The 45,107-nt window shown below is 70.7% G+C and carries 41 protein-coding genes and 2 pseudogenes; 17 read left to right on the forward strand and 26 right to left on the reverse strand.

The genetic code is table 11. From position 1 onward, the window contains the following. Positions 1 to 1,227, reverse strand: a 1,227-nt coding sequence (locus OUY22_RS12890) for an AAA family ATPase (protein ID WP_270155129.1), incomplete at its 3' end; no start/stop codon positions are given. Positions 1,228 to 1,360: 133 nt separating this feature from the next. On the opposite strand from OUY22_RS12890, the gene OUY22_RS12895 reads away from it, so the two are divergent. Then, complete coding sequence (locus OUY22_RS12895; RefSeq protein WP_270155130.1) at positions 1,361 to 2,362, forward strand: magnesium and cobalt transport protein CorA; 1,002 nt, start codon at positions 1,361 to 1,363, stop codon at positions 2,360 to 2,362. Between the two features lie 289 nt (positions 2,363 to 2,651). On the opposite strand, the gene OUY22_RS12900 is transcribed toward OUY22_RS12895, so the two are convergent. Further along, a complete protein-coding gene (locus OUY22_RS12900) occupies positions 2,652 to 3,761 on the reverse strand; it encodes a M24 family metallopeptidase (RefSeq protein WP_270155131.1) in 1,110 nt (369 codons plus the stop codon). Positions 3,762 to 3,894: 133 nt separating this feature from the next. Between OUY22_RS12900 and OUY22_RS12905 the strand changes: the two genes are divergently transcribed. From OUY22_RS12905 to OUY22_RS12915, 3 genes are all read left to right on the forward strand, one after another. Next, positions 3,895 to 5,067: a PP2C family protein-serine/threonine phosphatase gene (locus OUY22_RS12905; protein WP_270155132.1), complete on the forward strand. Its 1,173-nt coding sequence runs from the start codon at positions 3,895 to 3,897 to the stop codon at positions 5,065 to 5,067. Further along, positions 5,067 to 5,960 (forward strand): 5'-3' exonuclease, encoded by an 894-nt coding sequence (locus OUY22_RS12910; protein ID WP_270155165.1) that lies wholly within the window; start codon positions 5,067 to 5,069, stop codon positions 5,958 to 5,960. Before OUY22_RS12905 ends, OUY22_RS12910 begins: the two co-directional genes overlap by 1 nt. 64 nt (positions 5,961 to 6,024) lie before the next feature. After that, positions 6,025 to 7,443: an RNB domain-containing ribonuclease gene (locus tag OUY22_RS12915; RefSeq protein ID WP_270155133.1), complete on the forward strand. Its 1,419-nt coding sequence runs from the start codon at positions 6,025 to 6,027 to the stop codon at positions 7,441 to 7,443. Between the two features lie 69 nt (positions 7,444 to 7,512). Here OUY22_RS12915 and OUY22_RS12920 read toward each other — a convergent pair whose 3' ends face one another. The 7 genes from OUY22_RS12920 to OUY22_RS12950 all read right to left on the reverse strand — a co-directional run bounded on the left by OUY22_RS12920 (position 7,513) and on the right by OUY22_RS12950 (position 14,611). Then, positions 7,513 to 10,248: a DEAD/DEAH box helicase gene (locus OUY22_RS12920; protein ID WP_270155134.1), complete on the reverse strand. Its 2,736-nt coding sequence runs from the start codon at positions 10,246 to 10,248 to the stop codon at positions 7,513 to 7,515. A gap of 81 nt (positions 10,249 to 10,329) precedes the next feature. After that, on the reverse strand, positions 10,330 to 11,217 hold the full coding sequence (locus OUY22_RS12925; protein ID WP_270155135.1) for a diacylglycerol/lipid kinase family protein: 888 nt from the start codon (positions 11,215 to 11,217) through the stop codon (positions 10,330 to 10,332). An 18-nt stretch (positions 11,218 to 11,235) separates the two neighbouring features. After that, positions 11,236 to 12,108, reverse strand: a complete 873-nt coding sequence (gene tatC, locus OUY22_RS12930) for a twin-arginine translocase subunit TatC (protein ID WP_270155136.1) — start codon at positions 12,106 to 12,108, stop codon at positions 11,236 to 11,238. 30 nt (positions 12,109 to 12,138) lie between these two features. Beyond that, a complete protein-coding gene (tatA, locus tag OUY22_RS12935; protein WP_270155137.1) occupies positions 12,139 to 12,456 on the reverse strand; it encodes a Sec-independent protein translocase subunit TatA in 318 nt (105 codons plus the stop codon). 69 nt (positions 12,457 to 12,525) lie between these two features. Continuing rightward, on the reverse strand, positions 12,526 to 12,681 hold the full coding sequence (locus OUY22_RS12940) for a hypothetical protein (protein ID WP_270155138.1): 156 nt from the start codon (positions 12,679 to 12,681) through the stop codon (positions 12,526 to 12,528). Beyond that, on the reverse strand, positions 12,678 to 13,643 hold the full coding sequence (locus OUY22_RS12945) for a helix-turn-helix transcriptional regulator (protein WP_270155139.1): 966 nt from the start codon (positions 13,641 to 13,643) through the stop codon (positions 12,678 to 12,680). The genes OUY22_RS12940 and OUY22_RS12945 overlap by 4 nt, the downstream gene beginning before the upstream one ends. After that, complete coding sequence (locus tag OUY22_RS12950; protein ID WP_270155140.1) at positions 13,640 to 14,611, reverse strand: helix-turn-helix transcriptional regulator; 972 nt, start codon at positions 14,609 to 14,611, stop codon at positions 13,640 to 13,642. The genes OUY22_RS12945 and OUY22_RS12950 overlap by 4 nt, the downstream gene beginning before the upstream one ends. A 37-nt stretch (positions 14,612 to 14,648) precedes the next feature. On the opposite strand from OUY22_RS12950, the gene OUY22_RS12955 reads away from it, so the two are divergent. Further along, positions 14,649 to 15,752 carry a DUF3866 family protein gene (locus OUY22_RS12955; protein WP_270155141.1) on the forward strand — a complete coding sequence of 368 codons (1,104 nt, stop codon included), beginning with the start codon at positions 14,649 to 14,651 and terminating at the stop codon, positions 15,750 to 15,752. Here OUY22_RS12955 and OUY22_RS12960 read toward each other — a convergent pair. From OUY22_RS12960 to prcB, 8 genes are all read right to left on the reverse strand, one after another. Beyond that, positions 15,695 to 16,177, reverse strand: a complete 483-nt coding sequence (locus tag OUY22_RS12960) for a DUF3291 domain-containing protein (protein ID WP_270155142.1) — start codon at positions 16,175 to 16,177, stop codon at positions 15,695 to 15,697. The two genes, OUY22_RS12955 and OUY22_RS12960, sit on opposite strands and share 58 nt — an antisense overlap. Positions 16,178 to 16,209: 32 nt before the next feature. Next, positions 16,210 to 16,857: a helix-turn-helix transcriptional regulator gene (locus OUY22_RS12965; RefSeq protein WP_270155143.1), complete on the reverse strand. Its 648-nt coding sequence runs from the start codon at positions 16,855 to 16,857 to the stop codon at positions 16,210 to 16,212. A 120-nt stretch (positions 16,858 to 16,977) separates the two neighbouring features. Then, positions 16,978 to 17,973, reverse strand: a complete 996-nt coding sequence (locus tag OUY22_RS12970; RefSeq protein WP_270155144.1) for an FKBP-type peptidyl-prolyl cis-trans isomerase — start codon at positions 17,971 to 17,973, stop codon at positions 16,978 to 16,980. A 242-nt stretch (positions 17,974 to 18,215) separates the two neighbouring features. Further along, a complete protein-coding gene (locus OUY22_RS12975; RefSeq protein ID WP_270155145.1) occupies positions 18,216 to 19,130 on the reverse strand; it encodes an FKBP-type peptidyl-prolyl cis-trans isomerase in 915 nt (304 codons plus the stop codon). A gap of 91 nt (positions 19,131 to 19,221) precedes the next feature. Next, positions 19,222 to 20,580 carry a Pup--protein ligase gene (gene pafA / locus OUY22_RS12980; protein ID WP_270155146.1) on the reverse strand — a complete coding sequence of 453 codons (1,359 nt, stop codon included), beginning with the start codon at positions 20,578 to 20,580 and terminating at the stop codon, positions 19,222 to 19,224. Between the two features lie 63 nt (positions 20,581 to 20,643). Further along, the gene (locus OUY22_RS12985) at positions 20,644 to 21,156 is read right to left on the reverse strand and encodes a hypothetical protein (RefSeq protein ID WP_270155166.1); all 513 of its coding nucleotides are present in this window, start codon (positions 21,154 to 21,156) and stop codon (positions 20,644 to 20,646) included. A 94-nt stretch (positions 21,157 to 21,250) separates the two neighbouring features. Then, the gene (prcA, locus tag OUY22_RS12990) at positions 21,251 to 22,054 is read right to left on the reverse strand and encodes a proteasome subunit alpha (protein WP_270155167.1); all 804 of its coding nucleotides are present in this window, start codon (positions 22,052 to 22,054) and stop codon (positions 21,251 to 21,253) included. Positions 22,055 to 22,075: 21 nt separating this feature from the next. Further along, positions 22,076 to 22,921 carry a proteasome subunit beta gene (gene prcB, locus OUY22_RS12995; RefSeq protein ID WP_408638155.1) on the reverse strand — a complete coding sequence of 282 codons (846 nt, stop codon included), beginning with the start codon at positions 22,919 to 22,921 and terminating at the stop codon, positions 22,076 to 22,078. 192 nt (positions 22,922 to 23,113) lie between these two features. On the opposite strand from prcB, the gene OUY22_RS13000 reads away from it, so the two are divergent. Further along, the gene (locus OUY22_RS13000; RefSeq protein ID WP_270155147.1) at positions 23,114 to 24,145 is read left to right on the forward strand and encodes a DNA polymerase IV; all 1,032 of its coding nucleotides are present in this window, start codon (positions 23,114 to 23,116) and stop codon (positions 24,143 to 24,145) included. Between the two features lie 336 nt (positions 24,146 to 24,481). Here OUY22_RS13000 and OUY22_RS13005 read toward each other — a convergent pair whose 3' ends face one another. Continuing rightward, positions 24,482 to 24,691 (reverse strand): ubiquitin-like protein Pup, encoded by a 210-nt coding sequence (locus OUY22_RS13005; RefSeq protein ID WP_148432818.1) that lies wholly within the window; start codon positions 24,689 to 24,691, stop codon positions 24,482 to 24,484. A gap of 152 nt (positions 24,692 to 24,843) precedes the next feature. Here OUY22_RS13005 and OUY22_RS13010 point away from each other — a divergent pair, with 152 nt between their 5' ends. Then, entirely contained in the window at positions 24,844 to 25,248 is a 405-nt protein-coding gene (locus OUY22_RS13010) for a hypothetical protein (RefSeq protein ID WP_270155148.1), read from the forward strand. A gap of 12 nt (positions 25,249 to 25,260) precedes the next feature. On the opposite strand, the gene dop is transcribed toward OUY22_RS13010, so the two are convergent. Further along, positions 25,261 to 26,775 (reverse strand): depupylase/deamidase Dop, encoded by a 1,515-nt coding sequence (gene dop / locus OUY22_RS13015; protein WP_270155149.1) that lies wholly within the window; start codon positions 26,773 to 26,775, stop codon positions 25,261 to 25,263. Between the two features lie 85 nt (positions 26,776 to 26,860). After that, the gene (locus tag OUY22_RS13020; RefSeq protein ID WP_270155150.1) at positions 26,861 to 27,985 is read right to left on the reverse strand and encodes an acyltransferase family protein; all 1,125 of its coding nucleotides are present in this window, start codon (positions 27,983 to 27,985) and stop codon (positions 26,861 to 26,863) included. 232 nt (positions 27,986 to 28,217) lie between these two features. Here OUY22_RS13020 and OUY22_RS13025 point away from each other — a divergent pair, with 232 nt between their 5' ends. Beyond that, on the forward strand, positions 28,218 to 29,105 hold the full coding sequence (locus tag OUY22_RS13025; RefSeq protein ID WP_270155151.1) for a serine hydrolase: 888 nt from the start codon (positions 28,218 to 28,220) through the stop codon (positions 29,103 to 29,105). Positions 29,106 to 29,185: 80 nt separating this feature from the next. Here OUY22_RS13025 and arc read toward each other — a convergent pair whose 3' ends face one another. Together arc and OUY22_RS13035 are read right to left on the reverse strand one after the other, a co-directional pair. Continuing rightward, positions 29,186 to 30,958 (reverse strand): proteasome ATPase, encoded by a 1,773-nt coding sequence (gene arc, locus OUY22_RS13030; RefSeq protein ID WP_270155152.1) that lies wholly within the window; start codon positions 30,956 to 30,958, stop codon positions 29,186 to 29,188. Between the two features lie 194 nt (positions 30,959 to 31,152). Then, a complete protein-coding gene (locus tag OUY22_RS13035) occupies positions 31,153 to 32,004 on the reverse strand; it encodes a tRNA (adenine-N1)-methyltransferase (protein WP_270155153.1) in 852 nt (283 codons plus the stop codon). Between the two features lie 55 nt (positions 32,005 to 32,059). Here OUY22_RS13035 and OUY22_RS13040 point away from each other — a divergent pair, with 55 nt between their 5' ends. The 6 genes from OUY22_RS13040 to OUY22_RS13065 all read left to right on the forward strand — a co-directional run bounded on the left by OUY22_RS13040 (position 32,060) and on the right by OUY22_RS13065 (position 38,595). Further along, positions 32,060 to 33,166, forward strand: a complete 1,107-nt coding sequence (locus OUY22_RS13040) for a GNAT family N-acetyltransferase (protein WP_270155154.1) — start codon at positions 32,060 to 32,062, stop codon at positions 33,164 to 33,166. A 93-nt stretch (positions 33,167 to 33,259) separates the two neighbouring features. After that, a complete protein-coding gene (locus OUY22_RS13045) occupies positions 33,260 to 33,895 on the forward strand; it encodes a hypothetical protein (protein ID WP_270155155.1) in 636 nt (211 codons plus the stop codon). A 130-nt stretch (positions 33,896 to 34,025) separates the two neighbouring features. After that, positions 34,026 to 35,051: a COG1470 family protein gene (locus tag OUY22_RS13050; RefSeq protein WP_270155156.1), complete on the forward strand. Its 1,026-nt coding sequence runs from the start codon at positions 34,026 to 34,028 to the stop codon at positions 35,049 to 35,051. Then, complete coding sequence (locus OUY22_RS13055; RefSeq protein ID WP_270155157.1) at positions 35,048 to 35,755, forward strand: hypothetical protein; 708 nt, start codon at positions 35,048 to 35,050, stop codon at positions 35,753 to 35,755. The genes OUY22_RS13050 and OUY22_RS13055 overlap by 4 nt, the downstream gene beginning before the upstream one ends. Then, a complete protein-coding gene (locus OUY22_RS13060; RefSeq protein ID WP_270155158.1) occupies positions 35,752 to 36,348 on the forward strand; it encodes a hypothetical protein in 597 nt (198 codons plus the stop codon). Before OUY22_RS13055 ends, OUY22_RS13060 begins: the two co-directional genes overlap by 4 nt. Before the next feature lie 408 nt (positions 36,349 to 36,756). Beyond that, positions 36,757 to 38,595, forward strand: a complete 1,839-nt coding sequence (locus tag OUY22_RS13065; RefSeq protein ID WP_270155159.1) for a fibronectin type III domain-containing protein — start codon at positions 36,757 to 36,759, stop codon at positions 38,593 to 38,595. 159 nt (positions 38,596 to 38,754) lie between these two features. On the opposite strand, the gene OUY22_RS13070 is transcribed toward OUY22_RS13065, so the two are convergent. Both OUY22_RS13070 and OUY22_RS13075 read right to left on the reverse strand, forming a co-directional pair. Continuing rightward, the gene (locus tag OUY22_RS13070) at positions 38,755 to 39,240 is read right to left on the reverse strand and encodes a hypothetical protein (RefSeq protein ID WP_270155160.1); all 486 of its coding nucleotides are present in this window, start codon (positions 39,238 to 39,240) and stop codon (positions 38,755 to 38,757) included. Positions 39,241 to 39,731: 491 nt separating this feature from the next. After that, positions 39,732 to 41,141, reverse strand: a complete 1,410-nt coding sequence (locus tag OUY22_RS13075; RefSeq protein ID WP_270155161.1) for an alpha/beta hydrolase domain-containing protein — start codon at positions 41,139 to 41,141, stop codon at positions 39,732 to 39,734. Between the two features lie 405 nt (positions 41,142 to 41,546). Between OUY22_RS13075 and OUY22_RS13080 the strand changes: the two genes are divergently transcribed. Beyond that, positions 41,547 to 42,170 carry a hypothetical protein gene (locus tag OUY22_RS13080; RefSeq protein ID WP_270155162.1) on the forward strand — a complete coding sequence of 208 codons (624 nt, stop codon included), beginning with the start codon at positions 41,547 to 41,549 and terminating at the stop codon, positions 42,168 to 42,170. A gap of 2 nt (positions 42,171 to 42,172) precedes the next feature. After that, positions 42,173 to 42,354 (forward strand): annotated as a pseudogene (locus OUY22_RS36995) (IS701 family transposase); the annotation flags it as partial. 229 nt (positions 42,355 to 42,583) lie between these two features. Here the strand turns inward: OUY22_RS36995 and OUY22_RS13085 are convergent. Then, positions 42,584 to 42,823: pseudogene (locus tag OUY22_RS13085) on the reverse strand (transposase); the annotation flags it as partial. 17 nt (positions 42,824 to 42,840) lie between these two features. On the opposite strand from OUY22_RS13085, the gene OUY22_RS13090 reads away from it, so the two are divergent. Further along, positions 42,841 to 43,050 carry a hypothetical protein gene (locus OUY22_RS13090; RefSeq protein WP_270155163.1) on the forward strand — a complete coding sequence of 70 codons (210 nt, stop codon included), beginning with the start codon at positions 42,841 to 42,843 and terminating at the stop codon, positions 43,048 to 43,050. 506 nt (positions 43,051 to 43,556) lie between these two features. On the opposite strand, the gene OUY22_RS13095 is transcribed toward OUY22_RS13090, so the two are convergent. After that, positions 43,557 to 45,002 (reverse strand): hypothetical protein, encoded by a 1,446-nt coding sequence (locus OUY22_RS13095; RefSeq protein ID WP_270155164.1) that lies wholly within the window; start codon positions 45,000 to 45,002, stop codon positions 43,557 to 43,559. Between the last annotated feature and the right edge of the window lie 105 nt (positions 45,003 to 45,107).

A 45,107-nucleotide genomic window follows, 5' to 3' on the forward strand; every position in this document is an offset into this window, starting at 1 on the left:
GTGCAGCCGCGCCCGGGTGCCGGCGCCGAGTGCGTCGTAGGCGGCGGCCCGTCCCAGCGGCTCACGGAACCTGATCACCCGGCCGGGCTCCTCGACCAGCACCCCGGCGGCCACGGCCTCCTCCAGCGCGTCCAGTTCCGGACTCACACCCGGCCCGTCACCCTCCGGCCCGTCACCCTCCGGCCCGTCACGTCCCGGTCTGTCACCCTCCGGCCCGCCCGCCCGGGGTTCGGGCATCGCCCGTGCCACCGTCGCGGCCTCGTACAGCGTGCAGTCCTCCCCCAGGACCGCGCAGGCCCCGATGAGCGCCCGCGCCGACGGCCCGCAGGACCGCAGCCGCCGGGTGAACGTGCGCGCGTACGTGACGGGGGCGGGCAGCCGCACCCCGGGATCGGCGAGCGCCGAGACCGGGAGGGCGGCGAGCATCGCGCGGGCGTGCAGCGGGTTCCCCAGCGTGTGCGCCCGAAGCCGCGCCGCGGCCGGCTCGGACAGCGCCTCCCCCGGCGTCGTCCGCTCCCCGTCCAGTGGGGAGGGCGCCGGTTCGCCGGGTGCGGCCAGGGCGCGCACCCCCTCAGGCGGCGGCTCCGCGCTCCCCTCACCCCCCCGGAGCCGCCGCCTCGGGACGGCCGCCTCGTCCGGGTGTCCCGAGCTCCCCCGCGGCTGTCCCGCGCTCCCGATCGCGCCTTCAGGCTCCCGTACGGGCAGCCTGGCCAGTTCCGCGACCGACAGGCCCTGGAGGGAGATGCGGCAGGCGCCGTCGCCGGTCAGCAGCCGCCGCAGCCCGGTCGGCAGCCACGGATCGTCGGCGTCACGGCAGGCGGCCAGCACCAGCACCCGCTCCCCGCCCAGGCGCCGCACGGCGTAGCAGAGCGCGCGCAGCGACGGCCGGTCGGCCCACTGCGCGTCGTCCACCACCACGACCACGGGCCCGGCGGCCTGCGCGCACCGGATCGCCTCGCACAGGGCCTGGCCGGCGGTCCACGGATCGTCCGCCGCCAGGTCGGGCAGCAGCCGGCGGGCCACGCCGTACCTGAGGTGCCGTTCGCCGGCGTCGCCGCTCGTGGAGATGGTCCGCGTCCCGGAGGCGCCGGCGAGCGCGTGCCGGATGAGCGCCGTCTTGCCGATGCCCTCCGGCCCCTCGATCATCACTCTGCGCGCCGGTCCGGTCGCCGCCAGGCACAGCTCGGCCCGTACCGCCGCGAGCTCCGCCTCCCTGCCGACGAACATGACCTTCTCCCTCCCTCGCCTTACCCAGAGGGGGCGAGGGAGGATTTGATACACCCTTGAACAACTGCGGATTTTCCGGCGGCCCCGGCCGCTCGGGCTGCCGGCGGTCGCCGGAGCCGCCGCATGGGCGACAATGCCGGATGTGATTGTGGACAAGGCGATCTACCACGACGGCGTGCGCGAGACCATCGGCGGCGACATCAGCGACGCCTTCGGCCGGGCCCGCGCCAGGGGTGACTCCTTCCTGTGGATCGGCCTGCACGAGCCCACCCGGGAGGAGTTCGACCTGATCACCAGCGAGGTGAAGCTCCACCCGCTGGCGGTCGAGGACGCGATCCACGCCCATCAGCGGCCCAAGCTCGAACGCTACGACGACACCCTGTTCGTGGTGCTCAAGCCTCTGCTGTACGTCGAGGAGACCTCGGACGTCGAGGTGGGCGAGATCAACCTGTTCATCGGCGCCGACTTCGTGATCAGTGTCCGGCACGGCCAGGCGGCCCCGCTCGCCGGAGTGCGCCGCCGCCTGGAGAACGACCCCGCCCTGCTCGACGCCGGTCCCGCCGGTGTCTTCTACGCCATCTGCGACGACGTCGTGGACACGTACTGGCGCATCTCCCACGAGATCGAGGCCGACCTCATCGCCCTGGAGCGCCGGGTCTTCGGCGGCGCGCTGTCCGACGTGACCGCCGACATCTACGCGCTCAAGCGGGAGGTGCTGGAGTTCCGCACCGCGCAGGACCCGCTGGTGCCGGTGCTCGACGAGATCGTCAAGGGCCGGGTGGAGCTGTGCGCCGGCATGCGGGAGCAGTTCCGCGACGTGCTCGACCACCTGCTGCGGGTGGACACCCGCATCGACGAGCACAACGAGCTGCTCACCAGCGCCCTGAACGCCCACCTGGCGCTGGTGACCAGCGAGCAGAACAAGGTCGCCATGCGGCAGAACGCCGACATGCGCAAGATCTCGTCGTGGGCGGCGCTCATCGCCGTGCCGACCATGATCGCCGGAATCTACGGGATGAACTTCGACCACATGCCGGAGCTGCACTGGCCGTTCGGCTACCCGCTCATCCTGGGCCTCATGGCCGTCGCCGCGTTCGTCGTCTTCCGGCTGCTGCGCAGGAGCGGGTGGCTCTGAACCGCCGCCCCGCCCCCCGCACAGGCCGGGGGTCAGTCCCGGGCCGCTCGCCCGGCGCGGGCAGCAGCGCCGGCACCACCTCCACCAACCTCCGCCAGGACGGCCCACACCAAGACGCTGGAGCAGGCCGCGAACGCCGGCGCGTACGCCGAGGTCTGGGAGCGCCTCCGCACGGTCATGCCCGCGCGGGGGGCGCCCCGGGCGCACGACGCGCCGGAACGGCGACGGGCCTGGCACGGACGCTGGCGATCAGCCCCGACATTCCCGGCCCGCCGTCGCGGGGAGCGAGTCAGACGACGACCAGCTCCCTGGTGGTGACGTTGAGCCGGTCGACGCCGGACTCGGTGCACACCACGATGTCCTCGATCCGCGCCCCGTGGGCTCCCGCCAGGTAGATGCCGGGCTCGACGGAGAAGGCGAAGCCCGGCTCCAGCGGCTCGCCGTTGCCGGCGACGATGTACGGGTCCTCGTGGCCCTCGACGCCGATGCCGTGGCCGGTGCGGTGGATGAAGTGGTCGCCGTAGCCGGCCTCGGCGATGACGTCGCGGGCGGCGGCGTCGACCGACTCGCACGACACGCCGGGGCGTACGGCCGCGCAGGCGGCGTCCTGGGCGCGGCGCAGCACCTCGTAGTAGGCGGCGAACTCGGCCGGCGGCTCGCCCACGCAGTAGGTGCGGGTGGAGTCGGAGCAGTAGCCGCTCGGCATCTGGCCGCCGATGTCGACGACGACGGGCTCGGCGGGCTGGATGACCCGGTCGGACACGTCGTGGTGCGGGCTGGCGCCGTTGGGGCCGGAGGCGACGATGGTGAAGTCGACGGTGGCGTGGCCGGTGGCGAGGATGGCCTCGGCGATGTCGCGCGCCACCTCGCGCTCGGTGCGGCCGGCCCGCAGGAAACCGGGCACCTGCCGGTGCACCTCGTCGATCGCCTCGCCGGCCTCGCGCAGCGCGGCCACCTCGGCGGGCGACTTGCGCATCCGCAGCTCGCGCAGCACGCTTCCGGCGAGGACCTGCTCGGTGTCCGGCAGCACGTCACGGAAGCGCAGCGACGCCATCGCCCACATGCGGTCGGCCACGCCGACCTTGCCCACCGGCCCGAGCCGGTCGGCGGCGATCAGGTACGGGTCGTCGGTCTCGTCCCACGCCACGAACTCCAGGCCCAGCCGCGAGGCGGGTGACGCCTGCGCGGCCGGCAGCTCAAGCCTGGGCACCATCATGAACGGGTCGGCCGCGGCGGGCACCACCAGGCAGGTCAGCCGCTCCAGCGGTTTGGCGTCGTAGCCGCTGACGTAGCGCAGGTCTGGGCCCGGGGTCAGCAGCAGGGCGTCGACCCCGGCTTTGGCCGTGGCCTCGCGCACGGCGGCCAGGCGGGACACGGGATACAAGTCTGAGTACGTCATCACAGGGCTCAATCTACTCGCCTAAAATCCGCGAAAAGCTCTCACCACGCCTCAGACCCCCGGTACCCGGCGCACACGGGCCATCACGTACTGTGATGCCAATTGTCCTGTTCCCACGCCTGCCGGAGGTCCGATGAGCATGCTCGACGGGTACTCCGAGCTGCTCGCCTCCCGGCTCGCGCACGCCCAGCGGCTGGGCAACATGGGCTGGGCGGAGTGGAACCTGCGCACCGGCGGCATCGTCTGGTCCGAGCAGGTGTACGCGATCTTCGGCAGGGACCCGGCGGAGGGCCCGCTGCCGCTGGCGGCCCTGGCCGGCTACGTCGAGCCCGACGACCTCGCGGCGCTGGACGAGCTGCTGTGGACGGTGACGCAGGGCGTGGAGTCGGTCCAGGCCGAGTTCCGCATCCGGCGGGCCGCCGGCGACGTGCGCAACCTGCGCGTGGTGCTGGAGCCGCTGATGGCGCCCGGCGGGCCGACCGGCGTGCACGGCGTGATCCAGGACATCACCGGCCGCCGCCGCGCCGAGCGGATCATGTCGGAGTCGCGCCGCCAGCTGCTGGAGGCGCGGGTGCAGGCCGCCGAGGAGCGGCACGTGATGCTGGCGTTGCGCGAGGCGATCCTGCCCGAGCCGGCCGGCTGCCTGGACCTGCCGCACACCAGGATCGCGGTCCGGTACGTGCCGGCGGAGAAGACGGCGAGCCTGGGCGGCGACTGGTTCGAGGCGGCGGCGCTGCCGGACGGGCGGGCGCTGCTGGCCATCGGTGACGTGTCCGGCCACGGCCTGCCCGCGATCGCGCACATGGCCCAGCTCCGGCACGCGCTCATCGGCCTGACGATGACGGGCGAGCCGCCGAACCGGCTGCTGTCCCGGCTGAACGACCTGGTGCTGCACCGTCTCGCCGACACCACGGCGACCGCGGTGGTCGGCCATCTGGACGCGGTCACCCGGGTGTTCACCTGGGCGCAGGCCGGCAACCTGGCGCCGGTGCTGGTGCGCGACGGCGTGGCCAGCAGGCTCGACCCGCCGCGCGGCATCCTGCTCGGCGCCACCGGCGACGTGCCGTACCGGCTGGCCGAGACGCGGCTGCGGAGCGGCGACCTGGTGCTGATGTTCACCGACGGGCTGGTGGAGCGGCGCACCCGTGACATCGACGAGGGCCTGGACCTGGTGATGACGGCGGCGTGCAAGCTGCCGGGCCGTGATCTGGACGAGGGCCTGGACCGCCTGCTGGAGGACATCGGCGGGCCGAACCCGGAGGACGACGCGTGTCTGCTCGCGGTGGGCATACTGGGCACGTGCTGATGCTTCTGGACACCCCCTCGCTCTATTTCCGCGCCTTCCACGGCATCCCGGAGACGATCACCGCGCCCGACGGGATGCCGGTGAACGCGGTCCGGGGGCTGATCGACATGATCGCCACGCTGGTGCGCGGCCACTCCCCCACCGAGCTGGCGGCGACCATGGACGCGGACTGGCGGCCCGCCTTCCGGGTGGCGGCGCTGCCTTCGTACAAGGCCCACCGGGTGGCCCAGGGCGACGCCGAGGAGGTGCCGGACACGCTGGTGCCGCAGATCGCGGTGATCGAGCGGGTGCTCGACGCGGTCGGCATCGCCCGGCCGGAGTCGCCCGGCTACGAGGCCGACGACGTCATCGGCACGCTCACGCACCGGGCGCGGGGCGCGGTCGACATCGTGACCGGCGACCGCGACCTGTTCCAGCTCGTCGACGACGCCCGGCCGGTGCGGGTCCTCTACACCGCGCGCGGGCTGCGCAACCTGCAACTGGTCGACGAGGCGTGGGTGAGCGCCAAGTACGGCATCCCTGGCCGCTGCTACGCCGACTTCGCGACGCTGCGCGGCGACCCGAGCGACGGCCTGCCGGGGGTGCCGGGCGTGGGCGAGAAGACGGCGGCGGCGCTGATCACCAGGTTCGGCTCGCTGGAGGCGCTGCTGGAGGCGCTCGACGGGGGCGGCGCGGAGGGGTTCCCTGCCGGAGCCCGCACCAAGCTGGCCGCCGCCCGCGACTATCTGGAGGTCGCGCCGGTGGTGGTCAAGGTCGCGCACGACGCCCCGCTGCCCGGCGCCGACCTGACGCTGCCGGCCAAGCCGCGCGACCCCGAGGCGCTGGTGGAGCTGGCCGACCGCTACGGGCTCGACGGCCCGCTCAACAGGCTGCTGGAGGTGCTGAAGCGCTGAGAGTGTCCGAATCGGCATCGAACGCGTAGAACGCCCGAGTCGTCCGGCCCGATAGATTGACCCCGTGTCGACCACCATGATCAGGGTTCCGGCCGGGGTGCCCGCCCGCCTCGAGGACGGGTTCGGCCGGATCAGGCGCGAGCTGAAGCTCCCGGACGCCTTCCCCGCCAAGGTGGCCGAGGAGGCCGCCTGGGTGGCGCGGGTGCCGCGGCCGGGCGGCGAGGACCTGACGGAGCTGCCGTTCGTCACCCTGGACCCGCCCGGTTCGATGGACCTGGACCAGGCGTTCCACCTGGAGCGGCTGCGCGGCGGCTACCGGGTCTGGTACGCGATCGCGGACGTGGGTGCGTTCGTCCGCCCCGGCGGCGTGATCGACGACGAGGCCCGGGCCAGGGGCGCGACCGTCTATCTCCCCGACGGCAACGTGCCGCTGCACCCGCCGGTGCTGTCGGAGGGCGCGGCCAGCCTGCTGCCGGGCGCGGAGCGGCCGGCCGTGGTCTGGCGGATCGACCTCGACGGTGACGGCCGCACGGTCGGCGCGGACGTGCTGCGGGCGCGGGTGCGCAGCCGCGAGCGGCTCGACTACGACTACGTGCAGGCGGCGGTCGAGACCGGCACCGCCGACGGCCCGATCGTCCTGCTGGCCGAGATCGGCAGGCTGCGGCTGGCGCTGGAGCGCGAGCGCGGCGGGGTGACGCTGCCGACCCCGGAGCAGCAGCTGGTGCCGGACGACGGCGGTTACCGGCTGGCCTACCGGCTGCCGCTGCCCGCCGAGGCGTGGAACGCCCAGTTGTCGCTGCTGGCCGGGATGGCGGCGGCGCAGCTGATGCTGGAGGCGGAGATCGGGCTCCTGCGGGTGCTGCCGGCGCCGCGCCCCGCCGACCTCGACCGGGTGCGCCGGGTGGCGCAGGCCCTGGAGGTGCCGTGGCCCGACGGCGCCGGTTACGGGGCGGTGGTGCACGACCTGGACGCCAAGCTGCCCCGGCACGCGGCGTTCCTGCACGAGGCGCGGGTGCTGCTGCGCGGCGCCGGGTACGCGGCCTTCGACGGGGCGCCGCCGAAGCTGGCCGAGCACGCGGCGGTCGCGGCCCCGTACGCGCACGTGACCGCCCCGCTGCGGCGGCTGGCCGACCGGTACGCGAGCGAGGTGTGCCTGGCGATCGCCGCGGGCGAGCCGGTGCCGTCGGACGTGCGCCGGGCGCTGCCCGAGCTGCCCGAGCTGATGGCGGCCTCCGGCCGGCGGGCGGGCGCGGCCGAGCGGGCCTGCGTCGACCTGGCCGAGGCGTACGTGCTGCGCGACCGCATCGGCCAGGAGTTCGCCGCCACGGTGGTCGACGCGGACGAACGCGGCGGGCTGGTGCAACTGACCGAGCCGGCCGTGATCGCGCGCTGCGACGGCGCGCTGCCGCTGGGCGAACAGGTGGCCGTACGGCTGGTGGCCGCCGAGCCGGCCACCCGCGAGGTCCGCTTCACCTTCCCCTGAGCACGCCCCTGAGCACGCCCCTGAGCACGCCCCTGAGCACGGCCCGGAGCACGGCCCGGAGAAAGGGGCTCACACGAGCGACGAGTAGGCCACCACGCCCCGGCGCATCCCGTCGACGGCCTTCGTCGCGGTCTGCTTGATCGCGCTGCCGGGCGGGGCCGCGTCGCCGAGCTGGCCCAGCAGGTCCATCAGCTGCTTGATCCAGCGCACGAAGTCGCCGGCGGCCAGCTCGCCGCCGTTGACGCCGTCCATCAGCACCGCGTCGAGGCTGTGGCCCTTCGTCCACCGGAACGCCGCCCACGCGAACCCCAGGTCGGGCTCGCGGATGGTGGACAGTCCGTGGTCGGCCTCGATGCCCTCCAGCTCGCCCCACAGCCGGGTCATGGCCGTCAGCGCGTCCTGCGCCCGCCCGGCGGGGATCTTGGGCCGGCGGGCGTCGTCGGACTGGCGCGACTCGAACACCAGCGCCGACACGCACGCCGCCAGCTCGGCCGGGTCGAGCTCCTCCCACAGGCCGCTGCGCAGGCACTCCGCGGTCAGCAGGTCGAGCTCGGTGTAGAGGCGGCCCAGGCGGCGGCCCTCGTCGGTGACGTGCTCGCCGTCGAGGTAGCCGAGCTGCCCCAGCACCGTGCAGATGCGGTCGAAGGTACGCGAGATGACGTGGGAGCGGCCCTCCACGCGCCGGCGCAGCCCCTGGGTCTCGCGCAGCAGCTTGTGGTAGCGCTCGGCCCAGCGGGCGTGGTCCTCCCGCTCGTCGCAGCCGTGGCAGGGATGCTGGCGGATGCGCCTGCGCAGGTCGTTGACCTCCTCGTCCTCCATCGCGTGGTCGCGCGCCCTGAGCGGCTTGCCCAGGTCGCGGTCGCCGAGCTTGGCGAGCAGGGTGGAGACCAGGTCGGCCCGCTCCTTCGGCGAGCGGCCGTTGAAGTTCTTCGGGATGCGGACCTTCTCCAGCGGCTCCACCGGGACCGGGAAGTCGGCCGGGTCGAGGCGCTTGACCTGCTTGCCGATGGTGAGCACCAGCGGCGTCGGCCCGGTCGCCGCCGACCGGTTGCGCGGGTTGCGACCGGGGTCGAGCACGATCGCCAGCCCGGCCCGCCGCCCGCCGGGCACCCGGATCACGTCGCCGGGCTGCAGCGCCTCCAGCGAGCGCACCGCCGCCGCGCGCCGGGCCGCGCCGCGCTGGCGGGCCAGGTCGGCCTCCCGGTCGGACAGCCGCCTGCGCAGCGTCGCGTACTCGCCGAAGTCGCCCAGGTGGCAGGTCATCGCCTCCTGGTAGCCCTCCAGCGCCTCCTCCTGCTTGCGCAGCTGCTTGGCCAGCCCGACGACCGCCCGGTCGGCCTGGAACTGCGCGAACGACTCCTCCAGCAGCGCCCTGGCCCGCTCCCGCCCGAACTGGCCGACGAGGTTGACCGCCATGTTGTACGAGGGCTGGAAGCTGGAGCGCAGCGGGTAGGTGCGGGTGCCGGCCAGGCCCGCCACCGACAGCGGGTCCATGGACGGCTGCCACAGCACCACGGCGTGGCCCTCGACGTCGATGCCGCGCCGCCCGGCCCGGCCGGTGAGCTGGGTGTACTCGCCGGGGGTGAGGTCGGCGTGGGTCTCGCCGTTCCACTTGTCGAGCTTCTCGATGACCACGCTGCGGGCCGGCATGTTGATGCCCAGGGCCAGCGTCTCGGTCGCGAACACCGCCTTGACCAGGCCGCGGGTGAACAGCTCCTCCACGACCTCCTTGAACGCCGGGAGCATGCCCGCGTGGTGGGCCGCCAGCCCCCGCTCCAGGCAGTCGCGCCACTCCAGATAGCCCAGCACCGCCAGGTCCTCGTCGGGCAGGTGGGCGGTGCGCTCGTCGACCAGCTGGCGGATCTCGTGGCGCTCCCGCTCGGTCGTCAGCCGGATGCCCGCGTACAGGCACTGCTGGACGGCCGCCTGGCAGCCCGCGCGGGAGAAGATGAAGGTGATCGCGGGCAGCAGGCCCTCGGCGTCGAGCTTCTCGATCACCTGAGCCCGGTCGGCCGGCCTGCCCCGCGACGGCCGGCCGTAGCCGCGCCCGCGGCGGCCGGCCAGCAGCCGCTCGGCGTCGCGGGTGACCCGCATCAGCGTCGGGTTGATGCGCGGCACGTCGTCGTCGGGCAGGAACAGGTCGTAGATCCGGTTGCCGACCATCATGTGCTGCCACAGCGGAACCGGGCGGTGCTCGTCGACGATCACGGTGGTGTCGCCGCGCACCTCGCCGAGCCACTCGCCGAACTCCTCGGCGTTGCTGACCGTCGCCGACAGCGCCACCAGCCGGACCGACTCCGGCAGGTGGATGATGACCTCTTCCCAGACCGCGCCGCGGAACCGGTCGGCCAGGTAGTGGACCTCGTCCATGACGGCGAAGCCGAGCCCGGCCAGCGTGGCCGACCCGGCGTAGAGCATGTTGCGCAGCACCTCGGTCGTCATGACGACGATGGGCGCCTCGCCGTTGATGCTGTTGTCGCCGGTCAGCAGGCCGACCTTGGCGGTGCCGTACCGTTTGACCAGGTCGTTGTACTTCTGGTTGGACAACGCCTTGATCGGGGTGGTGTAGAAGCACTTGCGGCCCTGCTCCAGGGCCAGATGGACGGCGAACTCGCCGACGACCGTCTTGCCCGACCCGGTCGGGGCCGCCACCAGCACGCCGTCGCCCGCCTCCAGCGCCCGGCAGGCGTCGATCTGGAAGTCGTCGAGCTCGAACTCGTACAGGCCCCGGAACGACCGCAGAGCGGGGGCGTCTCCCGGGTATTTCTGACGGAAGGCCGCGTAGCGTTCCGCTGGCGTTGTCATAGTCGCCAGCCTACCGAAACCGCCATTCCGGTCAGCCCTCGCGGTGATCGCTTCCGGCCGACCGCCTTTACAAAGTACGGCTCAGGTGAGGACGGTCAGCGCCCCCGGCCGCACCTCGCAGGTGACCGGCCCGGGCCCGATCCGTTCGCCGTCGGCGTAGGCCACCACGCCGGGCGCCTCCAGCCGCACGCTCCTGGCCCGGCGGACGGTGACGGCCCGGTGGCCCACGTGGGTGCCCCGGTAGACGCTGGGGAACACGCGCAGGAACTCGGCCTTGCCCACCGCCTCCACCATCACCACGTCCAGCAGCCCGTCGTCGGGCACCGCGTCCGGGCACACCCGCATCCCCGCCCCGTAGGAGCAGGTGTTGCCCACGGCCACGAGCATCGCCTCCCGCTCGTACGGCTCGCCGTCGTCGAGCGTGACCCGGAACGGGATCGGCTCGAAGGAGCGCAGCTCCTGCGCGGTGGCCAGCAGGTAGCGGGCCGTGCCGGACGGCCAGGTCAGCCGGTTGGCGCGCTCGTTCACCCGCGAGTCGAACCCGCAGCACACCACCCCGGCGAACAACTCCTCGCCGGCGTCGGTGCTGATCCGGCCGGCGTCGACGGATCGCGTCCGCATCCGCAGGATCGCCCCGGCGGCGGCGATCGGGTCCTTGCTCGGGACGCCGAGGGCGGCCGCGATGTCGTTGCCGGTCCCCGCCGGGATGATGCCGAGCGGCACGTCGGTGCCGTTCACGGCCTGCACGGCGAGGTGGACCAGGCCGTCTCCGCCGAAGGCGACGAGCGCGTCGGGCCGCTCGGCGACCGCGAGGCAGGCCCGGTCGAGCGCGTCGGCGGCGTCGTCGCCGACGATCACCGACAGCTCGGCGCCGCCCGCGCGCAGCCTGCGGGCGACGGGCTCCAGCAGGCGGAGCGTCCTTCCGCCGCGCGCGGTGGGGTTGACCAGCAGGGCGAGATGGGGGGCCACGCCTCCGGAACCTACCGCCTACCGGGCGGTTCCGGAATCCTCTTCCAGCGTCTTGTCGGCGAGGTCGGGGCCGAGCGGCGAGGCCTCGTCGTCGGACAGGTGATCGAACTCGCTGGCCGGCTGCCGCTTCTCGCGCAGGTACATGAACAGCTCCGCCGCCGCGAACAGCACGATCATCGGCGCGGCCAGGGCCATCATGGTGATCGGGTCGCCGCCGGGGGTGACGACCGCGCCGAAGACGAACATCAGGAAGATGACCAGCCGCCGGTGCTTGGCGACCGTGGCGTGCGGCAGCACCCCGATCAGGTTGAGGAACACCAGCAGCAGCGGCAGCTCGAACGACACCCCGAAGATCAGCAGCATGATCAGGACGTAGTCGAGATACTGGTCGATCGCGATGGTCGCGACCGTGCCCTCGAGGCTGAAGCCGAGCAGGAAGCCCAGCGCGGTGTCCATGATGAGGTAGGACAGCGCCGCGCCCACGGCGAACAGGGGCACGGCCAGTCCCAGGAAGGTCATCGTGTAGCGCTTCTCGGCGCGATAGAGCGCGGGCGTGACGAACGCCCAGATCTGGTAGAGCCAGACCGGCGACGCCAGCACCAGGCCCACCATCAGCGAGATCTTCAGCGTGATGAAGAACGACGAGAAGATGCCGTTGTAGGTCAGGCTGCACTCGCCGGTGAGCTGGTGTGACTGCGTCGTGGAGCAGTAGGGCTCCTTGAGCACCTCCCACACCGGCCCGGACACGATCCAGCCGAGCATCACGCCCACCGCGACGGCCGCCAGCGCGATCAGCAGGCGGTTGCGCAGCTCACGGAGATGGTCCATGAGCGGCATCCGGCCCTCGGAGTCGCGCTCCGGCTTGGGCCGTGACCGTTTCAGCAGCGCCATCGATGAGTCCTGGGGACTAGGGGACGGTGATCAGGGACGCTTGTCGGCCTGCGCCGCGGCGCGCAGGCGCGCGGCCTGCTCCTCCAGCTTGCGGGCCTGCTCCTCGGCCGACAGCTCCGGCGCGGGCGCGGCGTGCAGCTGCGGCGGGGGCGCCGGCTGCGCCTGCGGCTGGGCCTGCACCACGGTCGCCTTGTTGTCGTCGTCGTCATCGTTGAGCTTGCTGGTCTCGGCCTTGAAGATGCGCAGGGACCGGCCGACGCCACGGGCGAGGTCCGGCAGCTTCTTGGCCCCGAACAGCAGGACCAAGGCCACTAGGATCAGGATGATCTCCGGAGGTCCCAAGTTCATGTGACGTCCTTCATGGTGAGAGCGAGGTGCGGTCTTTCCTCACGATCGTACGCTGCCAAGGGCGCTGCCTCATCCCCCAGCGTCCTCTTTGCGATGGAATTGATGGCGAACATGAGTAATCGTCCTGTTCAACTCGGCCGCCGCGCTGGTGACCCGGGCCGCCGCGACCCCGAGGACGGCCACACCGGCCACACCGAGCCCGATCGACACCAGGATCCACGTCATGTCTGGCGAGCGTACAGCTCCAGGGACCGCTCCGCCTCCTCGCGCACCCGTTCGGCCATCCGGAGCGGCGAGACGACCCGGCCGGTGTCGCCCAGCCGCAGCGCCAGTTTGAGTATCCAGTCGTCGTCGCGGGCGCGCAGCGAGATCCGCAGCCGCCCCTCGCCCAGCTCGGTCACCTGCTCGCACGGGTAGTACTCGGCGACCCACCGCCCGGCGGCGGTCACCTCCAGCTCCACCAGCGGGTCGGCGGGCGAGGGCCGGAACACGCCCTGGGCGACGTCGATCGGCTCGGCCTCGGCGGGCGGGTTCGCGGGCTCGTCGAGCACCTCGACGCCGAGCATCCGGTCGAGCCTGAACAGCCGCATCGCCTCGGCGCGGTAGCACCAGCACTCCAGGTAGGTGCGGCCGTCGGCGACGACGATCCGCATCGGGTCGACCTCGCGCGGGGTGACCTCGTCGCGGCCCGGCACGTAGTAGCGCAGCGACAGCCGCCGCCGGGAGTTCAGCGCCTCGCGCACCCGGGGCAGCGCGTCCGGGGCGGCGTCCACGTCGACGGCCACCTGGCTGCTGACGGCGGCGGCCCCCTCGCCGGCGGCCCGCTCCAGCTTGGCCACCACGCGCGGCAGCGCGTCGCCCCGCACCTCGGCCAGCTCCGGGGTCGCGGCGAGCATGCGCAGCGCCACCAGCAGCGCGCTGGCCTCGTCGATGCCGAGCCGCAGCGGCCTGGCGATGGTGTCGGCGTTGTCGATGAGGATCTCGCCGCCGTCCCAGGACACGTCGATGAGGTCACCGGGGGTGTGGCCGGGCAGCCCGCACATCCACACCAGCTGCAGGTCGTCGATGAGCTGCTTCTCGGTCAGCCCGAACACCTCGGCCACCTCGCCGACCTGGGCCCCCGGATGGGACATCAGGTAGGGCACGAGAGCCAGCAGCCTCGGCAGCCGGTCGGCGGATCCGCTCACGCCAGCGCCCCCTTCAGTCGGCGGATGACGGCTTCGCGCGCGTCGGGCGGCCCGGCCACCTCGACGTCGGAGCCGAGGCTGGCCATCCATCCGGCCAGCCGTTCGGGGTCGGTGAAGGGCAGCTCGGCCTCGTCCCAGCCGTCGGCTCCAGGCCGGACGGCCCTGGCGAGCTGGCGCAGCCCTTCACAGGTGCCCTGGCGGACGCGCACCACCGCGACGCGCCCACTGGCGGGCTCGTCCGGGAAGGCGACCATGGCCCGCAGGTCGACGCCCTCGGGCACCTGGACGGAGCCCGGCCTGCCGAAGGTGGTGACGGGGCCGGTGATGCGGCTCAGCCGGAAGGCGCGCGGCGCCTCGCGGTCCCGGTCGTAGCCCGCGACGTACCACCGGCCGCGGCGGCTCACCACGCCCCACGGCTCGACGGTGCGGGTGTGCACGTTCTCGCTGCCGGCGCCGCGGTAGTCGAACCTGACCGCCTTGCGGTCGCGCACCGCCTGCCACAGGGCGGGGAAGGCCGGGTCGCGGGTGTCGACCCGCAGCTCCAGCGCCCCTCCCCCGAGGCCGCCGCCGACGCCGCCGAGCGCGTCGTCGGTGTGGACGCCGCCCGCGCGCAGCTTCAGCAGCGCCCCCGAGGCCGCCTCGGCCAGGCTCGCGCGCTGCCACACCTGGGCGGCCATGCCGAGCACGGCGGCCTCGTCGGGTTCGAGCGTGATCTCGGGCAGCTCGTAGGACTGCCGCTCGATGCGGTAGCCCGGCTCGTCCTCCCACGGGTCGCGCACCACGTCGATGGGGATGCCGATCTCGCGCAGCTCGTTCTTGTCGCGCTCGAACATCCGCTGGAACGCCTCGTCGCTGTCGCGGTCGTAACCGGGCACGGCGTGCCTGATCTGCTCGGCCGGCAGCGGACGACGGGTGGCGAGCAGACAGATCACCAGATTCAGCAACCGCTCGGTCTTCCGGCGCGACATCCGCTCACTCCTCCTCCAACGACGCTACCCTGCCCCCGTGATCAGATGGCGCAAGGGCGAGGTCATACGGATCCGGCGCGAGTGGCCGGGAGCGATGGAACTGGATGTCGCCGTCCCCGAGGAGGACGGCCCGCCCGGCTCGGAGCCTGGCGTGCCGTGCCGGGCGCTGGCCTACCCGTCTCTGGTGGGCCGTCCCGAGCCCGGCGACGAGGTGCTGCTCAACACGACGGCACTCGCGATGGGTCTCGGTACGGGAGGTTACGCCATGGTGGTGGCCGTGCCGAACCGTTTGCCGGAAGATCCTCAAGGCCCCGGGCACCTGGTGAAGGCTCGCTACACGCCGTTGCAGGCCACGGTGCTGAGCGCGGACGAGCAGGGCTCGCCCTACCATGAGGCGCTGCGCGAGGCCGACTCGGTCGACGGGATGCCGGTGGTGGTGGCCGACCTGCACTCGGCGCTGGCGCCGATCCTGTGCGGGCTGTACGCGGCCGCGGGCCGTTCGGTGCGGGTCGCGTACGTGATGCTCGACGGCGGGGCGCTGCCGGCGTGGTTCTCGATGGCGGCGGCGACGCTGCGGCAGCAGGGCTGGCTGGCCGGGACGGTCACGGTCGGGCAGGCGTTCGGCGGGGACGTGGAGGCGGTCACCACCCACACGGGCCTGCTGGCGGCCCGCCACGTGCTGGGCGCGGACGTGGCCGTCGTCGCGCAGGGGCCCGGCAACCTGGGCTCGGGGACGCGGTGGGGGTTCTCGGGGGTGTCGGCGGGCGAGGCGGTCAACGCGGCCTCGGTGCTGCTGGGGCGGCCGGTCGCGGCGCTGCGGGTCAGTGAGGGCGACCGGCGCGAGCGGCATTACGGGATCTCCCACCATTCGCTGACCGCCTACGGCAGGGTGGCGCTGGTCCGCGCCCGGGTGCCGGTGCCGATGCTGCCGGGCGAGTTCGGCCGGCGGGTGCGCGACCAGGCCGAGCTGCTGGCCGTCCGGCACGAGCTGGTGCCGGTCGAGGTCGACGGCCTGCACGAGGCGCTGCGCGGCTCACCGGTGCGGCTGTCGACCATGGGCCGGGGGCTGGAGGAGGACCTGCCCTACTTCCTGGCGTCCGCGGCGGCGGGCAGGCTGGCGGCCTCACTGCTGGCGTCGTAGGGGTCCCTGAACGTGAACGCCTCGGGGCCGGGGCCTTCGGCCTTGAGGCGTTCCAGCCGCGCCATCGCCTCCGCGAGCGTCGGGATGACGCCGTCGGGCACCCACCACATCACCATGGTCGGCTCGGCCAGCCGCCGGAACCACTCCCGGCGGCGGCGCAGCACCTCCAGGTGGCCGCTGCGGTAGACGTAGTTCCACAGCGCGTCGAGGTCCTCCCACACCGAGAAGTTGATCAGCAGGTGGTCGCCGTAGTCGTGGACCACGGTCGCGGTGGGGTCGGTCTCGCTCTCCTTGAGCCGCCACACGAACCCGGGAGAGCCGTCGGCGAGCGCGTTGATCGGCTCCAGCAGGGCGACGAACCCGGCGAGCTCGGCCGAGTCGACGGGCGCGCGCAGGTGGGCGAGGTTGAGCTGGGCGAGATGCATGACGTTCAGCGAACCATCCCCCACCCTCTATGTCAATCTTCGTTTGTTTTAGAAAGGGCGACGCAGCACTCCCCCGGTCTCGGATCCAGCCGGGCCCGCCCCGGATCCTCACCCAGCCCTTCGAGCAGCCCCTGGCACAGCGCCAGGTTCATGGAGCAGACGAGCAGCGGCTGCTCGCGCGAGAGCACGTGGAACGGGCAATTGCGCATCCGCAGGCCCGCGTCCCCGTCGGCGTACGGCTCGTAACCGCGCTCGCGCAGCACCTCCTCCACCGGCCGGCCGCCGCCGCTCCGGCCCAGCCGCTCCCCCGCCACGCGGGCGGCCCGCTCGGCCCGCTCCTCGGCGCCGAGCCCCTCCACCACGTCGGCGAGCACGGAGGCGAGCGTGGCGTAGTCGCGCGGCGGCAGGCTCACCGACCGCTCGCCCGCGGCCCTGCGGTAGACCTTGGCGGGCCGGCCGCTGCCCGGCCCCTTCCGCTCCGGCCGCCGAAACCCGCTCTCCAGCAGCCCCGCCTCGACGAGCTTGTCGAGGTGGTGGCCGGCGAGGGTGCGCGAGACCCCGGCGGCCTCCGCCGCCTCCTGCCTGCCCACCTCACCGCCGCGACCGGCCACCGCCTCGTACAGGCTCCGCCGTACGGGATCGTGCAGCAGGCCGAGGGCATCGAGGTCGTCGTCGCTCACAGCCGGAGTCTAGGACGGTTCACCGCCCCTTCCGGACCCGCGTGATCGCGTACGGGAGTTCGCGCCCGTCCTGACAGGGGCGGGAATGCGAGGCCGCCGGGTTCCGGCGCGGCCGGCACATCAGTAGACGGCGAGCACGTCCACCACGTACACGAGCGTCTCACCCGGCGCGATCCGCGCGCTCCCGCCGGTTCCCGCGTCCCCGTGCGCGTCACCGGGCGGCACCACCATCGCCACCCGGCTCCCCGCGGGCACGCCCGCCAGCGCCCGGTTCCAGCCGGACACGAGGCTGCCGTCGCCCAGGGTGACGGCCTCGGGGCGGCCGCGCTGCCAGGTGGAGGTGAAGACCCGGCGCTCACTCCAGGTGGCGCCCGCGTACTGCACCACGAGCAGCCGCCCGGCCTCGGCCGCCCGGCCGGAACCGCGCGCCAGCATCCTGGCGGTCAATCCGCCCGGCGGCTCCCCGTCCGGGATCGCCAGCGCGGGCGCCGCCCCGCCCCCGACCCGCACCCCGGCAATCACCCCCGCACCCGCCTCGACGGCGTCCCGCCCCGGATGCGCCCCGAGGACGTCGACCACATAGAACAGATCCACCCGCCCGTGGGCCCTGGGTACGTGGTCGACGGCGTCCGCTCGGACGCCGGGTGCGGCCGGCCCGGCCTGGGGGCCGGGAGGGCGTTCCCCTGCGGGGGTTCCCGACGTTCCGAGGGGGATGGCGGCGGTCACCCGGCTGCCCGCCCGGCGGCCCCGGAGCGCGGCGTCGAGGCCCGGGTGCAGCGCGCCCAAGGGGAGCGCCTCCGGGGTGCCGCGGTTGAAGGTGGACGCGACGAGCCGGTTCTCCCGGCCGTCCCACAGGTGAGCGGTGTACTGGACGACGGCCACGCCGCCCTGCTCCAGCGGCGCGCCGTGACCGGCGGTCCGCTCCGCCACGCGCGGTTCGGCGGGCGGCGCACCGGCGGGGAAGGTGATCGAGGGCCGGGCCCCGAAGGGTCCCGTCACCCGGGGTTCGGTCTCGCCCGGTTCCGCCCCGGTGCACGCCGTCACCAGGGCCAGGGCCATGGACGCGAGCACGGCCAGGGAGCGGCGGGGTGCGGGCCGGAGGAGTGGGGTGGGCAACCGGGTGACCTCCCTGCGCGGTCGGCGTCGCGGAGCGTGAGCCGCTTGGTGCCGGTGACCACCGCGGCTGCGGGAGCCCCGGTGGCCCCGGGCGGATCATGCTCGCGCCGGATCGAGCCCCGCGATGCTACCGCGCCGCCCGTCGTCGACGACATCCCGAAGCGTCACAGGCAGCTCGAAGGCGACGGGCGTGCCTCCCGTCCCGGGCGGCACGCCCGCTGTGCGCCGTCAGAGGTCCCGCGTCAGGCCGCCGAGAGGACGTCCACCACGAACACCAGCGTGCTCTTCGCCGGGATGCCCTGCTGCTCCTGGTCGCCGTAGCCGAGGTCCGGCGGGATGCTCATCACCACGCGGCTGCCCACCGGCACGCCCTCCAGCCCCTGCTGCCAGCCCTTGATGACCTGGGCCAGCGGGAACGAGGCCGGCTCGCCGCGGCCCCAGCTGGAGTCGAACTCCTTGTCGGTGCCCCAGATCTTGCCGGTGTAGTGGACGGTCAGCGTCTGGTCGCCCTTGACCGGCGCGCCCTCGCCCTTGATGAGGGTCTTGACCACCAGCTCCTTGGACGGCTTGTCGGAGGTCTTCGTGGTGAGCGTGGGCGCCTGGTCGCCGCCGGGGTTGTCCACCTTGACGCCCTTGAGGGTCTCACCGGTCTCCTCGCCGGAGGCGGCCTTGGGCTGGGTGCCGACCACGTCCATGACGAACACCTTGGTCGGCTCCGCCGGCGCGGTCTGCCCCGCCGCCGGGGTGGTGAGGTCGTTGGCCATGACCGCCAGCAGGCGGCCGCCGTGCTTCAGCTGGGTGAAGCCGTCGCGCAGCAGCTGCGGGAGCTGCTCGTTCACCGGCAGCGTCTCCGGCGTCTTCGTGTCGTACGTGGAACCCTGCAGGGCGTTGCCCTTGCCGTCCCAGTTCCAGACGGACAGGTTGACGATGAGCTGGTCGCCCGCCTTCACCGCGGGGCCGGTGCCGGCCTCCAGGACCTTGTACGACGACTTGGTGGCGGGATTACCGGTGGGGAAGGTCACCGTGGGCTTGGCGCCCACCTGGCCGGCGACCTTCACCCCCGCGGACCCGTCGCCGGCCGGAGTCGTTTCGGAGCCGCACGCGGCGGCGAGGAGGAGCAAAGGCACGGCGGCCAGAGCGGCCAGAGCGCGGCGCATGGGTTTCCCTCGGAACAGACGGTCAGATTCGCGTCACCCTACCTGAAGCCGGGTAGGCCGGAGGTAAACCCATGCTGTCAAGCCGTCCAGGTCACATGCCCGCGATCAGTTTGTCCACCCTCTCGTCGACGCTGCGGAACGGGTCCTTGCACAGCACCGTCCGCTGGGCCTGGTCGTTGAGCTTGAGGTGCACCCAGTCGACGGTGAAGTCACGGCGCTTCTCCTGCGCCTTGCGGATGAACTCGCCGCGCAGCCGCGCCCTGGTGGTCTGCGGAGGCACCGACTTCGCCTCGAAGATCTTCAGGTCGGACGCCACCCGCTCCACCGAGCCGCGCTTCTGCAGCAGGTAGTAGAGGCCGCGCCTGCGGTGGACGTCGTGGTAGGCGAGGTCGAGCTGCGCCACCCGGGGCGACGACAGCGGCAGGTCGTACTTCTTGCGGTAGCGCTCGATCAGCTGGTACTTCGTCACCCAGTCGATCTCCCGCGACACCAGGTCGAGGTCGCCCGTCTCGACCGCGCGCAGCGTGCGCTCCCACAGCTCCAGCACCCGGTGGGCGATGGCGTCGCCGCCGCGCCGGTCGACGAAGTCCTTCGCCTTGGCGAGGTACTCCTGCTGGATCTCCAGGCTGGACGCCTCCCTGCCGTTGGCCAGCCGCACCCTCCGCCGGCCGGTCATGTCGTGCGACACCTCCCGGATGGCCCTGATCGGGTTCTCCAGGGTCAGGTCGCGCATCACCGTGCCGGCCTCGATCATGCGCAGCACCAGGTCGGTGGCGCCGACCTTGAGCAGCATCGTGGTCTCGCTCATGTTGGAGTCGCCGACGATGACGTGCAGGCGGCGGAACCGCTCGGCGTCGGCGTGCGGCTCGTCGCGCGTGTTGATGATCGGCCGCGACCGGGTCGTGGCCGAGGAGACGCCCTCCCAGATGTGCTCGGCCCGCTGCGAGACGCAGTAGACGGCGCCGCGCGGCGTCTGCAGCACCTTGCCGGCGCCGCAGATGATCTGCCGTGTCACCAGGAACGGGATGAGCACGTCGGCCAGCCGGCCGAACTCGCCGTGCCGGCCCACCAGGTAGTTCTCGTGGCAGCCGTAGGAGTTGCCGGCCGAGTCGGTGTTGTTCTTGAAGAGATAGATGTCTCCCGCGATGCCCTCTTCGCGCAGCCGTTTCTCGGCGTCGACCAGAAGGCCCTCCAGGATCCGCTCACCCGCCTTGTCGTGGGTGACCAGCTCGATGACGTTGTCACACTCGGGGGTTGCGTATTCAGGATGGCTGCCTACGTCGAGGTAGAGGCGTGCGCCGTTGCGGAGGAAGACGTTGCTCGATCGGCCCCAGGACACGACCCGCCGGAACAGGTAGCGCGCGACCTCGTCGGGGGACAGCCTGCGCTGGCCCCGGAACGTGCAGGTCACGCCGTACTCGTTCTCCAGCCCGAAGATGCGACGATCCATCACCTCACACTATGCCCACCGATGGGCGAGCGGGAGAGATCCCCGCCCGGTGTTTTCCCGGCGTCAGGGCGTGAAGATCTCCTGAACCTTGACGATCGTGCCCTTGCGGACGGTGATGAGCGCCGGCCGCTCTCCGCCGCGGGCCCGTTCGACGAGGTCACCGCGCGGGCACCGCCGGTCGCCCAGGCCGGTGCGGCGGTCGGCGGTCACGGTGGTCATCCTCTGACCGCAGCCGAGCGCCGACAGGAACACCACGTCCTTGGCGAGGGGCGAGGCGTAGACCCGCACGTCGCCCTCCGGCGGGCCGACGAAGCGGCCCTCGGTGACCTTGCCCTTCCTCCACCTGATGGGTTCGTACTCGGCGACGCCGTCGCCGTGCACATGGGTGATCCAGCCGCGCAGCACGCCGTCGCGGCGCGGGTGCGGCGATCGGGTGAAGTCGTGCCCCGGGTCGGCCTGGAAGGTCGTGCCGAAGATCTTCGGCGCCTTGGGGCGCGGGAGCGGGGCGGCCTCGGCCGCCACGGAGGACGTCAGGAGCAGGGCGGCGGCGCCACCGGCGACCAGGCCGCGGATCATCGTGTTCACGGAACGTAGGATGGCCGATCGGCCCCGGCGGTTGGCGGGCCCCGGTGTGATCCATCTCACACCGGGACCGCGTGCGGCCGTGCCGTTACAGCGGTGACGATCCGTCGTCGACCGGGCCGTCGGGGCCCGTGGGCGGCGGCTTCTCGCCGTTGCCCTTGGCGGGCGGCTCGGCCGGGGACTCCGGCTCGTCCACGGCGGGCGTGGCCGCCGACGCGGCCAGCAGCCGGTCGAGCCGGGCGCCGGTCAGCCGCTTGAACTTGCGGTGCTCGCGGTTGCGGTCGAGCACCGCGACCTCCAGCTGCTCCACCGGCGGCCGCTCCCCGCCCGGCTCGGTCAGCGCGGCGAGCGCCACCTCCAGGGCGTCGGACAGCGACATCGACTCGCGGTAGCGCTCCTTCAGCCGGCCCAGCACCGCGTCGGCCTGGCCGCCCATCGCCGCGAAGCCGTGCTCGTCGAAGACCGAGCCGTCGAACGTCAGGCGGTAGATCGCGTCGCCGTCGGGCTCGTCGCCCACCTCGGCGACCACGACCTCCACCTCCAGGGACTTGATCGACTCGGTGAAGATGCGGCCCAGGTTGGACGCGTACAGGTTGGCCAGGCCGCGGCCGGTCACGTCGGAGCGGTCGTAGGAGTAGCCGTTGATGTCGGCGTAGCGAATGCCGCCGAGCCGCAGCTCCTCGAACTCGTTGTAGCGGCCCACCGCGGCGAACCCGATGCGGTCGTAGATCTCACTGATCTTGTGCAGCGCCCGCGACGGGTTGGGGGCCACGAACAGGATGCCGTCCACGTACTGCAGCACGACGACGGAACGGCCCCGCGCGATCCCCTTGCGCGCGTAGTCCGCCTTGTCCCGCATGATCTGCTCTGGGGACGCATATCCGAAAGGCATGGACACGGGTGAGGGTCCTTTCTAGCGCAGCGGGGCGATGGGGCCGTCGGGAGCGATCAGGCGGGCGTCGAGCATCTGGCTCACGTACTCCGACACCTGCTCGTCGGTCAGCCGGCGGAAACCGTCGGCGTCGATGACCGACACGATCGGGAAGATCTTCCGCGTCACGTCGGGACCGCCGGTCGCCGAGTCGTCGTCGGCGGCGTCGTACAGCGCCTGGATGAGCGCCATCGTGATGTCGTCGGCCGACGCACCCTCCCGGTAGAGCTTCTTCAACGCGCCCCGAGCGAAGATCGAACCCGAGCCGATCGCGTCGAACCGCTCACGCTCGTAGGGTCCGCCCGCGACGTCGTAGCTGAAGATCCGGCCCTCGTCGCGGTCGGGGTCGTAGGCGGCGAACAACGGCACCACCACCAGCCCCTGCATCGCCATCGCCAAGTTGCCGCGGATCATGGTCGCGAGGCGGTTGGCCTTGCCCCTGACCGACATCGTGCGGCCTTCGAGCTTCTCGTAGTGCTCCAGCTCCACCCTATAGAGCCGGGCCATCTCCAGGCCGGTCGAGGCCGTGCCGGCGATGCCCATGCAGGAGTAGTCGTCAGTGCGGAACACCTTCTCCACGTCACGCTGGGAAATGATGTTGCCGGACGTGGCGCGCCGGTCGCCGGCCATCACCACCCCGCCGGCGAACGTCGCCGCCACGATCGTGGTCGCGTGCGGAACCTGGTCGCCGATCGGCGTGGCCAGCACCTCGTCTCTGCGGGGCAGCAACTCGGGCGCGTACGCCCCCACGAAATCGGTGAACGAGGAACTTCCGGTGTTCTGGAAAAGCTGGCTCATCAAGCCGGCGGGCAGATCCCTCTTAGCCACGCGACTCCCTCCCCAAGTTCAGTGTTCCTGAGCCGACCCTACTGGTGTTGTGTCGCTGTCTGCACTTCCCACGATCAGCTCAGGGCGAACCGGTCATCAGATCGTTTCTTCACCCCCTGCCACGCCCGCGCGTCCCGTGGGCGCGGGCGGGGCGGGCCGTCCGCGCCGCGGTCCCGGACGGATACTGGACGCATGAGGACCTGGGTCCTGCACGTCGACCTCGACCAGTTCATCGCCGCGGTCGAGCTGCTGCGCCACCCGGAGCTGCGCGGCCTGCCGGTGGTCGTCGGCGGCGACGGCGACCCCACCCGCTCGCGCACCGTCGCGGCCACCGCCACCTACGAGGCCCGCGCCCACGGCGTCCACTCCGGCATGCCGCTGCGCACCGCACTGCGGCGCTGCCCCGAGGCCGTCTTCCTGCCGAGCGACCCGCCCGCCTACGAGGCGGTCTCCGCCCGCGTCATGGCCGTCCTGCGCGAGTTCCCCGCCGACGTCGAGGTGTGGGGCTGGGACGAAGCCTTCCTCGGCGCCCGCACCGACGACCCGGAGGCGCTCGCCCTGGCCGTCCAGCGAGCCGTGCGCGAACGCACCGAGCTGTCCTGCTCCGTGGGCATCGGCGACAACAAGCACCAGGCCAAGCTCGCCTCGGGGTTCGCCAAACCGGCCGGGGTCCACCGCCTCACCGGCGACACCTGGGCCGAGCAGATGCACCACAGGCCCACCGACGCGCTCTGGGGGATCGGCGCCAAGACCGCCAGGAAGCTCGCCGGCCTGGGCCTGCGCACCGTCGCCGAGCTCGCCGCCGCCGACCCCGGGGAGCTGGCCGCCCGGTTCGGCCCCACGAACGGCCCGTGGCTGCGCTATCTCGCACTCGGCCGGGGCGAGGCCGAGGTCGTCACCACCCCGTGGATCCCGCGCGGCCACAGCCGCGAGACCACCTTCAGGGAGGATCTCACCGATCCGGCCGAGATCGCCGATCACGTCACCCTGCTCGCGGGCCACGTCACCGCCGACGCCGTGGAAGCCGGTCGCGCCATCGTCCGGGTCACGGTCAAGGTGCGCTTCACCCCGTTCCTGACCAGGACCCGTCAGACGACGCTTCCCTCCCCCACGACCGACGCCGGCACCGTCACCGGCGCCGCGCTCGACGCCCTCTCGCGGTTCGAACTGGACCGTCCCGTACGCCTCCTCGGCGTCGGCGCCGCCTACCAGATGCCCGCCTGAACCCTGCCCGGATCGGCTGTGCCGCGCCCGGCGCGGCGGACGGCGCACCGCCCGCCGCCGCGGGCGGGCGTGCGCTCGAAGTCGTCGCCGGTGAATGTCGTCGCCGGTGAATGTCGTCGTGGTGTTCAGCAGGTGGTCGCGTCGGCTGCCATGGTTCTCGGTTCGGTTCTCGGTTCGGTTCTCGGTTCGGTTCTCGGTTCGGTTCTCGGTTCGGTTCTCGGTTCGGTTCGCGCGCATCGCTCGCGGGCGGCACGGGCGATGGCGCGCCGTCGGATGGGCCCGCTCGGGCTCTCCGGCGTACGCCCCTTCGTCACCCCTCGTCGGTGTCCGTCGCTGCTACTCGCCGCCCTTTTGCACGTACGAGCGGACGAACTCCTCGGCGTTCTCTTCGAGGACCTCGTCGATCTCGTCCAGAATCGCGTCGACGTCGTCCGTGAGCTTCTCCTGGCGCTCCTGGACGTCCGGCGCCGCCGAAGCCTCGGTCTCCTCGACCTCGGACTCGCGCCGACCGGCCTGCTTCTGCCCGCCGGTGTCCTTCGTAGCCATGCCCTACCTCCATGTCGGGGGACTTGCCTCTCAGCCCATATCTTCCCCGAACGACACGACAATTCGCGCCGATCGTCCCCTGACCTTACCCGCTTGACTGGATAGTGCCACTATCCAATAATGGGACCACCCATGACACAGGAGGTTCTGAGATGTCCCCCGCTTCGCTCAGCACGGCAGGCGTGCTGCTCATCACGGTTCCGACGATCGCCTTCGGCGGTGTCACGCTGCTGCGGTTCCTGATGCGGAACGTTCCCGGCTATCTGGACAACCCGGTGCGACGCGGTCTGTGGCGGGCCGGGCACGCGCACGCGGGCGTCCTGGTGCTCTTCAGCCTGGTGGCGATGCTGTACGTGGACCAGGCCGCGCTGTCGGACCCGGTGAAGGAGTGGGTCCGCCTGTCGATCGTGGCGGCGCCGATCCTGATGCCGCTGGGGTTCTTCCTGTCGGTGGCGCGCCCCGGCGACACCAAGCCGAACAAGCTCATCTACCTGACGTTCCTCGGCGGCGCCTCGCTCGCGGTGGGGACGCTGACGCTGGGCATCGGGCTGGTGTAGCCCGCCGCCCGGCTACTCCCCGCCGGTGAGGGCGGCGACCAGGTCGGCCGCGGTGCGGCAGCGGTCGAACAGCTCGCCGACGTGGGCCTTGGTGCCGCGCAGCGGCTCCAAGGTCGGGACGCGCTGGAGCGACTCCCTGCCGGGGATGTCGAAGATGACGGAGTCCCAGGACGCGGCGGCGACGGCCTCGCTGTACTGCCTCAGGCAACGGCCGCGGAAGTAGGCGCGGGTGTCGGCGGGCGGGTGCTCCACCGCTCGCTGGACCTCCTCCTCGCTGACCAGGCGCTGCACCCGGCCGCGGGCCACGAGCCGGTTGTACAGGCCCCGGTCGGGCCGGATGTCGGAGTACTGCAGGTCGACGAGCTGGAGCCTGGGGTGGGACCAGGCCAGGCCGTCACGGCTGCGGTAGCCCTCCAGGAGTTCGAGCTTGGCCACCCAGTCGAGCTCCCTGGACAGCTGCATCGGGTCCTCGGCCAGGCGGGTGAGCACGGACTCCCAGCGGTCCAGGACGTCCTTGTTCATCTCGTCCTGGGCCGTCTCGCGCTCCTCGACGTACTTGCGCGCCTGCTCCAGATATTCCATCTGGAGCTGGACGGCGGTGAGCTTGCGGCCGTCGCGCATCGGGATCTCGTAGCGGCAGGAGGGGTCGTGGGAGACGGCGCGCAGCGCCTGGACGGGGTTCTCGATCGTGAGGTCCCGGGTGAGGAAGCCGTCCTCGATCATGGCGAGGACGAGCGCGGTCGAACCCAGCTTCAGATATGTGGAAATCTCCGACATGTTGGCGTCGCCGATGATGACATGCAGCCGCCGGTACTTCTCCGGGTCGGCGTGCGGCTCGTCCCGCGTGTTGATGATCGGCCGCTTGAGCGTGGTCTCCAGGCCCACCTCGACCTCGAAGAAGTCGGCCCGCTGGCTGATCTGGAAGCCCTCGCCGCGCGAGTCCTGGCCGATGCCGACCTTCCCGGCGCCGACGACGACCTGCCGGGAGACGAAGAACGGGGTGAGGTGGCGGACGATGTCGGCGAACGGCGTGGCGCGCCGCATGAGGTAGTTCTCGTGGCAGCCGTAGCTGGCGCCCTTGGCGTCGGTGTTGTTCTTGTAGAGCTGGATCGGCGCGTTGGCCGGGATGGCGCCGGCCCGCTGCGCGGCGTCGTACATGACCCGCTCGCCGGCCTTGTCCCAGATGACGGCGGCGCGCGGGTTGGTGCACTCCGGCGTGGAGTACTCGGGGTGGGCGTGGTCGACGTAGAGCCGGGCGCCGTTGGTGAGGATGACGTTGGCGAGGCCGAGGTCCTCGTCGGTCAGCTGGCTGGGGTCGGCGACCTCCCGGGCGAGGTCGAACCCCCGCGCGTCGCGCAGCGGGTTCTCCTCCTCGAAGTCCCACCGCGCCCTGCGCGCCTTGGCCGCGGACGCGGCCAAGTACGCGTTGACCACCTGTGAAGAGGTCACCATCGCGTTGGCGCCTGGCTGACCAGGTACGGAGATGCCGTACTCGGTCTCGATGCCCATCACCCGACGCACCGTCATGCGCACCCTCTGTTCGTCCGGATCTGTCTATCCGCCGTTTATATGCCCGAGCCTATGCCCTTCACAGTGCCCCAGGGTCACAGAGTTATGGCACCGACGTCTTTTCCCCCTGTACCACGGGCGCCGCCACGCCGGGCGGCGTCCGGCGTGGCCTGAGTACGCGCTGGATGGGACGCTCGGCGAGGGCGTAGACCGCGTACGACACCACCAGCGCGGCGACGGTGGTGAGAGTGGCGGTGGCCCACGGCGGCAGTTCGGCGGTGAGCGGCGGGATGAGCACCACGGCGACGACGGAATGGAACAGATAGAGCGGGTACGTGGTCGCGCCGAGCGCGGTGAGGACCGGGCGGCTGCGCATGCGGAGCAGCCCCAGCGCGACGAGCGCCATGACGAGGAAGATCAACGTGACGGTGACGATCACGCTGAGGTCGGTGACGGGCATGGCCTTGAACCCGGCGCGCTCGATCCGGCCCTGCACGCGTTCGAGAGCCGCGTACAGCGACATCCCGTACGAGGCCACGACGTAGATCCAGGGCAGCCAGGCGCTGCCCTGCTTGTGGATGAGGTAGAGGGCCATGCCGGCGACGAAATAGGGCGCGTACCGGGGCATGAGGATCTCGTTGAGCACCGGGTCGCCGAGGAGTTCGGCGCCCAGCGCGGCGACGAGCCAGACGCCGCAGAAGACGAGGACGCGGCCGTAGGTGACGCCGACCACGACCAGGACGGTGATGAGCAGGTAGAAACGCAGCTCGGCCCAGAGCGACCAGTAGACGCCGGACGCGTCGCCGATCTTGAACAGCCGCTGGAACATCGTGGCGTTGACCAGATAGTCCCCGGCGGAGAGCTTGGGGTCGAGCGCCTTCGCGCTGGTGAGGCCGTAGACGCCCACCACGGCGAGAAGGCTGAGCCAGTAGGCGGGGTAGAGCCTGACCAGCCTGGAGCGGGCGAAGGAGCCGAGACCCCGCCCCCAGATCGTCATGAGGATGACGAAGCCGCTGATGATGAAGAACAGCTCCACGCCGAGGATGCCCAGGCCCGCGATGGGGGCGAGGGCGGGGAACAGCTCGGCGGGCCGCTCGCCCCAGACGGAGGCGTAGGCGACGAGGTAGTGGAAGGCCAGCACGGCCAGCGCGGCGATGAAGCGCAGGAGGTCGAGCTCGGCCAGCCGACCGTCCCCCAGAGCGTGTTTGGGCCGGGTACTGCGTTGCACGAGATCTTGGACGTCACATTGATCGCTTCGGTTCCCTTCTTTCACTTTCGTCACAGAAGGGGCAGGTGGGGTGCGCGAAGCGTCACCGACGGCGGAGGCGGGGCAGGCGAGGAACCGCGCCCTGTCCCGATCGCGGGCAGACCCACGCTGATCGCTCGCCTGGCAGGGAGGCGGGTGGCCGTCCACGACAATGGGGTCACCTCTCGCCCGCCATCGGAAGGATCATCGTCCCGTGACCTCACACGACCGCCCGTCAGGCGAGTCCGCGGCGGACCTCCTGCGGGCGGCGGCGTCGGCCGTGGAGGCGGGTGACGGGAGCGGGTTCGCCGAGGCGCTGCGACGCGTCGCGGCCGCCTGCCCCGGCACCCTCGCCGTCTCCGTCCGCCCCCTCACCCCCGCCCCACCCACTCCCACCACGGACGACCACGCCCTGCTCGGGGCGCTGGCCCTGCACGAAGACGAGGAACTGCCGCTGGCCAGCGTCGGCAAGCTGCTGCTGCTGGCCGAGGTGGCGATGAGCGTCGACGGCGGCACCCTGGACCCGGACGAGCCGGTGGCCCTGCACGACGACGACTACTGCGGCGGGTCCGGGCTGCTGACGGGGCTGTCGGCGCGGACGTGGACGATCGGCGACCTGGCTCTGCTCACGGCGGCAGTGAGCGACAACACCGCGACGAACGCGCTGCTGCGCCGCGTCGGCCTGGACCGGGTCAACGCGGCCGGGGCCGCGCTCGGCCTGACCCGCACCCGCCTGCTGGACCGGATCCGTGAGCCGCGCGGTCCCGAGCACCCGCCGGTCTTCGCCCTGGGCACGGCGAGGGAACTGGCGGGCCTGGCGGCGCTCGTGGCCGCCCCGGCGGGGTGGCCGGCGCTGATGCGCGGGTGGATGCTCGCCAACACCGATCACGGCCTGGTGCCCGCCTTCGCCTGGCACGATCCCGAGGGCCGCCGGCTGGCCAACAAGACCGGCACCGACGACGGCGTACGGGCGGACGTCGGCCTGCTGGGCCCGCTCGCCTACGCGGTCCTCGCCTCCGGCCCGCCGGGCTCGGACGCGGGCCTCGCGCGGGCCGTCCGCCAGGCGGGCGCCCTGATCATCGCCGTATCAGGCACGCTTTAGCCCTCAGGAACGGCGACGGCGGCTTCTCACGGCAGGAGCCGCCGGCCGGTGTCCCGGCGCGGCGGCTCCTGGTCGTCGATCTACAGGTACTGGCCGGTGTTGGCGACGGTGTCGATGGACCGGCCGGCTTCGGCGCCCTGCTTGCCGGAGACGAGCGTACGGATGTAGACGATCCGCTCGCCCTTCTTGCCGGAGATGCGGGCCCAGTCGTCGGGGTTGGTGGTGTTGGGCAGGTCCTCGTTCTCGGAGAACTCGTCGACGCAGGCCGTCAGCAGGTGCTGCACCCGCAGGCCCTTCTGGTTGCTCTCCAGGAACTGCTTGATGGCCATCTTCTTGCCCCGGTCGACGATGTTCTGGATCATCGCGCCGGAGTTGAAGTCCTTGAAGTAGAGGACTTCCTTGTCACCGTTGGCGTAGGTGACCTCGAGGAAGCGGTTCTCCTCGCTCTCGGTGTACATGCGCTCCACGACGCGCTGGATCATGCCTTGGATGGTGGCCTCACGGGAGCCGCCGTGCTCGGCCAGATCCTCGGGGTGGAGCGGAAGGTCCGGGACGAGGTACTTGGAGAAGATGTCCTTGGCCGCCTCGGCGTCCGGCCGCTCGATCTTGATCTTGACGTCCAGGCGGCCGGGCCGCAGGATCGCCGGGTCGATCATGTCCTCGCGGTTGGAGGCGCCGATGACGATGACGTTCTCCAGGCCCTCGACGCCGTCGATCTCCGACAGCAGCTGGGGCACGATGGTGTTCTCGACGTCGGACGACACGCCGGAGCCCCGGGTACGGAAGATCGAGTCCATCTCGTCGAAGAACACGATCACCGGGGTGCCCTCGGAGGCCTTCTCGCGGGCGCGCTGGAAGACCAGGCGGATGTGCCGCTCGGTCTCGCCGACGTACTTGTTGAGCAGCTCCGGGCCCTTGATGTTGAGGAAGAAGCTCTTGCCCTCCTGGCCGGTGCGCTCGGCGACCTGCTTGGCCAGCGAGTTGGCGACGGCCTTGGCGATGAGCGTCTTGCCGCAGCCGGGCGGGCCGTAGAGCAGCACACCCTTGGGCGGACGGAGCTGGTGCTCGCGGAACAGGTCGGAGTGCAGGTAGGGAAGCTCGATGGCGTCCCTGATCTGCTCGATCTGCCGGGAGAGGCCGCCGATCTCGTGGTAGGAGATGTCGGGCACTTCTTCCAGGACGAGCTCTTCGACCTCGGACTTGGGAATGCGCTCGTACACGTAGCCCGAGCGCGGTTCGAGCAGGAGCGAGTCGCCGGCCCTGATGGGCTGGTCGACCAGCGAGTCGGCCAGGCGGACCACGCGCTCCTCGTCGGCGTGCGAGATGACCAGGGCGCGCTTGCCCTCGTCGAGGAGCTCCTTGAGCATCACGATCTCGCCGACCTCTTCGTAGCCGAGCGCCTCGACCACGTTGAGCGCCTCGTTGAGCATGACCTCCTGGCCACGCCTGAGCGAGTCGACGTCGACGGACGGGCTGACGTTCACCCGCAGCTTGCGGCCGCCGGTGAACACCTCGATCGTCCCGTCCTCTCGGGCCTCCAGGAAGGTGCCGAAACCGGACGGCGGCTGCGCCAGCCGGTCGACTTCTTCCTTGAGGGCGACGATCTGGTCCCGGGCTTCCTTGAGGGTTGCCACCAGGCGTTCGTTCTGGCCGGTCACGGCCGCGAGGTTCGCCTGCACCTCATGGAGACGCTCTTCGAGGACCCTGGCCTGACGGGGTGACTCCGCCAGCTTCCGCCTCAGCGCGGTGATCTCCTCTTGGAGGAAGGAGACCTGTGTTGAAAGATCAGCGACCTCCCGTTCGCGCTGCGCGGCTCGAGCCTCAGCATCATCGCGAGCTGCCACGCCCGTCACCTCCTTCCCAGTCGAGGGCGACTACTTAGGACCTTACCTATCTCGGGCCCCTCCGTAACCTGGCCGGGCAGTGTTCGTACAGTGACAATAAGTGTTCGGCGAATAATCCCCAATGGGGCGTTTAATACTCCCAGCATATGAACACGGTCATCTGTTCCCGCGTCACGCATCGGCGCAGCCTCGTGGCCAAATTGTCATAGTTCTTCGGTGGTTCCCTTCGGTCTCCGGCGGCGCGGCGGCGGGGTCACGCCGTCGGCCATGCGCCTGGCGATGACCAGGAACCCGGTGTGGCCGATCATCCGGTGATCCGGCCGTACGGCGAGCCCTTCGACATGCCAGTCGCGAACCAGGGTCTCCCACGCGTGAGGCTCGGTGAAACTCCCGTGATCGCGAATGGCCTCGACCGTTTTGGACAACTGGGTCGTGGTGGCGACATAACAGCAGATGACACCCCCGGGCGTCAGCGCCTTGGCGGCGGCGTCGACGCACTCCCACGGGGCCAGCATGTCGAGGATCACCCGGTCGACGTCGGACTCGTCGATCGACGAGACGAGGTCCCCGACGACGAGGCGCCAGTTGTCGTCCATCGGGCCGCCGTAGAACTTCTCCACGTTCCTGGCCGCCACGTCGGCGAACTCCTGGCGGCGCTCGTAGGAGGTCACGTGCCCTTCCGGGCCGACCGCGCGCAGCAGGAAGCAGGTCAGGGCGCCGGAGCCGACACCGGCCTCGATCACCCGCGCGCCCGGGAAGACGTCGGCCATGCCGACGATCATCGAGGCGTCCTTGGGGTAGATCACGGCGGCGCCGCGCGGCATGGCCAGCGTGTAGTCCTGCAGCAGGTGGCGGAAGGCGAGGTACTGGGTGCCGCCGGAGGAACGCACGACCGAGCCCTCGGGCTGCCCGATCAGCTCGCTGTGCGGGATGGCGCCCTTGTGGGTGTGGAAGACGCCGTCCTCCTTGAGCGTGATCGTGTGGCGCTTGTTCTTGGGGTCGGTGAGCTGCACCTGATCCCCGGGCCGGAACGGCCCATGCCTGCGGAAACCCATGGCGGCAAGGTTATAGGGGTTTCGGGCCGGTCCAGACGCGCGATATCTATGGGGGATGCTCCCGCGTGAAGTGATCGCCGTCGGTCCCCTCGTGCTGCGCCCGCCTGTGGAGACGGACGCACCCGAGATACAGGCCGTCTGCGACGACCCGTCGAGCGCGCGGCACCTGCCGCTGCTGCCGTCCCCGTACACCCTGGAGGACGCGCACGCGTACGTGCGCCGCGCCAAGACGGTGTGGGAGTCGGGCGGCGCGGAGTTCGCGATCACCCAGGACGGGCGCTACGCCGGCTCGGCCGGCGTGCGGCCCCTCACCGCGTACGGGACGACGGGGATCGACCTCCTGGTGGCCCCGTGGGCGCGCGGGCGCGACGTGGCCGCCACGGTGGCGCGAGGGCTGACCGAGTGGCTGCTCGACCACGGGGTCGAGCGGGTCGAACTGGAGGCGGAGGTGGAGGACCTTCCCGCGCTGCGGGCGGCCCTCCACGCCGGGTTCACCGAGGAGGGGCGCCGGCGCGACGCCAAGGCGCTGCGCGACGGCCGCCGCACGGACCTGGTGTCGTTCGGCCGGCTCGCCCGCGACGGCGGCGAGCCGGTGGAGCAGGCGCTGCCGTTCTTCGAAGGCGGCTTCGAGCACGGCGAGCTGGGCGACGGAGTGGTGCGGCTGACCCCGCTGACCGTGGCGGACGCCGGCGACTTCCACCGGCTGCTCCACGATCCCGGTGTCGCCCGGTTCGGCGTGCTGCCGGAGAACTCCCCCGAGGACATCGAGCGGCGCTGCCGGGCCACGGGCTACCTGTGGCTGACAGGGCGGCGGATCGAGCTGACCGTGCGGGACCCGAAGGGGGCGTTCGCCGGTCACCTGCAGCTCCTGCACAGCATGCCGGACTTCGGCGAGGGCATGATCGGCTACTCGCTGCTGCCGGAGTTCCGGGGCAGCGGGCTGATGACGCGGGCGGTGCGGCTGCTGTCCGACTGGGTGTTCGCGCACACCTCGCTGCACCGGCTGGTGGCGGGCACCGACGCGGCCAACACGGCGTCGCAGGCGGTGCTGGAACGTTCCGGGTTCGCGCGCGAGGGCGTGCGGCCTGAGTTCTTCCCGCAGCCCGGCGGGCGCCGCAGCGACGAGATCTCCTGGCTGCGGCTGCGTCCGGCGTCGTCCTGAGGTCCGTTCCGGCCGCCCAGGCGGCCCGGGGACCCCCCCGGGGCCCCCCCCCCGCCCCCCCCCGGCCCCGCCCCCCAGCAAGGGAGCGAAGACATGAGAATCAACAGGACCACGCAACTGCTCGCCGCGGCGGCGCTCGGCGTCGCGCTCGCGGGCGTCGGCGTGGCCGGTCCCGCGGCGGCGGACGACGACCCCGAGCAGGGCATCGACGTCACGGTGACGATCGAGCCCGGCACCACTACGGGCCAGGTGTCCATGACCGTCGCCGACAACGGCGGCGTGTCCCTTCAGGAGGACGGCTCCAACGCCGCCGCCCGCCAGTTCGTCGGCACCCTGCCGACGGTCACGGTGACCGACACCCGCCGGCCCGAGGAGATCCCTGCCGGTGACTTCTGGGCGGTTGTCGGCCAGGCCGGCGAGTTCACCGCGACGAGCGGCTCCACGCCGCCCATCGGCTCGCAGTACCTGGGCTGGCGGCCGCGCCTGCTGACCGACTCCTCCTCCGGGGCTGTGGAGGCCGGTGAGCCCGTCTCCAGCGTCATCTCCGACGGCTCGGGAGCGCCGGCCGTCGGTCTGCAGGGCCAGGAACTGCTGGTGTCGACGGCGAACTCCGCCGACGAGATCGGCACCTGGCAGGTCAACGCCGACCTCGCGCTGCGCACCCCCGCCGACGTCGCCGCCGGCGAGTACCACTCGACCCTCACGCTTTCCCTGTTCAACCAGTCCTGAACGCCGACCGGTACGGAACGTTCACCTGGTCCTGAACCGGAGGCACGACGCCATCGTCCGCTCCGGCCGTCCGGGGCCCGCGCCCACCCGGCGCGGCCCCGGACGGCCACGACGCGACTGGAGACCACTGTTGACCGCAAGCCCATCCCGAGGCGTCCTCGCCCGCCTCGCCGTCCTCCCCGCTCTCGGCGTCGCGCTGCTGGCCGCCATGGTGGCGTTCGCCACCCCGTCCGGCGCCGACACCACCTGGTCGGTCGTGCCGGCCGACGCCGACGGTCCCGACGGCCGCAGCGTCATCGACCTCGAACTCGCCGGCGGCCAGCAGGTCGTCGAGCACGTGGCGGTCATCAACCGCTCCACCGAGCCGGTGGACTTCGCGATCGACGCCAACGACGGCTACCTGACCTCCAAGGGCTATTTCGACATGCGGCCCTCCGACGCCGAGCCCGCCGACGGCGGCGCCTGGATCACGGTCCCCGAGAGGGTGACCATCGCCGCCGGGGCCACGTCCGTCGTTCCCGTGACGGTGTCGATCCCCCGGAACGCGACGCCGGGGGACCACCCCGCGGGCGTGACCGCGTCCCTGGAGACCGTCTCCGGCCAGGTACGGGTCCAGAACCGGGTGGGCGTCCGCCTGAACATCCGCGTCACCGGCGACTACGTGGCCAAGGTCGCCGTGACCGGCGTGCGGGCCGAGTACGTGGGATCGTGGAACCCGTTCGCCGCCGGATCCGTCGAAGTGACCTACACCGTGGCCAACGAGGGCAACGTCCGGCTGGTCACGGACAACCAGGTGCTGACGTCCACGCTCGTGGGGGAGAGCGACTGGAACGACCCGTCCGCGGCCAGGGCCAGGGAGCTCATGCCGGGCGGCAGCCGCACGTTCACCGCCCGGGTGCCCGGCGCGTGGCCACTGGGACCCATCGGCACGACCGTCATGGCGCTCCCCTCGCCCGCGGGCGAGCCGCTTCCCGGCGCCGCCGCCCAGCGGTCGGCGGTCGGCGCCACGGTGTGGGCGCTGCCCTGGCCGCAGCTCGGCTTCCTCGCCCTCCTCGTCCTCGCCTTCTTCGCGATCCGGCTGAACGCCGCCAGGCGCCGCCGACGCATCGAGAAGCTGATCGCGCTCGCTCGCCAGGAAGCGTCCCAGGAGGCATGAGCGCCCCCGGCAACCGCCCCCAGAAGGTGGCCACCATCAACCGACCCAGGCAGCCGGCCTCGGCCCGGCCCGCGGCGCGGGGCCGCGTGCTCGCCCTCGCGTCCGCGTTCGCGCTCGGCGCGCTCGTCGCCGGCGGCGTGGTGTTCGGCGTGACCCGGCCGAGCTCGGTCGAGCAGGCGGCCGACCGCCTCCGCGCCGAGTCCGCGCTGCGCGACCGGACACAGATCAGGACCCTGACGGAGCTGGCCCGCGGCACGCGCACCCGGCTCGTCCCCGTGCTCGACGGGCTCGCCCTGGCCCTGCCCGGCGACGGCGCCGCGGGACCTGTCGCGGTGATCGCCGCCGACGACGAGAAGTGGCGGCAGGCCGCCGCCGCGGCCGTCCAGGGCTTCGCCGACCCGCCGTCCGGCGAGACCGCCACCAACGTGGCGCGGTCGAGTCTCGCCTCCGCCGTGCGGCAGTTCGCCACGGCCGTCGACACCTACACGATGGCGCGGGACCTCACAGGACCGGCCCGCGCCACCGCCCTCGACCTGGCCGCACGGCAACGCGCCGACGCGCTCTTCACCTGGTCGATCGGGGCCACCGCCCTCGACGCCGTGAACATCGACGCCGGCTACGGCCACCAGCACGTGTTCCTGCCCACATCACCCGGCGAAGGGGCGCTCACCCCCGACACCGAACCCGAGGGGAGTCACCAGTGAAAAAGGCCCTGGCATACGTCCTCACTGTCCTGCTGGCCGGGCTTGCGCTGATGCTCGGGGCACCGCCCGCTGCGGCCCACGGCGGGCCGATCAAGCTGGAGGTGACAGGAGACGGCGCCGACAACGTCAACGTGCTGGTGACGTACAAGAAGGACGGCCATCCCGTCACGGAGATCGTCGCGGCGACGCTGAAGGCGACCTCGGCCGACGGCCGGTCCTTCGGGCCGGTGCCGCTCAGATCGGCGCCCGAGGGCCAGAACCTCTACCACTCCGCCGAGCCGCTGCCGAGCGGGGAGTGGCGGGTCACCGTGACCGCGACCGAACCGTCCAAGGCGAAGGCGACGGTGCGGGTGAAGGCGGGCGTGGTCGCCGCCACACCCGCCGCTGTGGCCCTGCCCGATCCGGACCGGCCGACGAGCCAGGCGACGGCCCACGCACGGAACGGGGCCGCCGCGGCGACGACCGCGGGGGACGACGGCGGCGCGACGGGGACGCCCCTCAAGATCGGCGTCATCGTCCTCGCGGCGCTGGCCGCCGTCGCGGCCTGGATCGTCTTCGCTCGGCGCCACACCCGCGCGGGCGCTGGACGCTGACGGTTGCCGAAGGCCGACGAGTCGAGCCCGCTTTCTCATTCAGGGCTTCGAAAGGGTGGAATTCGGCCTCGTGGTTTCCTGGGAGCCTTGCCGTGAAATTTTCAATATGTTCCCGGACTGAACGACGCGGTACGTGCCAGCAAAACAGCATGGGGAGCACCGCCCGTCACCTCAGAAGAGCGAGCCGCGCCTTGACGGGACCCGCATGCCTCGTATTTGCTCCGTCGCACCACCACCACCCATCGGCAGGAACGGGCGCGGCAAAGCGATGTGAACGATGACCCGGTTCTTCCGCCATGCCCTTCAATCACGCCAGTTCCGCACGGATGAGAGGACTGATTCCACTCATGTTAACGCTAACTGACGCCTGGCGCCGGCCCTCGCGGCGGTGCCACAGGCAGGTGAGTGATGATGCGGCGTAAATCCGTCCTCGTCGCTGTCATCGCGGCGGTACTCCTCGCGGTGGCCACCGGTGGTACGGCGCTGGGCAGCAGCGCAACCACGTCCCGCGCGGCGAGCGCCGCCGCCCCGACGGCAGGATGCGGCAAGACCCCGACACTCAGAAGCGGCACGCATTCGATCCAGAGCGGCGGCCAGACACGCTCCTTCATCCTGAGAATTCCCGACAACTACACCAACACCAACCCCTACCGGTTGATCTTCGGGTTCCACTGGCTCAACGGCACCGCCAACGACGTCGACTCGGGCGGGAGCAGCGGATTCACCTGGTCCTACTACGGGCTCAGGCAACTGGCGAACAACACTGCGATCTTCGTCGCCCCCCAGGGGCTGAACAACGGCTGGGCGAACTCCGGAGGGCGGGACCTGACCTTCGTCGACGACATGATCAGGCTGATCGAAGCAGACCTGTGCGTCGACACCACACAGCGGTTCGCCGGAGGCTTCAGCTACGGCGGCGGCATGAGTTACGCCCTGGCCTGCGCCCGGGCGACGGTCTTCCGCGCGGTCGCGGTCTACTCCGGCGCACAGCTCAGCGGATGCAGCGGCGGCACCCAGCCCATCGCCTACATCGGGCTCCACGGCCTCAGGGACAACGTACTCAACATCTCGCAGGGCCGGTCGCTGCGCGACACGTTCGTCCGGAACAACGGATGCACTCCCCAGAATCCGCCCGAACCGGCACAGGGCAGCCTGACGCACGTCGTCACCGCCTACTCGGGATGCCGATCCGGATACCCGGTCGTGTGGGCGGCGTTCGACGGGGGTCACACCCCTGGTCCGGTGGACGGGTCCACCGCCGAGGACGGCGCACGTACGTGGACCAAGGCGGTGGTATGGAACTTCTTCAACCAGTTCCAGAGCACGAACGACACCACTCCGCCGACCTCTCCGGGCACTCCCGCCGTCTCCAACGTGACCGCCACCAGCGCCACCCTGACCTGGACGGCATCCACCGACCAGGGCGGCTCCGGCCTGGCGGGTTACAACGTCTACCGGGAGCAGGGCGCCACCGACCCGCAGCTCGGCCAGTCCGCCACCAACTCGATCACCCTGACCGGGCTGACCGCCGGCACCCAGTACCAGGTGTACGTACGAGCACGCGACGGCGCGGGCAACCTGTCGGCCGACTCCGCGTCGGCCACGTTCACCACGACCTCCACCGGCGGCGACACCACGCCACCCACCGCCCCGGGCGGGCTGGCGGCCTCCGGCACCACCGCCAACGGGACCACTCTGTCCTGGGCCGCGTCCACCGACGACGTGGGGGTCGCCGGCTACGACATCCTGCGCGCACCCGGTGCCACCGGCGGCGCCTTCGCCCAGGTCGGCACGTCGGCCACGACCTCGTACAGCGACACGGGCCTGAACCCGAGCACCACCTACCGCTACCAGGTCCGCGCGCGGGACGCCGCCGGCAACCTCTCGCCGGTGTCCGACACCGTCCAGGTCACCACCAGCGGCACCACCACCGGAACCTGCTCGGCGACGCCGACCGTGCAGTCCCAGTGGGGTGGCGGATACGTGATCCAGCCGCTGACCGTCACCAACACCAGCACCTCGACGATCACCAGCTGGACGGTCACGTTCACGCTCCCGGCCGGACACACGCTGACCGGCTCGTGGAACGCCACCGTCACCACCAACGGGCAGACCGTCACGGCCAGGAGCGTCAGCCACAACGGCACGCTCGCCCCGGGAGCCGGCACCACCAGCTTCGGCTTCCAGGCCAGCCGCCCCAGCGGCGACACGACCCTGCCCTCCGGATACACCTGCACCGGCGCGTGACCTCGCGACCGGATAGCGGCCCAGCCATCGGCGAACGTATCGGGGCTGGGCCGCACCCGTCGCGACGTTCAGCGCGCCGACCTCGGCGCGGTATCCGCGCCCGCACGCCATAAGGCCGCCCGCGGTGGAAGCGGACGGCCTTATGGGAGGCAGGAGCCCTCAGCTGTAGGAGTAGGACTGCGCGCTGCAGCCGGTGATGTAGGGCCCGGGGTAGACCTGCTGGGTGGAGCAGCCCCAGGTGGCGGTCAGGGTCGTGGCCGAGGAGGGAATGCTGATCGCCGGTCCGTTGGTCCAGCCGACCTGGTCATACTGGTGACCGCCACTGCAGATGGCCGACACGCTCACCGAGGTGCTGCCGCCGGGCAGGCTGATCGTGAACGACCACGTGTGGTTCGCCGGGTTCGCGACCATCGAGCTGAGAGGCATCGCCACGCCGTACGAAGGAGGCGCGGAGCCGACCGAGACGTACGAGGCGTACCAGTCGCGGGTGTCGCCGGAGTAGTTGACGTTGAGGCAGTCCACCGTGGCGTTGAGCGTCAGAGTTGAGGCGGCGGCGGGCTGCTGCATGGTCACGACCATCGCGGCGGTGGTGGTCAGCATCGCGCCGACCGCCAGTGCCCGGCGGATCAGGTTGCCAGCGATCATGGGGTCCCTTTCTTCGCGCCATTGACTGTGGAGATTTCGCCGGTGCCGGGGGCAGGTACGGGTGATGGCGATCGGCGTGGCGGCCACACGCTGGGAGAAGCCGCGCGCCCGAGACGCCGCGGGATATGCCTTCTCGAGGGGAGGATCACACAATGGGCGCGGACTGGACAGCCTCACACAAAGGACCGCTCTCCGAAACAAGCGGCGAATCGCGGTTTCCGTACGGCCCGTAAAGGGGGACGATCTCGCCCCACGGATCTACAGCCTGGTCGCAGACCATGTGACGCCATGCGAGGTGACGGTCGTACCCGCATCATCACAGTCGGCCGCGCGGCGGCGTTCGTGAAACTTTCCACACGGGGACGCCGGACGGCGAGCACTACAGCCACTGACGCGGCCGCTATGTCGAGCGGCTGCGGCAGGCGTCCTGATCCGGCCGACGACGCCGGGGAAGCGACGGCCACGGGCGCGCGTGGGCCGGATCAGAGCAGTCACGGGATCGGGGTGGCGCCGGCCCGCGCGACGGCCTCGGCGTGGTCGGCGGGCAGGAGGTGGCCGGCGGCCAGGGCCCGGTCGGCGGCCCGGGTGAAGGCAGTCACGTAGTCCTGCCGCGTGGGATAGAGCTGGAGCAACCGGGCGCTGCTCAACGGGACGGTGGAGCCGAGCAGCAGGCACGCGCCCGTGATCTCGCCGCCGCTGTTGGTCGGCCCGTAGGCGGCCAGCGGCGCGTCCAGGTCGGGCAGCCGCACGCCGCCGAGCGCGTTGCCGTCGCCGTCGCGCCGGATGGTGCCGAGCAGCAGGCTGATCTGCGGCCCCGCGGGTGGCGCGCCCAGCCCGCGCACCCACCGGTCGAGGTGGTGGTAGGCGGCGTTGGACGCGTACCGCCAGGTCATGGCGTTGACCGGCCGGTCACAGGAGATGGGGCGCCCGTCGTTGATGGCGCGGTCGCGCGCGTTCTGGGCGTTGTACTGGGCCAGTCCGTACGCGTCGGCGTGCGCGGTGCCGGCGACCTCCCATGTCCGGACGAGGGCGCCGTCGGGCTGCCGGGCGTCGGCGAACGTCCTGACGTCGGTCTCGGACTCGACCTGGAAGACGGGGACGGCGGTGTCGGCGCGGATCCGGGCGGTGAGGGGCAGGGCGATGACCCCGTCCCCGATGGGCGCGGCGCCGGCGCCCCGTCCATGGATGAGGAACCCGTCATAGGCGGGGATGATCGGCTGGATCGCGTTGGCGAAGGTGGCCAGGCGTCCGGCGGACTGCGAGTGGCCCGCGGCCAGGACCTTCGCGGGCGCGCCCGTCCCCAGCAGCGCCGGCGCGTGCGCCCGCACCGCCTCGGCGGCCTGCGCGAAGATCGAGTACGACAGCGCGTCCGAGGCCAGCGAAACCTGCGCGTAGCGGCCGGGGTCGAGGCTCCTGAGCTTATCGGCGCCGACCTTCTGTGCGGTGACGCCGACGTAGGCGTAACCGGCGCGGGTGTACAGCTCGTGCGACTGCGACCACTCCACGCCGATGTCCACCCCGAAGCTGACGTTCAGCCACTCCACGACGACGGTGCCGTTGAACCTGGCCGGATCGGCGGGTCGCTCGACGAGCAGCCGGGTGGTGTACGCCTGGACGGTGCCGCTGCGGCGGGCACCCCACTGGCCGTTGGTGTACCAGATGCCGGTCTTCTGGAAGGTGTCGGCGTTTCCGCTCATGAGGAACTCGCGCTCCTCGTACCCGCGGGCGGCGAGGTCGGTCACGGTGGCCCCGACGATTCTGCCCTGGCCCGCGCCGGCCGGGATCGCGGCGACGCTGACCGCCGCCGCGTCCGCCCGTGTGGGGGCGGCGGGCAGCAGGAGGACCGCCGCCCCCACGATGGCCACGGCCCGCGAGAAGCCGTGGCGAAGTCGCTCGAACATGCTGGATCTCCTCCTTGGAGGGTAGCGGCGGGGAACAGACGCCAGTCTCCACCGGGGGCCGCCCCCAGGCATCGGGGAAATCACCAGTGCCAGTGTCAATCCCCTCGAAGCGTAGAGACGGTCCTATGCCACAGCGGCCCTCAGCGGGGCCGTTGACCCTTGCCTCTTCCCGATCATCGAAATCCCACAACGGGGCACATGGAGAGGCACTCAAAGCGTTCTATGGTCCTATCGCCTTCTCGATTATGACCCCCTCAACACTGTTACCAAGGTCAGCGACAGCCCATTCTGGGTAAAGATAGTGAATTGAGAACTCACAGGTGAATCGCTGGGTTGCCGGGACGGTCGGCCTCGGCAACCCAGCGATCCCATAGGATTCGACATCTCAGTACGAGGACGGATATCATGCTAAATCCCGAACAGGATCACCCGGCCGAGAACCAGTGGGAACTGGTGGTTGAGTATGGGCACGGGCTTCAACTCGGCTTCCACGCCCTATGGGTCGAGAGCGACGATCCAGAGAAACTGGCCCGGCGACTCCGGGTAGATCCGGAATCACGTTTGGAATGCGGCCTTGAAACACTTGCAGGAACTTATAAGGGCCCTCCTGCGAAAGGCATGTGGATCGGCCCCCATGCGCCCGGCTGGACACATGCATTCGTCTTCGGTTTTTACTCCGACCATCCCGCGATCCGCAATCTCGGAAGGCACCGTGTTTTCGAGATCAATTTCTGGGGCGAAGTGGGTGAAGGGCTTGAGCCGTTGCACCTTTACTACGACGGAAAACTGCTCGGCGATGTCACGCCGCCGTACGAGGAAAACGGATATATGACCCTTCCTGACTATCGGCCTTTCACTGGAGGGCTGAGACTTGATCCCGACAGTGAACTTGAGCAGGACGTCCATACCTTGTGGTGCTTGGTAGGCCGGATCACGGGACGCTTCGCAGACCGGGAATGGTGGACGTCGACGCGAACCTTCTATCGCATCCCGGACGAGGCATGGGAGGACCCAATGCCGTTGAGTTAGCGATGCGGGCTCTGCTGGAGCGTCGCCACGTCGGCTACGTGTTGGCCATCGCGGACACCGGCGGGTGAACCTGGAGGGGGCCGACCGCAGCGCGGTCGACATCGCCGCCAGCGTGACCGATCGGCACTGGCGCCGCTACCGTGCTGGACAAGGCGCCAAGGGCCCGCGCTGGTATGCCTGGGCATCGCCCCAGCTTCAGCCGGATTACTGCGACAACCCAGCGGTGAAGGTCTCTCACCTCACTCGACTCCATGGCGCCTCCTGGCGCACCCACCTGCTTCGACAAGCTAGCCAACCGTTACCTCGCGGGTGTCACCATCGCCCCGCTCATGCTCTGGCTCCGGCAGGCCGAATTGTCAGACACTCCGTAGGAATGTCTTGAAGATCTTGATGGTGAGTCGGCATGAGCTGGCTCACCCTCGCGTTATGGGGTGATCGGGGCGAGGGTCCAGATACCGCTGGTGTTTGAGTCCGAGGTTGATGAGGCGGCGGAGATTGAGGGCGGCGGAGTAGTGGTGGAGCCAGCGGTCGTTGGCGGCGGTGCCGTGGTGGCGCAGGCGGCGGTTGCCTCGGGCGACCAGCCAGTCCACAGCGCGTTCGACCATGGGCCGCCAGCGGCGGTAGTCGTCTTGCCAGGCGAGGTCATGGGCGGCTTGGCGGGGGGACCGACATGAAGTACGGGTCGGCGATGCTGCGGCACTCCTCGATCGGGATCACGTCCGACATCTACACGGCGGTGCTGCCGGATGTGGCCAGGGCGGCAGCGGAGGCGGCGGTTCGTCTGGTGCCTCGAAAGATCATGCTGAAGGAGGGGTCCGAAACTGGCGGTCCCCCTTCGGTCCCCCAACCGCTGATTCCCCCGTCCGAGGAAGCGGGCTGAGGTGCTCCGTACCTGGTGAAGTAGTAGGGCGGGTGGGACTTGAACCCACGACCCACGGATTATGAGTGGACTTGATCTTAACAGGGGAGCGATGTTCTGAGCTGCGCCTCGGCAGGATTTCGATCATGCTGCCTCGACGGCGTTCCGCGTATGTGCCGGATCTTGAGATGCGCGCCCGCGCACGACTCGCCCGGCTGAGCGCCCCGTATGCCTCGACCCACCGCGAAGCGGCAGCGGGCCGGCGACGGAGGGGCAAGCCCGTCTTCGTGTGTACCCTAGCCGGTCGCCGTTCCTCGGTCATCGGATGCCAACGGTCACAGACGGGCTTGAGCCGTAGGAGATGGTCTGCTGGGCTCTGCCTGGGTCGTGGCAGGCGGGACGATCAGGCTTCCACCTCAGCCAACTACGGGACTGCGGTTCACGCTTGGGAGACACCCCGGAGCCGAGGCCCCGCCGGAGGCCTGACAGTACAAGTTGAGTCCATCGCCGTGCCACTTGCGAAAGAGCTAGCGCCAGTAATAAGGATCATTCTCATCTATCGGCCATTCGATTCCAGATTCTCGCTTCCATAGCTCCACGACAACTCGTTGCGATTCAATCTCCATAGAAGCGAGGAGGTTCTGCAGCTGACGGCGCGCCTCATCCGTTGAGATCTTATTTATGATATCCTTAATTTCTGTTCTGGCTGACTCGCTAGTCCGGCCCTCGACTATAGAGACTCTCCGGCGCGTGAGGAACTTCCTAGCCTCCGCCGATATAGACCCAAGACTGAACACTACGCCTGCGCCGGGGCCATATCGCTCGACTCGATTCACAAAACGGTCGGCATCTCCTAGACCGAAATCTCGATCTTTCAACTCGAAAAAGGCTCTATAGCCTTGAAAGTCGACGATGAGGTCTATTTCGTCTTCGTCGAAAGTCGTATTCCAGACGATGTTATTTAAGGCCACTTTGCTGTCGACTAGCAAACTGGTTGCCCATATGGTCATCCAATGGCTCTTTTCCATCAGTTGTCGTGCTAGGGGTGTTGCGGCAATAATGTTCCGAATGTTTTCATCCGCGAAGGTGCGGTTGCATGTGCTACATCTATAATTCTCTCCGAGGTTGCCCTCTAGCTCTTCGCGAGTGGCTACCGTGCATATGGGACGAGAAGTTTGTCGGCACACAACTAAGTATTCCTCGCGCACAAGCTGCCGATCTAGTAACTCCCGGACGGCAGGCTGTTCGCTTGCAGGCCCCGCATCGTCGCGTGCTGGCTTCCCTTGGATCACTCGCTTGAGAGCCTCTCTGTAATCCGGTGTTGCTAGAGTAATCGCAGCCTCCAGGTCTTGTTGGCTATACGACGCGGGCTGACTGTTGATGTGATTTGTCTTAACTTTATAATTGACAGACGAGAGGCTATATAGCAGGCGCATCTTGGGTGTAGGGAGCCAGGTGAAGGGGTTCCCTAGCATGTCTTTCGCTGATGCGGCATCCGCTGCATGCCAAAATGTAGAGGATATCTCCTCTACATGTGAAGTGGCGGTATGGTCGCGCGCCTCAACGATAATCACTACCTCTCTTGAATACCTGATGATGATAAGCGAGCCGTCGCGGATCATTATTTCGAGGAGTTCCCTGGTCTGGTATTCTTCTCCAGGTGGAGGGCTCCATCGATTCCTATTGAAGCTGGCGCTGACTGTGTCTATTGTCTGCCAATAGAGGGTTCGATGCCTGGCGATACTCCGCGTGCCCGTAGCAGTTAGAATCGCCTTGGCGGCAGCACGAATAAGGGGCTTGTATCCTTTAGATTGCAGGTCTGATAGGAAACGTTCAAAGGCCTTTCTGCTGAATGTGGCCGGGGATGACTCTTTTCCTTCTATTATGAACATCAGGTTTTCCTTGTGAAGATCAGCAGGGTCGGCCTGTACCTGACATAGATACGTAAGAATGAGGAACAGGGGAGTGCCCATGCGCCAGCCATGACGCACCGCGTATGGCGACGATGCGCCGTTCTGTCCCGCTCAGGTGTTAGCGATTCTCTTCCTCTCTCCGATCATCGGCGGGGGAAGCTCTAC

This window comes from Nonomuraea corallina (assembly GCF_027620315.1).
Taxonomy (GTDB): Bacteria; Actinomycetota; Actinomycetes; order Streptosporangiales; family Streptosporangiaceae; genus Nonomuraea; species Nonomuraea corallina.

Bases quoted from the DNA above. Each gene is read 5' to 3' on its own strand.
- OUY22_RS13090 (WP_270155163.1), top strand. From the start codon at position 42,841: ATGAAGTACGGGTCGGCGATGCTGCGGCACTCCTCGATCGGGATCACG.
- OUY22_RS12910 (WP_270155165.1), top strand. From the start codon at position 5,067: ATGCTTCTGGACACCCCCTCGCTCTATTTCCGCGCCTTCCACGGCATC.
- OUY22_RS12895 (WP_270155130.1), top strand. From the start codon at position 1,361: ATGCCGGATGTGATTGTGGACAAGGCGATCTACCACGACGGCGTGCGC.
- OUY22_RS13095 (WP_270155164.1), bottom strand. From the start codon at position 45,002: ATGGGCACTCCCCTGTTCCTCATTCTTACGTATCTATGTCAGGTACAG.
- OUY22_RS13045 (WP_270155155.1), top strand. From the start codon at position 33,260: ATGAGAATCAACAGGACCACGCAACTGCTCGCCGCGGCGGCGCTCGGC.
- OUY22_RS12950 (WP_270155140.1), bottom strand. From the start codon at position 14,611: ATGTCGCGCCGGAAGACCGAGCGGTTGCTGAATCTGGTGATCTGTCTG.
- OUY22_RS13035 (WP_270155153.1), bottom strand. From the start codon at position 32,004: ATGGGTTTCCGCAGGCATGGGCCGTTCCGGCCCGGGGATCAGGTGCAG.
- OUY22_RS13070 (WP_270155160.1), bottom strand. From the start codon at position 39,240: ATGATCGCTGGCAACCTGATCCGCCGGGCACTGGCGGTCGGCGCGATG.
- OUY22_RS13010 (WP_270155148.1), top strand. From the start codon at position 24,844: ATGTCCCCCGCTTCGCTCAGCACGGCAGGCGTGCTGCTCATCACGGTT.
- OUY22_RS12920 (WP_270155134.1), bottom strand. From the start codon at position 10,248: ATGACAACGCCAGCGGAACGCTACGCGGCCTTCCGTCAGAAATACCCG.
- OUY22_RS13040 (WP_270155154.1), top strand. From the start codon at position 32,060: ATGCTCCCGCGTGAAGTGATCGCCGTCGGTCCCCTCGTGCTGCGCCCG.
- OUY22_RS13080 (WP_270155162.1), top strand. From the start codon at position 41,547: ATGCTAAATCCCGAACAGGATCACCCGGCCGAGAACCAGTGGGAACTG.
- tatA (WP_270155137.1), bottom strand. From the start codon at position 12,456: ATGAACTTGGGACCTCCGGAGATCATCCTGATCCTAGTGGCCTTGGTC.
- OUY22_RS12900 (WP_270155131.1), bottom strand. From the start codon at position 3,761: ATGACGTACTCAGACTTGTATCCCGTGTCCCGCCTGGCCGCCGTGCGC.
- OUY22_RS13065 (WP_270155159.1), top strand. From the start codon at position 36,757: ATGATGCGGCGTAAATCCGTCCTCGTCGCTGTCATCGCGGCGGTACTC.
- tatC (WP_270155136.1), bottom strand. From the start codon at position 12,108: ATGGCGCTGCTGAAACGGTCACGGCCCAAGCCGGAGCGCGACTCCGAG.
- OUY22_RS12985 (WP_270155166.1), bottom strand. From the start codon at position 21,156: ATGATCCGCGGCCTGGTCGCCGGTGGCGCCGCCGCCCTGCTCCTGACG.
- pafA (WP_270155146.1), bottom strand. From the start codon at position 20,580: ATGGATCGTCGCATCTTCGGGCTGGAGAACGAGTACGGCGTGACCTGC.
- OUY22_RS12905 (WP_270155132.1), top strand. From the start codon at position 3,895: ATGAGCATGCTCGACGGGTACTCCGAGCTGCTCGCCTCCCGGCTCGCG.
- OUY22_RS13005 (WP_148432818.1), bottom strand. From the start codon at position 24,691: ATGGCTACGAAGGACACCGGCGGGCAGAAGCAGGCCGGTCGGCGCGAG.
- OUY22_RS13055 (WP_270155157.1), top strand. From the start codon at position 35,048: ATGAGCGCCCCCGGCAACCGCCCCCAGAAGGTGGCCACCATCAACCGA.
- OUY22_RS12960 (WP_270155142.1), bottom strand. From the start codon at position 16,177: ATGCATCTCGCCCAGCTCAACCTCGCCCACCTGCGCGCGCCCGTCGAC.
- OUY22_RS12975 (WP_270155145.1), bottom strand. From the start codon at position 19,130: ATGCGCCGCGCTCTGGCCGCTCTGGCCGCCGTGCCTTTGCTCCTCCTC.
- prcA (WP_270155167.1), bottom strand. From the start codon at position 22,054: ATGCCTTTCGGATATGCGTCCCCAGAGCAGATCATGCGGGACAAGGCG.
- OUY22_RS13075 (WP_270155161.1), bottom strand. From the start codon at position 41,141: ATGTTCGAGCGACTTCGCCACGGCTTCTCGCGGGCCGTGGCCATCGTG.
- OUY22_RS13000 (WP_270155147.1), top strand. From the start codon at position 23,114: ATGAGGACCTGGGTCCTGCACGTCGACCTCGACCAGTTCATCGCCGCG.
- dop (WP_270155149.1), bottom strand. From the start codon at position 26,775: ATGACGGTGCGTCGGGTGATGGGCATCGAGACCGAGTACGGCATCTCC.
- OUY22_RS12940 (WP_270155138.1), bottom strand. From the start codon at position 12,681: ATGACGTGGATCCTGGTGTCGATCGGGCTCGGTGTGGCCGGTGTGGCC.